Below are 55,437 nucleotides of genomic sequence, written 5' to 3'. Positions count from 1 at the left end.
TTGCCGCGGCCGTTCTTCAGGATGTTGATCATGGTCGCGTCGCGGCCATAGACGTCCTTGCGGAATTGCAGCTTGCCGCCATCGTCCACGAATGCGGTCTGATAGGTAATGTTGACCGGGATCGGGGTCGGGAATTTCAAGTCGATCTCGCTCTTGCCGTACATGCTGCGGATGCGTTCCGGCGTGTACTTCTCGTTTGGCATCGCGATGTTGAGCAGAACCGACGCGTACTGATCCGGGTTCTGCACGCGCATGCAGCCGTGGCTGAAGGCGCGCTCGTCCCGGGCGAACAGGTTCTTGTCCGGCGTGTCGTGCTGATAGACCAGGAACTTGTTCGGGAAGTTGAAGCGGATGCGGCCGAGCGCGTTGGCTTCACCGGGCGGCTGCGAGATGTGCACTGAACCATCGCGGTTCTGCTCGAGCTTGAGGCCCATGCGCTGGAGCACGGTCGGGTCCTGCTGAAGCGCCGGCAGATATTCGTTGTAGACGATCGACGGCGGCACGTTCCAGGTCGGATTGACCGTGATGTACTTCATCGTCTCGGTGAGCAGCGGGGTCGCATGCGTGCCGGGCTTGCCGGTCACAACGCGGGTGGTCCAGACCTGCTGGCCGCGCTGCATCACCTTCAGCGTGTAGTCGGGAATGTTGAGGATGACATAGGCGTCGCCCAGCGAGGGCACGCCCAGGTCGCGCGGCAGCCAGCGCCAGCGCTCCATGTTCACCAGCACCACGTCGATCTGCTTGTCGCGCTTCGGGGTGTTGATCGCCTTGACCGTCTTGTCGTCGAGGATGCCGGTCGCCTTGAGCTCGGCGCTGTTCTGGAACTTGCGCACGGCTTCGGCGACCGCCGCGTCATAGCGGGTGTCGCTGGCGTTCTCGGCGATGCCGAGCTTGACGCGCAGCTGCGGCACGCGCGAATCTTCAACGACGATTTCAGCCTGCCTCTTGCGGGCCGGGGTGTATTTCAGCGTCGGACCATCCGCGATCTCGATCACCGGGCCGTTGCCCTGGCCGCGGAGCTCCGCGAGCTTCGCCTTCAGCTCCTTGTAGAGCTTTTGCGGCGGATTGTAGCTCTCGAGCGCCGCGGAGGCGTCCGCCGCGGTCGCGACCTTGGCGAGCACCTCGTTCGGATCGACCGGATGCTCGGGATAGAGGATGTCGCCGCTGACCTGGGACCAGTGCATGCGGCCGCTCTGGGCCTGCCGCGCATAGTCGAACATGCTGGCGGTGAGCTTGAGCTCGGCATCGGCGAGCGCATCGGGCGTCGTGGCGGCTGCGAAGTCCGGCAGCGGGTAATCGGCGGGATTGAGACCGTCGGACGCCGCGTCCTTCAGCCGTGCGATCACGCCCTTGGCCGCAGCGGTCAGGCTGCCGCCCTGGGTCCAGACCGGCGCGAAGTCGCGTGCACCGTAAAACTTCTCGATCGCCGCGCGTTCGTTCTTACGGTCGAAATAGCGCGCAGTCTTGGTGCCAATGATATCCTTGAGCTTGTCGGCGACCGGCTGGTCGGCCGCGGGAACGTTGCTCGCGGCCTTCACCGGCTCCGAGGCCGGAGCAGCAGCGGCGGCGGGCGCGGCCTGCGTTGGGGGCGCCGTGTCGGCCTTGGCAGGTTCGATCTTGGCGGGTTCATTCTTCGCCGTCTCGCTCTTCGTCGGCTCGGCGGCGGGCGTGGTGGCGATGTCGGACGGCTTGGTCTCGACCTTGTCTGGCGCGGGAGCGGATTCGGCCTTCAAGGGCTCCCTGGCGGGCTCCTTAGCAGGGTCCACCACCGTGGCGGTGGTGTCGAGCTTGATGTCGGATGCGGTCGGGGGCGGGACGTTTGCGGGTTCGGGGCGCGGGATCGCGGCTTCGATCGCGAGTTCGGCAGCGCTGCTGCGCGCCTGATCCTGCGCCAGGGCCGAGCTGGCCGATACCGTGAGGAAGGTCGCCGCGACCGTCATCAAGACACGGTCAAAGCCTGCACGGTGGTTCAAACAGTCACGCATTGTGTCGCACCCCTCGGGTGAACTGTCCCCCGTGGAACAGCTTCGTTATCGCCTATTGAGTTTCGGCTAAACCGCGCCGGCCTCTCGAAAGTTGCACGCCTGCACGCAACGATTCCTACGCAGACGATATACAGGCCCCGATTTCGCAGCCAGCGCTACCCGGGACAACTCACGACAAACTGACTTCAAGCACGCCTCTTGGCAACGGATTGTGCGCTTCTGCCACGCGCTTTTCCCTGTGTCTGTCACTTCCAAGTCACGGTCGAGTCACGGTTCACGTCGCAGTCGAATTCCGTCGTCATGCGAACGGCTTACGGTCGTCTCGCACCGCCTGCACGAACCTCCGTTCGCATCGGGCTCAGTGCGTCTCCTCACCGCTTTTGCCGCCATGGCCGGGAACTCCGGCTTCATCGAGTTTGCGGTAGAGGGTGGACCGGCCGATTTTGAGGCGGCGGGCGACCTCCGACATCTGCCCGCGGTAATGCGAGATCGCGAAACGGATGATCTCGTTCTCGATGTCCTCCAGCGGCCGGACGTCGCCGGTCGCGGTCAGCATGGAGAGAGCACCAGCTTGCGGCAGCGGTGCGATCGGTATTTCATTACCCGACACGACGGAGGGGGCCGCGATCGGCTCCAGCATCAGCGGCGCGGTCGGAATGTCTGTTCCCGGATGCGGCTGCGAGGCGATCAGAGGGAAGTCGTCGAGGCCAAGCTGGTCGCCGTCGCTCATCACCACGGCGCGATAGACCGCGTTTTCGAGCTGGCGGATGTTGCCTGGCCAATCGAGCTGGGCAAGGTGCGCAACGGCCTCGCCGCTGACGCCGGTGATGGGGCGGTTCTCCTCGGCGGCAAAGCGCGCCAGGAAATGCCTGAGCAGATGCGGAATGTCCTCGCGCCGGGCGCGCAGCGATGGGATCGTCAGCGGCAGCACGTGCAGGCGATAGAACAAATCTTCCCGGAAGTGGCCCTGCTTGACCCGTTCAAGCAGCCTGCGATTGGTCGCCGAGATGATGCGGACGTCGACCTTCACGGGTTTGCGCGCGCCGACCGCCTCGACCGCTCCTTCCTGGAGCGCGCGAAGCAGCTTGACCTGCGCGCTCAACGGCAGCTCGCTGACCTCGTCCAGGAACAGCGTGCCGCCATGGGCTTCGACGAACTTGCCGGTGTGGCGTTCGGTGGCGCCGGTGAAGGCACCCTTCTCGTGACCGAACAGGATGGATTCGACGAGGTTGTCGGGGATCGCGCCGCAATTGACCGCGACGAACGGCTTTGCCTTGCGCTCGCCGCTGCCATGAATGGCACGCGCGAACATCTCCTTGCCGACGCCGGACTCGCCCTCGATCAGCACCGGGATCGATGAGTTTGTTGCTTTCTGCGCCGCGCGCATCACGCCCGCCATCGCCTCGGCGCGGGTGATGATGTCGGAGAAGGTCAGCCGGCCCTCGCGGCTGTGACGGATGCGCTGCAATTCGCCCTTGAGCGCGGACGAATTGAGCGCGTTGCGAAGAGAGACCTGGAGCCGCTCGAGGCCAACCGGCTTGACCACGAAATCGGCCGCGCCCGCGCGCATCGCCGAGATCACATTGTCGATGCCGCCATGGGCGGTCTGCACGATGACTGGGATGCTAAGACCCGCTTCGCGGATTTTCGCCAGCACGCCCATGCCGTCGAGGCCGGGCATCACAAGATCGAGGATGACGCCGTCGATGGCCGCGTCAGGGGCGGTGAGGGCGGCGATCGCCGCGTCGCCGGAATCCACCACGATCGTCTCATAGCCGCATTTCTGCACCATGTTTTCGACCAGCCGGCGGGCTACAGCGTCGTCGTCGGCGATCAAAATACTGGCAGCCATGGTGTTCCCCGCACGCTACTACTATCTGTCTCGAATCGGGGCACTCTGGCCGAAGCCGATTAACGCACTGTTAAATCCTGATGCCCCCGCCCGCCGTCGCGCTTGTTGAACACAGGTTTCCCACACAATGAATTCGCGCTCCAAGCCTGCTCTCAAAAAGTCTGCTCTGAAAAAGTCTGCTCTCCGCAAGCCAGCCACCAAGAAATCCGTCGTCAAGGCAAAGTCCTCCAAACCTTCACCCGCAAAGCCTGCGAGCAAGACCGGCAAGCTTCCGGAGTGGAACCTCGCCGACCTCTATTCCGGGATCGATGCGCCGGAAGTGGCGCGCGATCTCGAAAGGATGGATGCCGATTGCGTCGCGTTCGAGACGGATTACAAAGGCAAGCTCGCAACAGGAACAGCAAAGGAAGATGGCGGAAAATGGCTCGCTGAAGCCGTGCGACGCTATGAGGCGATCGACGACCTCGCCGGCCGGCTCGGCTCGTACGCCGGCCTCGTTCATGCCGGCGACAGCGTGGACCCCAAGATTTCAAAGTTTTACGGCGACGTTTCCGAGCGCCTGACGGCGGCATCGACGCATCTGCTGTTCTTCGCGCTCGAGCTCAATCGTGTCGATGACGATATTTTGAACCGCGCGATGCAGGCCACCGAGCTCGCGCACTACCGTCCCTGGATCGAGGATCTGCGCAAGGAGAAGCCGTACCAGCTCGACGACAAGCTCGAGCAGCTGTTCCTGGAGAAGGCGCAGACCGGCTATTCCGCTTTCAACCGGCTGTTCGACCAGACCATATCGAGCCTGCGTTTCAAGGTCGGGCCCAAGGAGCTCGCGATCGAGCCGACGCTCAATCTGTTGCAGGACCGCGACGGCGCCAAGCGCAAGGCCGCGGCAGAGGCGCTCGCAAAGACCTTCAAGGCCAATGAGCGCACCTTTGCGCTGATCACCAACACGCTGGCCAAGGACAAGGACATCTCCGACAGCTGGCGCGGCTTCAAGGACGTCGCGGATTCCCGGCATCTGAACAACCGCGTCGAGCGCGAGGTGGTGGATGCGCTGGTCGCCTCGGTGCGCGCGGCCTATCCAAAATTGTCGCATCGCTACTACGCGCTGAAGGCACGCTGGTTCGGCAGGAAGCGCCTGGCCTATTGGGACCGCAACGCGCCGCTGCCTTTTGCGGCGACCGACGTGATCGGCTGGGGCGACGCGCGAAGCATGGTGCTCTCCGCCTATCGCGGCTTCTCGCCAAAGATGGCCGACATCGCCGAGCGCTTCTTTACCGACCGCTGGATCGATGCGCCGGTGCGCCCGGGCAAGGCGCCGGGTGCCTTCTCGCATCCGACCACGCCGTCCGCGCACCCCTACGTGCTGATGAACTACCAGGGCAAGCCGCGCGACGTGATGACGCTCGCCCATGAGCTCGGTCACGGCGTTCACCAGGTGCTGGCGGCCAGGAACGGTGCGTTGATGGCGCCGACGCCGCTGACGCTGGCGGAGACCGCGAGCGTGTTCGGCGAGATGCTGACCTTCCGGCGGCTGCTGGCGCAGACCAGGAGCGCAAAGCAGCGCCAGGCGCTGCTCGCCGGCAAGGTCGAGGACATGATCAACACCGTGGTGCGGCAGATCGCGTTCTATTCCTTCGAGCGCGCGGTCCACACCGAACGCAAGAATGGCGAGCTCACCGCGACGCGGCTCGGCGAGATCTGGCTCTCGGTGCAGGGCGAGAGCCTGGGGCCGGCAATCGAGATCAAAGCGGGCTACGAGAATTACTGGATGTACATCCCGCACTTCATCCATTCGCCGTTCTACGTCTACGCCTATGCGTTCGGCGATTGTCTCGTGAACTCGCTCTACGCCGTCTACGAGAACGCGGCCGAAGGCTTTGCCGAGCGTTATCTCGACATGCTCGCCGCCGGCGGCACCAAGCATTATTCGGAACTGCTGCGGCCGTTCGGGCTCGATGCCAAGGATCCGAAGTTCTGGGACGGCGGCCTGAGCGTCATCGCCGGCATGATCGACGAACTGGAAGCGATGGGCTGAGCCCGAACCGTCTTCGGCGCTGCAGCGAGCAGGTCAGGTCGGCCGTCCGAGCGTCGCGTTGTTCCGACGACGGGCGAAGCGGGTTGCATAGATCCCGCCCTGCACATTGAACGTTTGTGCCTGGGGCAAGACTAATTCTTGCAGACGGGTTCGATCTGCAATGCAATCTATGATTGTTGATCGTCGTGGTATGCTCGGCCAGGGAGGCGAACATGGCCAGGATCAGTGCCCCAGACACCAAGGTGGAGCCGCCACGGGCTGTCGAGGAACAGCAGCTGTGGGGGGCGCAGCACCGCAAGATCGTCAAGCGCGAGCTCGCAGCCATCAATAACCGCCGCCGCGCCCAGGGCATGGATCCCGTCGCATACCCTGGCGACGAAAAGGCGATCGATACGGTCGGTCTTGCGCTGTCGGGCGGCGGGATCCGATCCTCCGCAATCTGCCTCGGCGTCTTGCAGGCTTTCAATCACCACGGGCTGATCAAGCACATCGATTATCTGTCGACCGTTTCGGGTGGCGGTTACACCGGCTGTTCGTTCACGGCGACCATGACGCGGGCGCAGAATTTCGTCTTCGGAAGCACGTCGACACCCGGAGCCGGGAGCGCCAATGAGATCAGTGACACGCCCGCGGTGGGCCACATCCGAAACTACTCGAACTACCTCGTTCCGGCCGGCGCGCGCGACCTGATCACCGGCGTCGCAATCGTCGTGCGTGGGCTCGTTGCCAATCTGAGCCTGACGCTGCCGGTCGTACTGCTCGTTGCCGTGATCACGATCCTGTCCAACGCCGCACGCTCGTCACTCTATACGACCAATTTCTTCGGGCTGAGCGTCGACGACACCCACAACCTTGGTCCCCTCTCCAGCCTGGGATTGATGCCTGCCTACTTTCTTGTCGGCCTTGTTGCCGCCTTGCTGCTTTTGTTGGTCGGGCGCCTTTTCGAAGTCGGGCGGCGCGAGTTGTTTCGCTACCTGGCGGGTCTTGCGTTTGCGATGGGACTCATCTGCGCGATCGCCAGCTGCCTGAATGTCGATCACTTTGGCCTTTCGCTTGCAGCGCTCCTGCTCGGCCTCGTGCTTTTCTTCGGCTGGGCGGTGCTGCGATCGATTTCGTCGACCAAGGGAGGTGAATTCCGCGGCTATCCGTCGACTGTCGGCGCGACCTATCTCGTTCTGCTTGCCGCCATCTGCTTCTTCGAATTCCAGCCCTTCATGATCGCCCAGATGTTCGATGTCGCCGACGCCAACACGGCTCAGTCCGGCGGCATCGTTGGGGGCGTTGCAATCAAGTGGGTCCAATCGCTTGCGGCCATCACCGCGCCGGTTGCGGCGGCCGTGACGCTGTTCCGGCAGCAATTCGCCGACCTGCTGAAGGGCGCCGGCGCCTCCGACCTGGGCTCACGCCTGCTCGCCCATGCGGCGAAAGCAGCCGTGCTTGTCGCGGGACTGGCGCTGCCCTTACTGATCTGGGTCGGATATCTCTATCTTTGCTATTGGGGCATCGCGAACGACAAGACGCTCGACGCCGCCTACCGCCAATACCCCATGATCGAGGAGTGGGGAGCGGCTGGCGTGCAACCCATGCCGCCCGCGGCCGGTGTCGACGTCAAGGGAAATGTCCGGTTCGACTCGGCGACGCGCAAGCTCTCGGCAGAGATCACCAATGGCGAAGCGAAGGTCGTCGTCTCCAAGCCGGTGGGACCGATCTCGCACATCCCCGCATGGCTGTTTTCCGTTGCGTCATTGCAGTCCCCGGGCACATTCACTTGGTCGAAGTACCAGTTCGGCAACAGTGTCAGCTGGCGGATGGTGCTGCTCTACTTCTTGTCGGGCTCGGCCCTGTTCGGCCTGTCGTGGGTTCTCGGGCCGAATGCCAATTCGTTGCACCGGCTCTATCGTGATCGCCTCAGCAAGGCCTTCTTGTTCAATCCGCTCTACTACGCTGACGGGGAGCCGTCGCGGAACATGCCGAGCCTGGACCAGGGAAGGGATTTCCTTCCGCTCGACGAGGAGAAGCTGAGCGGTCTGTTACATCAGTTGGACTACGGCGTAGATCCAGCGGGAGCAATGACGGTCACGACATCGAAAAAAAGCAGCCTGGCCTCGCCATATCCCATCATCAACACCGCCCTGAACATCCAAGGATCCGACTTCGCCAATCGGCGGGGACGGAACGCTGATTTCTTCATATTCTCGCCGCTGCACGTCGGCAGCGAGGCCACGGGTTATGCGAATACACCGGCATTCGAGAAGGTCGCGCCGGGCCTCGATCTTGCGACCGCGATGGCGATCTCCGGGGCCGCCGCTTCGTCGAACATGGGCTCGGGGTCGATCCGCTCCCTGACCCCGACCCTGGCGCTCCTCAACGTACGCCTGGGGTACTGGTTGAAGAACCCGCGCTGGGTCTCGACAAAGGACAAGCCGCAGCACCACTCGACCCCTTTGTTTCTATGGTCTGAGATCTCGGGCCGGCTTTACGAGAATGCCGATGCGGTCTACCTGACGGACGGCGGACACATCGAGAATCTCGGCGTCTACGAGTTGTTGCGACGACGCTGCAAGGTGATCATCGCGGTTGACGCCGAAGCCGATGCGCCGATGAATTTCTCGTCCCTGGTGACGCTGCAGCGTTATGCGCGCATTGATCTCGGGATCATCATCGACCTGCCGTGGACGCCGATCCGCAACACGACGCTGGAGTGGATGAAGTGCAACGCAACCAAATCCCCGCCGGCGGCCCGGCGCGCGGCGGGCGGACCGCACATGGCGGTCGGCACCATCGACTACGGCTCGGGGGAAAAGGGGTACCTCGTGTACATCAAATCGTCCCTGACCGGAGACGAGAACGACTACATCCGCGACTATGCACGCCGCAACGACACCTTCCCGCACGAAACCACCGGTGACCAGTTCTTCTCGGAGGAGCAGTTCGAGGTCTATCGCGCGCTAGGTTTCCACATGACGCACGGTTTCCTCACTGAGGACGCCGGCGCGGATGCGATCGTCGTCAACGTTCCGGGAGAACGCTGCGCAAAGCGAAACTTCTGCGACAGCAAGGTGGAGCCGATTGGCGCAGTCCGCCGTGCGCTCGGCCTGCGCTGAGAGGCCTTGGGGATCGCGGCACCGGAGAGCGCCCCCAACGCGCGGACCACCGGTCTGAGCGGGATTCCGCCAATTGGAATTCCAAATGACCTGATTTGCCGGGAAACCGCGCCTCCGTGCCGTTGCCCTGCCCGGAAGTTTGCGGTATCCCAGCCATGAAATTCGACTTTCGACTGGGGACAATTCATGGCTGACCATAGCGAAGTGGCGTACAGCACCGCCGACGGCAACGACTACGTTGCCCACGAGCAGACCTACGAGGGCTTCATCAAGCTGGTGAAGTACGGCACGGTCTCGGTCGCGCTTATCGTGATCCTGATGGCGATCTTCCTGACCTGATCCATCGCTTGCAGCACCGCCAGCGTCGTCGGTGCCCATAAAATTTGCAATCAAGCCGGATTGAAAACCGGTATCCAACGTTGCGGGAGTAACGCTAAGTTCGCGTGCGCGCTCTTTCCCGCGTCGCCGGAGGGCCTATGAAGATCGCCGTTGCCAAGGAAATCGATCCGTCGGAGCCGCGGGTCGCCGCTTCGCCGGATACGGTGAAGAAGTTCAAGGCGTTGGGCGCCGAGATCGCGGTCGAGCCGGGCGCCGGCCTCAAGTCGGGCCTGCCGGACTCCGAATTCGCTGCCGTGGGCGCCACCGTCAGCGCCGACGCGCTGAAGGATGCCGACATCATCATCAAGGTGAGGCGCCCTGAAGCCTCCGAGTTGGCACAGTACAAGCGCGGCGCGCTCGTCATCGCCATCATGGACCCCTACGGCAACGAGGCCGCGCTGAAGACGATCGCCGATGCCGGCGTCTCCGCCTTCGCGATGGAATTGATGCCGCGCATCACGCGCGCGCAGGTGATGGACGTGCTGTCCTCGCAGGCCAACCTTGCCGGCTACCGCGCCGTGATCGAGGGCGCCGAGGCCTTCGGACGCGCCTTCCCGATGATGATGACCGCAGCCGGCACGGTGCCCGCCGCCAAAGTGTTCGTGATGGGCGTCGGCGTCGCCGGCCTCCAGGCGATCGCGACCGCGCGCCGTCTCGGCGCCGTCGTCACCGCGACCGACGTCCGGCCCGCCACCAAGGAGCAGGTCGAATCGCTCGGTGCGAAATTCCTCGCCGTCGAGGACGAGGAATTCAAGAACGCGCAGACCGCCGGCGGCTACGCCAAGGAAATGTCCAAGGAGTACCAGGCCAAGCAGGCCGCGCTCACCGCCGAGCACATCAAGAAGCAGGACATCGTCATCACCACCGCGCTGATTCCGGGCCGGCCGGCCCCGAAGCTCGTCACCGCCGACATGGTCAGGTCGATGAAGCCGGGGTCGGTGCTGGTCGATCTCGCCGTCGAGCGCGGCGGCAATGTCGAAGGCGTCAAGGCGGGCGAGGTCGCCGATGTCGATGGCATCAAGATCGTCGGCTACACCAACGTCGCCGGCCGCGTCGCGGCGTCGGCCTCCAGCCTCTACGCCCGGAATTTGTTCAACTTCATCGAAACGATGGTCGACAAGACCAGCAAGGCGCTGGCCGTGAACTGGGACGACGAACTCGTCAAGGCGACCGCGCTGACCAGGGACGGCGCCGTCATCCACCCGAATTTCCAGCCGAAAGCGTAAGGAGAGCCGTCATGGAGCATGTTGCACAGGTCGTCGACCCCTTCGTCTTCCGGCTGTCGATCTTCGTTCTCGCGGTCTTCGTCGGCTATTTCGTGGTGTGGTCGGTGACCCCTGCGCTGCATACGCCGCTGATGAGCGTCACCAACGCGATCTCCTCGGTGATCGTGGTCGGCGCGCTGCTCGCCGGCGGAGTTGCGAATGTTTCGAGCGGCTCGGGCTGGGCGCGCGCCTTCGGCTTCGTTGCTTTGATTTTTGCCTGCATCAATATCTTCGGCGGCTTCCTTGTCACCCAGCGCATGCTGGGGATGTACAAGAAGAAGCCGAAGTGAGCGGCCACCTCGGGCTGATGGGATCAATGGGGACCTGAGATGAGCGCCAACCTCTCTGCATTTTTGTATCTCGTGGCGGGAGTGCTGTTCATCCTGTCGCTGCGCGGGCTTTCAAGCCCGGCTTCGTCGCGGCAGGGCAATCTGTTCGGCATGATCGGCATGGCGATCGCGGTCGCCACCACGCTGGCCAACCATCCGCCCGCAGACGGTCTCGCCTGGGTGCTGGTGATCCTCGGTATCGCCATCGGCGGTTCGATCGGCGCGGTGATCGCGCGCCGCGTGCCGATGACCTCGATGCCGGAGCTGGTCGCCGCCTTCCACTCGCTGGTCGGCATGGCCGCGGTGCTGGTCGCCGCCGGCGCGTTCTACGCGCCCGAGGCGTTCGACATCGGTACGCCCGGCAACATCCATGCGCAGAGCCTGGTCGAGATGTCGCTTGGCGTCGCCATCGGCGCGCTGACCTTCACCGGCTCGGTGATCGCGTTCCTGAAATTGTCCGCGCGGATGAGTGGTTCGCCGATCATCCTGCCGTTCCGTCACATCATCAACATCGCGCTCGCGATCGCGCTCGTCGTCTTCATCGTCGGGCTGGTAATGACGGGCAGCGCGCTCGACTTCTGGCTGATCGTCATCATCGCGCTGGCGCTCGGTGTCCTCATGATCATCCCGATCGGCGGCGCCGACATGCCGGTCGTGATTTCGATGCTGAACTCGTACTCGGGCTGGGCCGCGGCCGGCATCGGCTTCACCCTCGGCAATTCCGCGCTGATCATCACCGGCGCGCTGGTGGGATCAAGCGGCGCGATCCTGTCCTACATCATGTGCCACGCGATGAACCGCTCCTTCATCTCGGTCATTCTCGGCGGCTTCGGCGGCGAGACCGCGGCGGCCGGCGGTGGCGGCGGCGAGCAGAAGCCGGCCAAGCTCGGCTCGGCCGACGATGCCGCCTTCATCATGAAGAACGCGCAGAAGGTCATCATCGTGCCTGGCTACGGCATGGCGGTGGCGCAGGCTCAGCATGCGCTGCGCGAAATGGGCGATATCCTGAAGAAGGAAGGCGTCGAGGTGAAATACGCCATTCACCCGGTCGCCGGCCGCATGCCCGGCCACATGAACGTGCTGCTGGCTGAAGCCAACGTGCCCTATGACGAGGTGTTCGAGCTCGAGGACATCAACTCCGAATTCGCGCAGGCCGACATCGCTTTCGTGATCGGCGCCAACGACGTCACCAATCCGGCGGCGGAAGAGGACAAGACCTCGCCGATCTACGGCATGCCCGTGCTCCAGGTCTGGAAGGCCGGCACCGTGATGTTCATCAAGCGCTCTCTCGCTTCGGGCTATGCCGGCATCGACAATCCGCTGTTCTATCGCGACAACACCATGATGCTGCTCGGCGACGCCAAGAAGGTCACCGAGAACATCGTCAAGGCGATGTAGCGCGGGCAAGGGGGCCATTGCCAAAGCGACGCGCGAGCAGCGCGTCGCATGGCACACCGCTCACCAGGCGGCGTGCGGTCGGCGCGCCTTGGGGCGGTGTCATGAAATTGCTGCGGAGCCGGTGCAAGCCCTCAACCGGGGCCAAGCCGCGTCACCATGATCATCGTCAAGTGGATCGCCATCCTGCTCGTGACCGTCTATTGCGCCGGTCTCCTCGTGCTGTATGTCAGGCAGCGCGAGATGCTGTTTCCGATCCCGCCCGTCGGCCGCACCGCGCCGGACGCCGCAGGCCTCCCTGAGGCCGAAGAGCACGTCCTGACGACCTCCGATGGCGAGAAGGTCATCGTCTGGCACGTGCCGGCGAAGCCCGGCCGTCCCGTGATCCTGTATTTCCCGGGCAATGGCGATTATCTCGCCGGTTGCATCAGCCGTTTCAAGGCCATGACGGCGGACGGCACCGGCCTCGTCGCGCTGTCCTATCGCGGCTATGCCGGCTCAAGCGGGGCGCCGAGCGAGGCGGGCCTGCTGCGCGATGCCGCGGCCGCCTACGCCTTCACCACCGCGCGCTACGCGGCGGAACGAATCGCCGCCTGGGGCTTTTCGCTCGGGACCGGCGTGGCGGTCGCGATCGCTTCGGAGCATCGTGTTGGAAAACTCATCCTGGAAGCTCCCTATACATCGACGGCCGATATTGCAGCTTCATCGTTCTGGTTCGTTCCGGTGCGTCTGCTGATGCGCGATCCATTTCATTCCGACGAGCGTATCCCGCGCGTCACTGTGCCGCTATTGGTGATGCATGGCACCAATGACCTTGCCATTTCGATCGTGTTCGGAGAGCGTCTGTTCGCGCTTGCGCACGAACCGAAGCAGTTCGTTCCCTTTGCAGGCGGTGGACACGACAATCTCGATGCGTTCGGTGCGATTGAAACGGCGAGGCGCTTCATTGCTTCCTAGATGGCTTGTCGTTCGGCGCGCGAGCGGGTTCATCGCCGCACTCCTCGTCGTGTTGTTGCCACAGCACGCATGGGCGGCGGCCGGGCTCGACGGCGCGGCGATGCGCTGGCCCTATGCGCTGCCCTTTGCCGGCCTCCTGCTGTCGATCGCGCTCGGCCCGCTGCTCTTTGCAAAAGTCTGGCACCATCATTACGGCAAGATCGCCGCGGCCTGGTCGCTGCTGGCACTCGCCTCGCTGGTCATCCTTGCCGGGAGCATGGCGACGTTGGCCGCGCTCGTTCACGCCATGCTCGCCGAATATCTCGGCTTCATCGTGCTGCTGTTCTCGCTCTATGTCGTGGCGGGGGGCATTCTCGTGACGGGCGACATCAAGGCGACACCGGCGGCCAACGCCGGCATCCTCGCGCTCGGTACGGCGATGGCGAGCGTCGTCGGCACCACGGGGGCGGCCATGATCCTGATCCGCCCTCTGATCCGCGCCAACCGGCCGCGGCGCTACAACGCCCATGTCGTCATCTTCTTCATCATCCTGGTCGCCAACGTCGGCGGCGCGCTGAGCCCGCTCGGCGATCCCCCGCTGTTCGTCGGCTTCCTTCATGGCGTCGACTTCTTCTGGACCACGCGGACCATCTGGCTGCAGACGGCGATCGTTGCCGGACTGCTGCTCGCGATTTTCGTCGTCATCGACGTCTGGCGCTTCCGTAGCGAACCCTTGCCCGGCGCCGCCGGCGCCGCGAAGCCCGTCCGCATCCGCGGCCTCGTCAACCTGGTGCTGATCGCAGCCATCGTCGGGAGCCTGCTGGCCTCGGCAATGTGGAAGCCCGGCATCGCCTTCGACATTCTCGGAACCAGGCTGGAGCTGGAAGACATCGCCCGCAACGCGGCCCTTTTGGCCATAGCGGGCCTGTCGGTGTGGTTGACGCCGGACGAGCACAGGCAGGCCAACGGCTTCACCTGGGAGCCGATCCGCGAAGTCGCAAAGCTGTTCGCCGGCATTTTTATCGCGATCATTCCGGTCATCGCCATGCTCGATGCCGGCCATCACGGCGCGTTCGCCTGGCTGTTGTCGGCCGTGACCTCACCGGACGGCACGCCGCGCGAGGTTGCCTATTTCTGGTTCACCGGTCTGATGTCGGCGTTCCTCGACAATGCGCCGACCTATCTGTTGTTCTTCGAGCTCGCCGGCGGCGACCCGCAGGTGCTGATGCACGAGCTCTCGGGCACGCTCGCCTCCATCTCCATGGGCGCAGTCTACATGGGCGCGCTCACCTATATCGGTAATGCGCCGAACTTCATGGTGAGCAGCATCGCCAGCGAGAACGGCATCGAGATGCCGAGCTTCTTCGGTTATTTCGTGCGCGCCGGCGCGGTGCTCATTCCGCTGTTCGTGCTGCTGACGCTGCTGCCGTTCGCGCCGATCCTGCACCTGCATTGAATCCGCCGGCCGATTTGCTACTGCTCGCCCAAGATGCGATGAATTTGCGCGAAGCAATTGGAGCCGATGGATGAGCGCGCACAATCCGATGCCTCGGTCGGCCTGGATCTTTCCGGCGCTGGCCGTGCTGCTGTTCGTGGCCGTCAGCGCGACGGGCTACGTGTTTACGCTGTCGTTCGGCGGGCTCGTCTTCGCTCTCGTGCTCCTCGTCATCCTGTTCGGCACGGTGTTTGCCGCGGTCCATCATGCCGAGATGATCGCCGAGCGGGTCGGCGAACCCTACGGCACGCTGGTGCTGACGCTCGCGGTGACCATCATCGAGGTGGCGCTGATCACCACGATCATGCTGGGCGACAAGCCCGCCCCGGAACTGGCGCGCGACACCGTGTTCGCCGTGGTCATGATCGTCTGCAATGGCCTCGTCGGGCTCTGCATCTTCATCGGCGGCCTGCGCTATCGCGAGCAGGGCTTTCAGCTCTCCGGCGCCAACGTCTATCTCAGCGTGCTGTTCGCGCTCGCGACCATCACCCTGATCATGCCGAACTACACCACGACCACGCCGGGCCCGGTCTATTCGGCGGTTCAACTCGGCTTCGTCGACGTGGTCACGCTCGCGCTGTACGGGGTGTTTCTCTACACCCAGACCGTGCTGCACAAGGATTACTTCGTTCACGAACGGGCGGGCGGCGGCAGCGGCGGGGCGCATCTGGCGGGCCGGACCTTGGTGCTCAGCGTCGTGCTGCTGCTGATCGCGTTGCTGGCGGTCGTACTGCTGTCCAAGAAATTCTCGCTGGTGGTCGACGCCGTCGGGGCCAAAATTGGTGCGCCGCCTGCCTTTGCCGGACTTCTGGTCGCGCTCCTGATCCTGCTGCCGGAAGGCGTCGCGGCCGTCTCGGCCGCCCGCAAGAACGACCTCCAGAAGAGCATCAACCTCGCGCTCGGCTCGTCGCTCGCCACCATCGGGCTGACCATCCCGGCCGTCGGTGTCGCGACCTATGCACTCGACAAGGAGCTCACGCTCGGCCTCAGCGACCAGGGCAGCGTGCTTTTGCTCCTGACCTTCTTTTTGAGCATGCTGACCTTCGGTACGGGCAGGACCAATGTCCTGTTCGGGCTGGTCCATATGGTGGTATTTGCCGTCTACGTGTTCATGGTTTTCGTGCCCTAAACCGATTTCCGGATATGCCCCAGGAGAGTTCCGATGCTTGCCGCCAAGTCCGAAGTTCAGGTCGACAATGAGCAGGTTCGGGTGACCGAGTGGCGGCTCGCGCCAAACAGCGCCACCGGGCATCACACCCACGGCATGGACTACGTCATTGTTCCCGTGGTCGCAGGGGAAATGACCATCGTGGCACCCGATGGCGAGCGGACCAAAGCACAGCTTGCAGCCGGGAAATCCTATTTTCGCAAGGCCGGCGTCCAGCACGACGTGCTTAACGAAACCGCAACCGAGATCGTGTTCCTTGAGGTTGAGCTGAAGTCGTAAGTCCGGCGTACCCCTTTGCCATTGATCCGTCGCAGTTGATCCCTCACTATGCCTCAAAGTTCCCGCATCAGATCGCGCGGGGAGTGGCCGGAATGCTGAAATACGTCGCTAAAATCTCGATGGACATCTTCCCCTCGGTGCTCGCAACGATCATCGGGGCGTACATCGTTAATCATTACATCAACGCCAAGCCGGCGGCGGATGCACCCGCGGCCGTGATGGCGCCCGCCGAGGCGGGCAAGAACGGCAAGCCCGCGGATGTGGCCAACCTCCCCGCGCCCGGCGTCAAGGCCAAGGGCATTTCCGAGAAGAAGGTGACGGACAAGCCGGCGGCCGAGAAGGCTGCGGATCAGCCCGCCGCGGAGGCCAAGACCGCGGACGTGGCCCCGGCCGAGGCCTCGCCGCGCGGCAAGCCGTCCGCGCGCGAGAAGGCGGTCGCCAAGTCCACCCCGGCCATCAGTGCACCCGCCCCCCCCACCCCGGTGGTGGAGGCCAATTCGGCGCCGGCTGCTGCCGCGCCGGCCGCAACCCCCGACGCCAACGATCTCGTGCGCGCCGCGATCGAGCGCCTGCGCAAGTCGCCTGAGAGCAAAGCGGCTGAGGCCAAATCTTCCGACACCAAGTCTTCCGACAACAGGTCTTCGGAGACCAAGTCGCCCGAGAAGACTCAGGAGCCTGCGGTGCGTGAAGCCGCCCGCACCCCGGAGGCCCCGCGTATCATTCCCGTGGATACGTCATCGGTTCGTCCGTTGCCGCCGCCGATCACGGTCTCGACACCCGCAGCGGAGGCCTATGGCAATGGCGGCTCGTCGCAGCCGAGCCCGCCCTATACCGCTTCGGTCGGCAACGAGAACCCGAATCGGCTGACACCGCCGGCTGATATTCCGGTCCCGATGATTGCGCCCCCGCTCGATCTGCGCGCCGATGCCGGCGCGTCCATGCCGCGGCCGAAGACCAATGTCGCCGACGACATGCTGTCGGGCGTCAAGTCCATGTTCCACTCCGTTCTGCCGAAGGGCGTCACCCCGGATTAAGACGGCGCTTCCGCGCCAGAATCGTCAGCCGCCGACGCGGGCGAGGCCGCTGCGGGCGGCATCGTCGCGCGGACGAAGCGAGACCGCCTTGGTGTAGGACGCCGCCGCCTTGGTCCTGTCGCCCAGCCGTTCATAGGCTTGCCCGCGGATGGTCCAGACCTGGGCATTATGTGGATCGGCCTCGGAAGCCTCATCCAGATCGGCCGCGGCCTCCTTGGCCTTGCCGAGGGCGAGATAACTGGTGGCGCGGCCGAGCAGCGGCTCGACCTTCTGCGGGTTAAGGCCGCTCGCCGCGCTGAAATCGGCGATCGCGAAATCGTGCTGGTTCTTGCCCTGGTAGATCAGGGCGCGGCCATAGAGTGCCTGCGCATTATAGGGATCGAGTTCGACCGCGTGATTGAATTCATCGAGCGCGGCCGTCGTCTCGCCGGACTTTGCCAGGGCCTGGGCCTTGGCCGTATGGGCCTGGGCTTCGCTGACGTTGACTGCGCTGACCACGTTCTCGGCGGTCGCAGCTGCCTTGGGTGCCTCCTGCGGCTTCTCCTTCTCCGGCGTCAGCGATCCCAGGTCGAAGGAGCAGCCGCACAGCGAGATTCCCATCAAGGCCAGCGCCAACGGCTGCAGCAGGATCTGGCGTAACCGCGCCAAGCCGCGCTTGGGGAAAGGGGAGGCCATCTACGGTTCGCTCGCGCCAGTGCCGCATCGGTAGTGCCCCATCCCAGCAAGGCACCGCTCACAAAACAATAACGCGGGCCAGGGGCCCGCGTCATCGAAAACTGAAGTGTCTCAAGTCCGGAAAATCAGCGCGGTCCGCGCGGACCAGCACTTGCACCTGCACCAGCACCCGGGCCGCCGCGACCGCCGCGATCACCGCCGGGGCCGGCGCCGAACACCGGCTTCGGCTTCATCGGCAGCAGGCCTTCGCGCTGCAGCTTCTTGCGGGCCAGCTTGCGTGCGCGACGCACGGCTTCGGCCTTTTCACGGGCCTTCTTCTCGGAGGGCTTTTCGTAGTGACCGCGGAGCTTCATCTCGCGGAAAATACCCTCGCGCTGCATCTTCTTCTTCAGCGCCTTGAGGGCTTGATCGACATTGTTATCGCGAACGAGAACCTGCACGCGGCATCCTCTTCAGTGGATCGGATTTGAATTCTGGTAAGTCAAAGGGGATGGCGAAACGCACAAGCCCTTAACCTTGAGGGCGCGGATGTATCAGACAAAACCTGGGATGTCCACCGGCCAAGCGGGTTTTCGGGCCAAGTTCAGCCATTAAATGAGGCAAAATACCTCTGTGCGGCCCTGATTTGGGAGATTCGACGCCAAGGGTGGGGCCGTTTTCGGGGCTTTGTTCCGGAATCTTTGAAAGCAGGGGACGCCACATGGATATGAAGAAATACGCGGCCGAGGCTATCGGCACCTTTTGGCTTACATTCGCAGGTTGCGGAAGTGCCGTGATCGCAGCCGGCTTTCCGCAGGTCGGTATCGGTCTGGTCGGTGTCTCCTTCGCATTCGGGCTGAGCGTGGTCACCATGGCCTATGCGATCGGCCACATCTCAGGCTGCCATCTCAATCCGGCCGTCACCGTCGGTCTTGCTGCCGGCGGACGTTTTCCGGCCGGACAGATCCTGCCTTATGTGATCGCACAGGTCGCCGGCGCGATCGTGGCGGCGTGGCTGCTCTACGTCATCGCAAGCGGAGCTTCCGGCTTCGACGTCAGCAAAGGGTTCGCGTCCAACGGCTACGACGCCCATTCTCCCGGCCAGTACAGCATGATCGTGTGCTTCCTCACCGAGGTGGTTATGACCATGATGTTCCTGTTCATCATCATGGGCGCCACCCACGGCCGCGCGCCGGTGGGCTTTGCACCGCTGGCGATCGGGCTTGCACTGGTGATGATCCATCTCGTCAGCATCCCCGTCACCAACACCTCGGTGAACCCGGCGCGCAGCACGGGGCCCGCGCTGTTCGTCGGCGGCTGGGCGCTGTCGCAGCTCTGGCTGTTTTGGGTCGCGCCTCTGATCGGCGGCGCGCTGGGCGGGGTGATCTATCGCTGGCTCAGCGACGAACCCACCGGCGTCGTCGCGGGCGCGAAGACGGCGTAATCGCAAAGCGGGATCGCGGCATGCGCCGCGGCCCCGCTAATTCCCGGTCGTGGGTCGCACTTCGGTGACGTGGCCCATCTTGCGGCCCGGACGCGGCGCGCCCTTGCCGTAGATGTGCACGGTCGCGCCCGGCACGCTCAGCCACTTGTCATATTCGTTGATCTCGTCGCCGATCAGATTGGTCATGGTGACGACTTCGCCGTGGCGCACGGGCTTGCCGAGAGGCCAGCCGGCAATGGCGCGAATGTGCTGCTCGAACTGCGAGACGGACGCACCGTCGAGCGTCCAGTGTCCGGAATTGTGCACGCGCGGAGCGATCTCGTTGACCAGCACCTTGGGTCCGCTGCCGTTGGCGAGCACGAACATCTCGACGGCAAGCACGCCGACATAATCGAGCGCGCCCGCGATCTTGCCGGCGATGCTGCGCGCTTCCTCGGCGAGCAGGTCCGGGATGCGCGCGGGCGCACGGGAGATCTTCAGGATGTGGTCGCGGTGCTCGTTTTCGGTGACGTCGAAACACTCGACCTGGCCTGTGGCCGAGCGGGCGGCGATCACGGAAATCTCACGTTCGTAGGGCACGAAGGCTTCCAGGATCGCCGATTTGGTGGCGAGACTGGTCCACACTTTCGCGATGTCGTCGCCCTCGCGGATGATGGCCTGGCCCTTGCCGTCATAGCCGAAGCGGCGGGTCTTCAGCACCGCCGGAAGGCCGATCCTGGCGATCGCCTCGCGCAATGACGGGACCGAGGTGACGTCGGCATAGGCTGCGGTGCCGATGCCCAGCCGCGTCACGAAATCCTTCTCGGCGAGCCGGTCCTGGGTGGTCTCGAGGATCTTGCGGTTGGGCAGCACCGGGCGGCGCGCATCCAGCACCATCGCGGCCGCGGACGGCACGTTCTCGAATTCGTAGGTGATGACGTCGACGTCGTTGGCGAACAGCTCGAGTGCTTCGACATCGGCATATTCGGCGCAGGTCGCATTCAGGACGACGTCGAAGGCCGGTGAGTCCGGATCGGGCGAGAACACCTGGCAGCGCAGGCCGAGCCGGGCTGCCGCCATGGCCAGCATCCGCCCCAATTGTCCGCCGCCGAGGATGCCAATGGTGTCGCCGGGCTTCAGCTTCACCTGCTTTGCGTCAGTCACGCCTTGTCCTCCGGACGCTCGGCCACGGCTTCGGTTTGCGCCTTGCGCCAGGCGGCGAGGCGGTCGGACAAGGCCGGGTCGGACAAGGCCAGCACGGCAGCCGCCAGCAGCGCCGCATTGATGGCACCGGCCTTGCCGATGGCGAGGGTGCCAACCGGGATGCCTGCGGGCATCTGGACGATCGAATAGAGCGAATCGATACCCTTGAGCGTCCTGGATTCAATCGGGACGCCGAACACGGGCAGTTCCGTCAGCGCCGCCGCCATTCCGGGCAGGTGGGCTGCGCCACCCGCGCCGGCGATGATGACCTTGTAGCCAGCCGTCTTGGCGCCTTTGGCGAACGTAAACAGCCGGTCGGGGGTGCGGTGTGCCGAAACGATGCGGGTATCGGCGGCAACGCCGAGTCCTGCGAGCGTATCGGCGGCATGCCGCATCGTGTCCCAGTCCGACTGGCTTCCCATGATGATGGCGATCGGCGCGGTCATGACGTGAATTGTGCTCGAAAAACAGGAAGATAGGCCAGATTAGCGGTTCCGGCCGGTGGCTCGCAAGGCGGTGGCAAGGAGAAGGGAATGCACTATCCTGTCTTGGTGAATCCCCGCAAGCCTTCATTGAGCAGGATGCCCATGAAGAAACCAAAAAGGGCGAGCGCTGCGAAGGCCAAAAAGGGCCCGAAAACCAGCGCCGGTCGCTCCAAAGTTGCTCTCAAGCGTCGGGCCAAGAGGCCGCCCGAGAATCCCGCTAAGCGTCCGGCGCGGCGTCCGGCCAGACCGCCGCGGCGCGAAGCGTCTGCCGATGACGGCGCCAAGCCGGCCGTTAAGGCGGCTATCAAGCCGGCCATCAACGCGACCATCCGCGAGCTCCGGAGCAAGCTCAAGGGGGCGCTGCGGCGGGTCGCGGAGCTGGAGGCTGCCGCCGACACCGACTTCCTGCTCGAAATTCCGAACCGGCGCGGCTTCGAACGCGAGCTCGCACGCGCCGTAGCCTACATGAAGCGCTACCGTGCCAGCGGCGCGCTGATCGTGCTCGACGTCGATCGGCTGAAGCCGATCAACGATTCCTTCGGCCATGCGGCCGGCGACGAGGTGCTGAAGGCGATCGCCACCACGCTGACGCGGCAGATCCGCGCCTCCGACGTGGTCGGCCGGCTCGGCGGCGACGAGTTCGCGCTGCTGCTCTGGAATCTCAGCGAGACCGACGCCAAGGCGAAGGCCGCAGCCTTCGAGCAGGCCATCGACGAATTGTCCTTTGTCTTTCGCGGCCAGCACGTGAGCGCGGGCGCTTCCGCCGGCGTTGCCCTGCTTGGGGTGCAGTCCGACGCCGCGCGCGCCCTGGAGGAGGCCGATGCCGCGATGTACGTGCGCAAGGCGCACCGGCGGCACGAGCCGCGCATCAGGCTCGTCAGCAGCTAGTCAAAGCGTGCCGAGGTCTTTCGGTACGTCGCCGAAGCTGCGGAGCAGTTTGGCGTCACCGAATTCGCCGGTCATGGGATCGCCGCTGCGGCTGAACGCGACGGCGCCGGTGTGGCCGGCGCCGTGCGACATGATCTCGGCGCGCCGTAGCGCGGCCGCCGCGCTCTGGCATTCCTCGGCCGCACCTGCGACCGGCGATCCGTCCTCGTCGGTCAGGAAGGGTAATGCAACGTAATAGGTGACATCGGACATGGTCGGCTCCGATAGCTGACAGCTCAGGCGGCGCTGCTCTTGCTCCGCATCTTGCTGCGCGAGGTCTCCGGAATGCACCCGGCGGAAACCGCCGCCTGCAATTCCTCCAGCTCGGCCTCCAGATATTCATTGGCCATGATCAGCGCCTTGATGGTGCTGCGCAGATTGCCGTCGCACATCGCGATCGCCTGATCGCAGGCTTGTTCATAATGGCTGTTGTCGAGAAGGGCGGTTGCCGACATCTGCGTGTTCCTTGGACGGTTTCCCCGGGGGCTTGGGTGCTCAAATGTTCTTATTTTGTTCCTTTCGAGTCAAGCGGATTTACGTGCCGGGGGGGCCGCCAAGTTTCTACCTGTGGATCAGGCGATGATGTCGGGCGTGATCTGGTCTTCGATGAACGCGATACGGTCACGCAACAACAGCTTGCGTTTCTTCAACCGCTGCAACCGCAACAGGTCGGGGGCGGGCGATTGATGCAGTGCATCGATCGCCACATCGAGATCTCGGTGTTCCTGGTGCAACCGGGCGAGCTCGGATTCGAGTTCGCGCGCATCTTCATTGGTCATGTCTGCGGTGGCCGAAAAACCGATAGGCGTGAGATTAAGGCTGTGGATGCCCTGTGGAAACTATCGTCCTTGCGCGCCGTGATCGCAAGCGATCTCCGGCTGTCCCGCGTCGATCTCCCGCGAGATATTTCTGCGGTCGCTCCGGCGTTGCGCAAGCGCATTGATATCACGGATTTTTCCCGCGTGGTTCCCTTACTCACGCTTCGTTACATATGTATTTTCAAAAATGACACTGCGACGACGGATACCCATCGACAGAACGAATCGGTGATGTACACTTCGTCGTCCGGTCGAATCCAAGGTTCACCCCTACCGAGGAGGTTTCGAATGACAATTCAGGCACATCTGGTTGAATTGGAACGGAAGCATAAAACTCTCGAAAACGAATTGCACGAAGCTCTCGTGCACCTTTCAACAGACGACCTGCAAATTGTTGAGTTGAAGCGCCGGAAGTTGATGGTCAAGGACCAGATCGAGCGTCTCAGGCACGGCGACACGCTCCACTAGTAACCCCTGCAACAGCGTAGAGTTGAACGTACCCTTTCTAGCAGGGATGGGAGCCTTTGCGCTCATCCCTGCTGCGAGGCGCGCACGTGCAAGGATTCGCGCGGCTCCGGCGCCTTGTTTGGCCGCGGTTCTTTGCACGTGACCAGACTTCAGTTCGCTTTTGAGCGCTAGGTGTTTGCGAGTTCGGCGACGTGATCCGCGATCGCGAGCGATGACGTCAATCCGGGTGACTCGATGCCGAACAGATTGATCAGGCCGTCGACGCCGTGATCGCGCGGGCCCTGCATCAAGAAATCCTGCGTAGCCACCGCCGGCGGCACGATCTTCGGGCGGATACCCGAATAGCTCGGCATGAGCGCGCCGTCAGGCAGCGTCGGCCAGTATTTGCGTATCGCCGGGTAGAAGCGCTCGGCGCGTGACGGGTCGACCTCATAGTCGATCGTCTCGATCCACTCGACGTCGGGGCCGAAACGGGCCTGCCCTGCCATGTCCAGCGTCAGATGCACTCCTAGGCCACCGGGCTCTGGCACCGGATAGATCAGGCGCGAGAACGGTGCTCTGGCATTGCAGCTGAAGTAGTTTCCCTTGGCGAGGTAGGCCGTCGGGATCCGATCCAGCGGCATGCCCTCGATGCTGCGCGCCACCGTGGTCGCCGAGAGCCCGGCGGCGTTGACGAGGAGGCTGCATTGCAGGGTCATCGGCGCTTCGCCGCCCGCCTCGATCTCGATGACGCCGGCAGTCGCCTTGGCACGGATCAGCGGGGTGTGGAACGCGAACGCCGCGCCCGCATCCTCGGCTTCGCCGCGCAGCGAGAGCATATAGGCGTGACTGTCGATGATGCCGGTCGACGGCGACAGCAGCGCGGCGTCGCAGGCGAGCGCCGGCTCCAGCGCACATGCCGCATCGCCCGTGAGCAACTGCATGTCGAGCACGCCGTTGGCCTCGGCATGCGCCTTGATCGATTGCAGCTTCTCGGTCTCTTTCGGATTGGTCGCGACGATCAGCTTGCCGCAATTCCTGTGCGGGATGCCGCGCTCGGAACAGTAACGGTAGAGCGCGTGCTTGCCGTCGACGCACATGCGCGCCATCCAGCTTCCGGCGCGATAGTAGATGCCGGCATGGATCACCTCGCTGTTGCGCGAGGAGGTGATGGTGCCGATGGCCTCGGCTTCCTCGAGCACGATCACCTCGCGCCCGGCTTGCGCCAGCTTTCGAGCCACCGCGAGCCCGATCACGCCAGCTCCGATGACGACGCAGTCGACCCTATCCATGGTTGTGCAGGACGTCCGCTCGAAGCGACGATGGCCTCACGCCTGGGGAGGGCGGCGCGGGGGCGTTTTCCGTTAAGGAAGAATTTATCATGTCAGGGCAATTGCCGTATTTGATGCCACATTTTTCCGTTGCGCGTACAGGCGTTTACCCGATCCAAACCCGCGAGACCAGACAATCCGACGTTGAAATCGCGGGTGGCTGATGGCTGAGAAGAACTGGCACGCGGGCAGCGCGCTTCCGATTGCGGTGCAGGCCGTCGTGTGCTTGGCCGCAGCGGTGGCGCCTGCGCGCGCCTTTGCCCTCTCCGACAGCTTCACTCCTCCGAGCTATCTCGGCGAGCTCAATCCCGACGTGATCTGGGAAGCCCTGATCGCGGGCGTCGTGATCTGCTCGTTCCTCGTCGCGATCGCGCTGTGGATCCATTCCTCGCTGCGCCGGACCAGGCGTCTGCAGCTGCGGCGCAATGCCTTTGTCTCCTCCGCCATGAACAATCTCAACCAGGGCGTGGTGATGACGGATGCACAGCGGCGCATCATCTTCTGCAACGATCGCTATCTCGATATCTACGGCTTGATGCGGTCGGACATCTGGGCGGGCATGACCGGCCACGACATCCTCGAGCTGCGGCGCCAGCGAGGGGTGCTCGGTGCTTCCGACGATGAGTTCTACGAGAAGGCGGCAAGCCCGAATGGCCTGATCACCGAACTGCCGGACGGGCGGGCCATCCTGGTGAAGTATTTCGTGCTGCCCAACGGCGGCTCGGTGGCGACGCATCTGGACGTCACCGAGCAGCGCAAGCTATCGCGGCAGCTCGCCTCCACCAAGCAGTTCCTGGAAACATTGCTGGACCACGTGCCGGCCTGCGTGGCCGCGAAGAACATCGAGGATGGTCGCTACATCTTCGCCAATAGCGCCTATGAGCGCTTCTGGGGATTTTCGCGGGACCAGGTTGTCGGCAAGAACGCGCGCGAGCTGTTCGGGCCGAAATCGGCGGCCAGCATCGAGGCGACCGATCGGGCGGCGCTGATCGCGCCCGCCGGCCAGTACCGCAACGAATTCGAGGTCGAGCGCGGCGCGACCCAGCGCATGGTGGCCTCGATCCGGATCGTGGTCCGCAACGAGAGCAACAAGCCTGAATTCCTGCTGGTGGTTTTCGAGGACGTTACCGACCGCCGCTCGCTGTCGCAGGAGCTGGAGAGCACGAAGAAGTTCCTGGAGCTCGTGGTCGATAACATCCCGGTGGCGCTGATCGTCGAGCAGGTCAAGGACGGTCGCTACCTGCTCGCCAACCGCAGCGCTGAGACGATCCTTAACCGCAGGCGCGAGGAAGCCACGGGCCTGACCGCGTCCGACATTTTCAATCCCAAGGAAGCCAAGCTGATCATCGCGCGCGACGAAGCCGCGATCAAGAAGCGTGGGATGATCACCGAAGAGCACCCGATCTCCACCAAGGACGGGCTGCGGCTGTTCCTCACCCGCCGCGCCACCGTGCTGAGCGACACCGGGGAGCCGCAATATCTGATCAAGACCCACGAGGACGTCACCGATCGCCGGCAGACCGAGTCGCGCATGGCGCACATGGCCTATCACGACGGCCTCACCGATTTGCCGAACCGTGCCGCATTCCTGCAGGCGTTGACCCAGATGATCGAGGCCTGCGAGGGCACCGGCGAGGAGTTCGCGGTTCTGTGCGTCGATCTCGACGGCCTCAAGGAGGTCAACGACGTCTTCGGTCATGCGCACGGCGACAAGCTCCTGGTCGAGGTGGCCCAGCGGCTCCAGGACTCCGCGCGCGGCGGCGTGGTGGCGCGCCTGTCCGGCGACGAGTTCGGCCTGATCATCGACGGCAAACAGCCGGACGCAGGTCTCGCCCTGGCGCAGCAGATCGGTGCTGCGATCGCCAAGGAATTCCAGATCGAGGGCCGCCCGGTCCGCGCCGGCGTCACCACCGGCATGTCGATCTTCCCGCACAACGGCGCCGACGCCGCCTCGTTGCTCGCCAATGCCGGCGCGGCGCTGTTCCGCGCCAAGCAGAAATCGCGCGGCACGATCAGCCTGTTCCAGCCGGAGATGGACCAGCAGATCCGCGATCGTCGCGTGCTGCACCAAGACCTTTCGGTGGCGATCAAGAACGGCGAGCTGTCGCTCGCCTTCCAGCCGCAGGGCGCCGCGGGCCTCAGTGTCGCCGAGAGCGAGATCATCGGCTTCGAGGCGCTGGCGCGCTGGCAGCATCCGGTGCGCGGCCAGGTCTCCCCGGCCGAATTCATCCCGATCGCGGAGGAAAGCGGCCTGATCGTCGAGATGGGCGAGTGGATCCTGCGCGAGGCCTGCCGCGAGGCCGCGTCCTGGCCGAAGCCGCTTCAGATCGCGGTCAACCTGTCGCCGGCCCAGTTCATGCACGGCGACGTGGTCGGGCTCGTCCATTCCATCCTGCTCGAGACGGGTCTCGCACCCGGCCGGCTCGAGCTCGAGATCACCGAGGGCGTGCTGATCGAGGACTTCGATCGCGGTCTTGCGCTGCTGCGCCGGCTCAAGGCGCTCGGCGTGCGCATTTCCATGGACGATTTCGGCAGCGGCTATTCCTCGCTGAGCTATCTCCAGGCGTTCCCGTTCGACAAGATCAAGATCGACCGCGCCTTCATCATCAATCTCGGCCGCAACCCGCAATCGGCGGCGATCGTGCGCGCGGTGATCGATCTCGGCCATGGCCTGGACATGTCGATCGTCGCCGAGGGCGTCGAGACGCTGGAACAGCTCGTCTTCCTCGCCGAAGAAGGCTGTGATGGCGTGCAGGGCTATCTGCTCGGCAAGCCCCTGCCGATCGGGCAATATGCCGGCCTCGTCGGTCGCGCCGAAGTCATGGAGCTTGCGCTCAAGACCGGCTAGTCATGGTGGGCGCTTCTTTCGCTTCCCATTCGACGGCTTCATGGCGGATTACGATTTTGCGATCATCGGCGGCGGCCTGAACGGTGTCAGCCTCGCGCGCGATGCCGCCGGCCGCGGCCTGCGGGTCATCCTGTTGGAGCAGGGCGATCTGGGCGGCGCGGCGTCCTCGGCAACACCGCGGCTGATCCATGGCGATCTCTCGGTGCTGGAACGGCGTGGCTTCCGACGGGTGCGCCGGGCGCTCGCCGAGCGCCGGACCTGGCTCCGGATCGCGCCGCATCTGGTTCGGCCGATGCGCTTCGTGATCCCGGCGCATTCCGACGAGCGCCCACCATGGCTGCTGCGCGTGGGCCTGCTCCTCTACGACAGCCTCACCAGCCGGAGCGGCCTGCCTGCAACGGCGACCCTCGACATCACGCATCATCCGGTCGGCAACGCGCTGAAGCGACCATTCGGCACGGCCTTCGAATATTCGGATTGCGTCGTCGACGATTCCCGACTGGTGGTGCTCACGGCACTGGGTGCGGCCGAGCGCGGCGCCGTGATTCGGACTGGAGCGCGCTGTGTGCGCGCCGATCGAACCGACACATGGCGGCTCGCGGTGGTCGACCGCGGCCATCGTCGCACGATCACGGCCCGGGCACTGGCCAACGCCACCGGCGGCTGGACGTCGATGGTCGCCGAGACCGTGCTGCGGCAGCCGCAACCCGCCATGGCGGCGATGCAGATGAGCCAGATCATCGTCCCGCGCTTGTTTGATTCCGATAACGTCTACGTCTTCCAGAACAGCGATGGCCGGCTGATCTTCGCGAGTCCCCTCGATCGCGATTTCACCCTGATCGGAACAGTCACGCACGATTTCACCGGCGATCCCGCGATCGTCGCGATGCCGGGTGCCGACGTCAGCTATCTCTGCGAAGCGGCCAGTCGCTATTTCCGCGAGCGCGTTGCCCCGACCGACGTGGTGCGCGCGGTCTCCGGCGTCAACCTGACGCTGGCGTCCGTGCGCGGGCGTGATGGCACGACGCTGTTCCACGCGCGCCGGCGCAAGGCGCCGCTGATCACGATGTTCGGGGGTGACGTCACCACCTCGCGCCTGCGGGCGGAGCGTGCGGTGACGAAGTTGACGCCGTTCTATCCGATGTCGCCGCCCTGGACCGCAGGCGTGGCGCTACCGGGCGGAGATTTTGCCTGGGATCGTTTCGACATCGAAGTCGATCTTGCGCGTGACCGCTGGCGCTTTCTCTCGGAGACGCAGGCCCAACGCCTCGTCGCGGCCTATGGCTCGCGGCTATCGGCTGTGCTTGCCGAGGCGAAGACCCGGGACGATCTCGGCCCCGCCTTCGGTCCCGAACTGACCGGGGCCGAGGTGCGCCATCTCATGGCCCACGAATGGGCGCGTTTTCCCGAGGACATCCTGTGGCGCCGCTCCAAGCTCGGCCTGACGATGTCAGCGCAGGAATGCGATGCGCTGGCCGCGTTCATGGCGAATGCGTGAACGAACCGCCTCTAACCGGTTGAGTGAGGGACGATCGGCCGCTAGCGTGCGGCGGGATTGGGGTTGGCAGGGACATGACTGACGAATTGCCCGGAACAGACGCCGCCGCGGAGGCGGTTGGAGAGACGCAGTTCGCGGCCGGCGAGCCGCTGCTGCGCATCGAGGGCGTCGCCAAGACGTTCGGGACGTTCCGGGCCGTCGACGGCGTGTCGCTCGACATCAAGGCCGGCGAGTTCTTTGCACTGCTCGGGCCCAGCGGCTGCGGCAAGACCACGCTTCTGCGCATGCTCGCCGGTTTCGAAGCGCCGGATCAAGGGCGCATCCTGCTCGGCGGCAAGGACATCGCGCAGGCGCTGCCGCATGAGCGGCCGATCAACATGATGTTCCAGAACTACGCGCTGTTTCCGCACCTGTCGGTGCGCGACAACATCGCCTTCGGCCTGAAGCGCGCCGGCATGGCGCGCGCCGACATCGTCACGCGCGTTGCGGAGATGGTCGCGCTGGTGAAGCTCGATGGGCTCGAGAAGCGCAAGCCCGATCAGCTCTCCGGAGGGCAGCGCCAGCGCGTGGCGTTGGCGCGCGCACTGGCGCGGCGCCCGCAGCTCCTTCTGCTCGATGAGCCGCTCGCAGCGCTGGACAAGAAGCTGCGCGAAAGCACCCAAGGCGAGCTGATGGAGCTTCAGCGCCGGCTCGGCATGACCTTCATCATCGTCACCCACGATCAGGAAGAGGCGATGACGATGGCGAGCCGGATCGGCGTGATGAGGGAGGGCAAGCTCGCGCAGGTGGCGAGTCCCCGCGAGCTCTATGAGGCGCCACGCTCGCGCTGGATCGCGGAGTTTGTCGGCGACATCAATTTGTTCGACGCCGAGTCCAAATTACGCGACGGTCATCGTCTGGTCATAGGCACGCGTGATGCGGGACCGCTGGTGGTGGCGGAGCCGCGCGGGCCGTTCGGTGAGGTCAGATTATCGGTTGCGATCCGCCCCGAGAAGATCAAGCTGTCGCGCCGTGGTCCGGTGAGGGAAGCCGGTCATGAAACGGCCATCAACCAGCTGGACGGCGTGATCGCCGACATCTGCTATCTCGGCGGAACCACCACTTACAAGGTGAAGCTCGATGCCGGAGGGATGCTGCAGGCCTCGGTCGCCAACAGCGCGCGCCTTGACGTCGACGCCTACAGCCTGAACCAGCCTGTCGTCGCCTGGTTTACGCCCGACGACTGCGTGGTGCTGCCCTCATGAGCGCGCGCCGCATTTTTGCGCGACCGGCTCGACTTGCCGCGATCGCGCCCTATGTCTGGATGGTGCTGTTCTTCCTGGTGCCGTTCGGCTTCGTGCTGAAGATCAGCCTGTCGCAGACGGCGATCGCGCAGCCGCCTTACGAGCCGGTGTTCGACCTGATGGCGGGATGGGGGGCGCTGAAGTCCGCCTTTGCCGCGCTGTCGATCGACAATTTCCGGCTGCTCGTCTCCGACGACATCTACGTGTTCGCCTATGTGCGTAGCCTCACCGTCGCCGTCACCGCGACCGCGCTGTTGCTTCTGATCGGCTATCCTATCGCCTACGGCATGGCGCGGCTGCCGGCGCGCTGGCAGGCCGTGGCGATGGTGCTGGTGATCGTGCCGTTCTGGACTTCGTTCCTGATCCGCATCTATGCCTGGATCAACATCCTCCAGCATGACGGGCTGCTCAACCAGATCCTGCTGGCGCTGCATCTGGTCAGTCAGCCGGTGGTGTGGCTCTCCACCGACAACGCGATGTATATCGGCATCGTCTATTCCTACCTGCCGTTCATGATCCTGCCGCTCTACGCCACGCTGGCCAAAATGGAGCCGGTGCTGGAGGAGGCCGCCTCCGATCTCGGCGCACCGCGCTGGCAGGTGTTCTGGCTCGTCACCTTCCCGCTGTCGCTGCCCGGCGTCGGCGCCGGCGTGCTGCTGTGCTTCATCCCCATCGTCGGCGAGTTCGTCATTCCGGATCTCCTGGCCGGCTCCAATTCCCTGATGATCGGCCAGACCTTGTGGCTCGAGTTCTTCACCAACAAGGACTGGCCGGTCGCCTCCGCCGCGGCCATCGTACTGCTGGTGGTGCTGCTGGTCCCGCTGCTGCTGTATGAACGGCTGCAGAAGCGGCAGCTGGAACAGGGGCGGTGAGGCGATGCGCAAGGTCTCCCGCCTGTCCCGCTTCAACGTCGCCTCGCTCGCGCTGGGTCTGGCCCTCCTCTATCTGCCGATCCTGATCCTCGTCATCTATTCCTTCAACGCCTCGCGGCTGGTGACGGTGTGGGGCGGCTGGTCGCTGCGCTGGTATCACGAGTTCTTCAATGACCGCGCCATGATCGAGGCGGCCTGGATGAGCCTGCGCGTCGCGGTTTCGTCGGCGACCATTGCGACCCTGATCGGCACGCTCGCCGCATTGGCGCTGTCGCGCGGCGAGCGGTTTCGCGGCCGCACCCTGTTCTCCGGCATGCTCTACGCGCCATTGGTGATGCCGGAGGTGATTACCGGATTGTCGCTATTGCTGCTGTTCGTGGCGCTGAACGCCGAGCGGGGCTTCTGGACCGTGACGATCGCGCACACCACGCTGACGACGTGCTTCGTCGCCGTCGTCGTGCAGTCCCGCCTCGGTTCGCTCGACCGCTCCTTGGAAGAGGCCGCGATGGATCTCGGCTGCGATCCCGTGCGCGCGTTCGTGGCGGTGACGCTGCCGCTGATCGCGCCCGCGATCGTCGCGGGCTGGATGCTCGCCTTCACGCTGTCGCTGGACGATCTCGTGATCGCGAGCTTCACCACCGGCCCGGGCTCCGCGACGCTGCCGATCCGGATCTATTCAGAGGTACGGCTGGGGGTGAAGCCCGAGATCAACGCGATCTGCACGCTGGTGATCGCCTTGATCGCGGTCGTCATCGTGATCGCCTCGCTCGCCTCGAAATTGTCGAGCTCGCAGGGCGAGAGCGCGGCGCCGTTGTGAGAAAGGCCTGCCTCTCAGAAAGCGGCCAACACCCATTTGGCTCCGTCGGCGCGCAAGACGTAGATTTTGCCGCGTGCCAACACGGTTTGGAAGTCGGTATTTCCCGTCCCAACGATGGCCTTGAGATCGCCGTTGGCAGCGTCGACCGTCAGGACCTGGCGGGGCGCCAGTTCGATCCTTTGCGCAACGCCGCCGACAATGAACTGAAAGCCGAGCGGCTGACCGGCATCGTTGTAGAATCCGACGCTCGTTGCGCCGACTACGGGGTCGGCCAGCAGCCGAGACGGAAGAGACGCAGCGACATTCGTACCCATCGTGGCGCCGGGGGACGTGTGGCCTGGCGCCAAAGTCGGCAGATTGGGAGAGAATACGTGCGGCGCCAGATCAGGCCTGATCGCGTTTCTCTCAATCGTGGTCTGCAGATTGGGAGCACGCAAGCCGAGATTTCCGACTGACGGGGCCGATTGACCTGATGCGATCTGCGTCGACAGGATCAGAATGAGGCCGGCGGTTGTTATGGCGGTGCGTAAGCAGTCCATGACGATACCCTCTTGTCCGACGTTAACCTCTTGCTGCCGGCGCGGCATTGCCGCCTGCCGGTGGTGCAGGTTGATTGGGAAGAGCCTCGTTGGCAGTATCTGGAGCCGGCGGACGGCTTGAGGATTCTTCGATCGCTCCCGGCGTCGACTTGCCGAAAATATATCCGACGATCGTGCCGAGAAGGCTGAATACGGGCGCTGTCTGCGTGTCGGTGTAGCCGGCGACGATCAGGAACAGTGCGGCAAAAACCACGAGAAGGATCAGGAAGGCCTTGTAAAATTCCTGCGTGAGCTTGCTGATCGCCGCCATCACGCACAGCAGGATTGCCATGGCGACCACCAATGCGATCGCGAGGCCGGTTAACCAGAATTCATAGGGCGTCTTGTAGGTGACGTAGCCTTGAGGCTGCACGGTCTTGGCGGCCTCCGTTCCTGCGGATGATGATCCCGACGGTGGCGGTGCGTTGGTGATGCGCTCCTGGTTGAGGCCTGGAGCCGTCGCGGTGGCGCTTGGAGTCGGATTTTCAGGAAGCTGCTGCGCGTAGGCCAAGCTCCCGCACGACAGAATCAGCACAATTGCGGCAAATCTCATCACTCTGCGAAGCAGCATTTCGCTATCCGTCAGGCAAATGGATGGGTAAATACGCGGTACCGACAATAGATAGAGAATATCGTGCGCGCACACTTAGGTTGTCAATCTGATTTTTATCGTTTCGCCTCGGTCAGGCATAGTGACGAAAGTCAATCATGAAGTTCGCGCTCGGCATCATCACTCATACGCCGCTCTGGGTCTTCGCATTGCTTGCCTATCTGGTCTGGCAGGGCATCAAGGCGATGCAGCCGCGCAGGGCGCCGATCTCGCGCGCGCTGATCGTGCCGGCCGTGTTCATCGTCTGGGGCGTCTCACGGATCAGCTTTGGACATCAGGACGGCACGTGGCCGCTGATCGCCTGGATCGCGGCGGCACTGGCGCTACTGCCGCTCGGCGTGCTGACGCCGCGTCCGTTCGATGTCGATCACACGACCGGGGAGATCATTCGTCCCGGCAGCGCGTTTGCGCTGGTCCGCAACCTCGTCGTGTTCTCTGTGCAGTACACGGTTGGCGTGATCTCGGCGATCGATGCGGGCGATCGCGCGGTGGCCTTCATCGCCGGCCGCGCCATTTCGGGCGCGACCGCCGGCTATTTCATCGGCTCGACGATCGCGCTTCTGATCGCGTATCGCCGCAAGAGCGCGGTGGCATGATCAATGTGACCGGGATGCGCGTTTCATAGTCTTGGTGCCTGTAGAACGCGATCGCGTCGCGGAAGCCGCGGCGGGCTCCGCGAATCGCGCGCGTACCGCGCCGTGGACGGCGGATCCAAGCTGCCGCAGCGCAAGGCTGTCGAGCGGAAATTCGAGCAGGATGTGGATCAGGCTCAGCGCCAGCAGGAAGGTGAAGCCGAAGGCGTAGTCGTAGAAGTACAGCGCGGTGGAGACGGCGCTGGCGCCGGCCATCGCCGCCAGCCGCGCCTTTGGCACAGCGGTCCAGCGGATCACGTCGGCTTTGATGAACCAGTTCAGATAATGATAGGTGTAGACGAAGGCGAGCAGGCTGGTCAGCCTGACGTCGAGGACGAGCCCGGGCACGCCGAACAGCCGGCCGAGGGCCGGACCGACATTGCCGAAGTAATCCTGTCCGACGTGGGCAAAGCTCGCGATCCGGATTTCGGCGGTCGGCGGCACCAGCAGGATCGTGGCGATCGCGACGAGGTAGACGGCCACCAGCGCGGCCTGCACGCGGCTGCCGGACCGGTAGGCACCGAGCACCATGAAGATCAGCGTGAACAGGCAGACGTGGATCAAGGTCGGAATCAGGATGCCGATGACCGCGAGTGAAGACCCGCTCGAATACATGATCGCGGACAGCGCGATGGCCGCCATGAACAGCAGCATGCTTTCGATCGCCGAGGTGGTGGCTGCCAGCATGGCACATACGACCAGCGCGCCCCACATTGCGGAGCCGAACCATGACGCGTTGTCGATCAGGGCCGCGACCACGGCGACAATCGCCAGGACAGCGGCAATCCCGCGGTGAGGCAGATAGTAGCTGCGATCATGCAGCCACGAGATCTCGGTGAAATAATGCGCTGGGCCGAGCACGACATAGGCCAGCAGCAACAGCTCGAACGGCACCAGATAGGACGCGGCAAGCGCCCCGAGCATCAGGCCGAGATGGAGTGCATCGTTGCTGCGCATGATGAGCCCGCTGGCTTTGCGGGCTGCAAGTTAGAGCAGGCGCGGACAACTGGCAATTGTCCGCTAGTCTGCGCGAGCGCCGTGCTTGCGGCGTCCCGACCTGTCCTGCTGCGTCAGGACTTCACCGCACCCGCGGTGAGCCCGCCCACCATGTAGCGGCGGAAGGCGTAGTAGATCGCCGCCGGCGGCAGCGCGTAGATGAAGCCGGTCGTCATCAGCAGCTCCCACGGCGAGTCGTCGGCGGCCAGGAAGTTGCCGAGCGCGACGGGAAGGGTGAGCTCGCGGTCGTTCGAGAGCAGCAGGAACGCGTAGAGGTATTCGTTCCAGGCGAGCAGCACCGCATAGGTGCCGATCGCGACCAGCGAGGGCATCATCAGCGGCAAATAGACCAGGCGGAAGATCTGCAGGGTCGTCGCGCCGTCCATCACGGCGGCCTCGTCCAGTTCGACCGGCAGCTTGTCGGAGGCCTGCTTGAGCACCCAGATCGCATAAGGGCTGGCGATCGTCACCATGGCCAGGATCAGCGACCAATGATTGTTGAGCAGGCCGTAATTGCCCATGGTGCGATACATCGGCACCGCGAGGAACGCCGCCGGGATGAAATAGGTGAACAGCGCGAGGTTCATCACGATGCGCCCGCCGGGCACGCGCAGCCGCGAAATCGAGAACGCCGCGGCGGTCGCGATGACCAGCGTCAGCACGCCGACGGCCGCCGCGATCACCAGCGAATTCCAGAACTGCACGTAGAAGTCGCGCAGGAAATAATGCTGCTGCTTGAACACGATTTCGAAGTTGTGCAGTGTCGGATGATCCGGCCACAGCTTGCCCGAGAACGCGTCCTCCTTCGGCGAGATCGCAAACAGGAACATGTGATAGATCGGTATCATCGTCCAGAGCAGGACGGGAATGCCGATCAGGAGCAGCCGCGCCTCGGTCGCGACGTCACGGAGAGAGGGAAGCTTCATCGCGACAACCGTTTCATCATGAAGTACATCAGCGGCAGGACGAACGGTATCGCGCAGACGATGGAGGCCATCGCGAGCGAGAGCTGGTCGAGCCGGAGATAGCGGATGCCGAGCGTCGACAACACGTGCGTGAGGTCGGCCGGGCCGCCGCCGGTGAGCAGATAGACGCTGTTGAAGTCGCCGAGCGTCCAGATCATCGAGAGAAGCGTGCAGGTGATGTAGAGCATCTGCAGCGACGGCCAGGTGATGTAACGGAATTTCTGCCACCAGCTGGCGCCATCGACCTCGGCGGCCTCGAACAGATCTTGCGCGATCGCAAGCCGTCCGGTCATCAGGATCAGCGTCCAGAACGGCAGCGATTTCCAGATGTGGACGGCGATCGCCATGGTCAGCGCCACGGTCGGGTCGTTCAGCCAGTTCGGGCCGTCATCGCCGGTCAAGGAGAAGATGAAGTGGTTCACCATGCCCCATTCGGGGTTGAACATGAAGCGCACCGACAGGATGGTCGGGATCGACGGCACCGCCCAGGGCAGGATGAAAACCACCGAGAGCCATCTGATCCAGGTGCGCTGCTGCGCGAAGAAGCCGGACAGGAACAGCGCGATCAGCATCTTGATATTGATGCCGATGACCAGGAAGATCAGCGTGTTGACGGCGGCGCGCGCGAAGATCGGGTCGTTATAGAGCGCGACATAATTCGACGGAGCGCGCGCCAGCCATAACCCGTAACAGACGGGGTAGACGACGAAGGCGAGGAAAACGAGCAAATAGGGTGCGAGCAGCACGATGCCCCAGATTTGCGTCGGGGTCAGCCGCGACGACAAGGGCGGTGCGGGGATCGACTGATCACCAGAGAGCGTAATCGCCATTCTTTTTGGACTCTTCAAAGAGTTGCCGGCCGCAAAACGCGGCCGGTACTGTTCTTATACCTTCACCCGCAGGGCGGGGCGAGGGGCGATGACTTAACCCGCGACCTGCTTGATGCGGGCGATCAGTTCGTCGACGGCCTTGTCGACCGGAACCTTCTCGCTGACCACCCGGTTCATCGCCTTGGCCCACACGTTCTCGTTGTTGAGAATCGTGAACTTCCAGTTCTTGGTGAAGTCGAACGGCGCGGTGCCGCCCGTGAACTGGGCGTAGACCGCCTTGCGGTGCTTGTCGGCCTGCCAGAACGGGCTGGCCTGGCTTTCCTTCGTCACAGGGAACCAGCGGCCGAGCGCGCCCTCGATATAGGGCCGCACGTTCTCTTCCTGGAGCAGGAAGCTGATGAACTGCTTGGCCTCGGCCTTGTTCTTGGCCACGCTGAACACCAGCCCGGTCTTGACGTCGGAGCGGTAGCGGATGGTCGACCCATCCGGCGCCTTCGGGAAGGACGCCGTGATGATGTCCTGTTCATAGGCTTTCTTGCCGGCGTCGCGCTGCTCTTGCGTGAGCGCCTGGTTCTGCGAGTCCTCGTACCACTTAGCCGCGATCGAGATCGTGAAGTTGTGGGTCATCACGATGGTCTTGTTGTGGAACGCGACGTTGTTGTCCGGATCCTTCCAGGTCGTGGAGGACGGCGGCGTGCAGCCCTTGATGTAGGTGTCGGTGTAGTCCTTCATGGCCTTGATCAGGTTCTCGCGGACCTTGGGATCGTCGACCGTGAGCTTGCCGTCGTCATCGACCAGCTTGACGTGGTAGGCGTCCATGAAGGTGTAGAACGACTGGAAGGCGTCGGTGGATTCCACGCCCATCGGCTGGCCGACGGCGTAGATGCGCTGGCCGGTGGCTTTGCGGATTCCGGGTTGCACCTTGTCGCACCAGAACGTCCAGTACCCCGCCCAGTCGGTCGGAATGTCGGCGAGCTTGAAGCCGGCCTTCTCCAGCATGTCGTTCCAGATCTGGACGTGCATGCTCTGCTGCTTCAGCGGGAAGCCGTAATAGGCTTTCTTCTTGGTGACGTCGTTGTAGAGGATCGAGGCGTCCAGCGTGTTCTGCACGAACCGGCCCTTGATCGGCTCCATGATATCCGAGAGGTCCTCGAGCTTGCCCTCATAGGCCCACTTGCCCTGCGCCTGGACGTCATAGGAGTCGGAATAGGCCACATCGGGCACGGTGCCGGCATCGAGCGCCGCGACCGTCTTCGGAATCATGTCCTGGATCGCGTACTGCGACAATTCGACCTTGATTCCCGTCTTGGCTTCGAACTTCTTGATCGTATCGAGCAGCGCGTCGTCTTCGGAGCGGTAGAAGCCCTTGCCCCACCAGACCGTAATCGTCTTCTGCTGCGCAAATGCGGGTGCAGCGGCTGCAAACAGCCCGGCCGCAGCGACCGCCAGTGATACTGCGCCAATAACCTTGGATTTCACGTTTTTCTCCCTCAAACGGCCGGTGTTTTTAACCGGTCGTATAAAACACTAGCGCATGGCCGTGGTACGATCTAGCGGCTTGTTGTCAGACATAGGTCGTGGGGGATCGCCCTGTGGAGATGCTTAATGTGCGCATCGATCTAAAGGCTGCATCAATTCGTGGCAATCAATTCGCTCTGGGCATCCCGGCCTCACCCCATCATCTGCCGGATTGCCGAAAGATCCGGCTGTTGTAAGCGGTGTGACGGCCCAAGGCAACGCAACCGGCCGCGCCGCTGTGCTGCGGCGGTGATCCAGAAATGCCTTTGAGGACACGACAGCGGCAGGAACAGTCTGGCAGCGCGCCGCGGCGAATTGTCAGCGTTTCCGCTTCAGACCCATCGAAGCAGCATTCGAGCTTGCCCCGGCGGATCGGGGACGCGGCTTGCCTTGCCCACTCGTTAGTAAGGGAGAGCGCCATGCCTCGAGAAGCATTTTGAGGAGCTGGCTTGCATGTGGAGATAGGGTCGCACCGTGCCTACGCACGATTCCGATCGTCCGCGATACCTCCGGCTCGATCAACGGAATGGTGTGGATGATCGGATGACCGGCGGCTGGCGTCGCGAGCCTCGGTAGCACCGCGACGCCCAGTCCCGCTTCGACCAAGCCAAGGGAACCGGAGAGGTGAGCGACTTCGTAGGTCCAGTTGAGCTGCAAGCCGTGCCGCGCCATGGCGTTGTCGATCAACGCGCGATTGCCGCTGTTGCGGCCCACGGTGATGACACGGTGCGGCACTATCTCCGACCAGCTCACCTGCTTGCGCGATGCCAACGGATGATCATGGCGGCACGCCAGGACGAAAGGGTCTTCGACCAGTTTCTCAAATTCAATTTCGGCATGCGAAGCGCCGATGAAATTGATGCCGAAGTCGGCTTCTCCGCGCGCGACCGCTTCCAATCCTTCATTGGCGCCGATGTCCAAAATCCGGATGCGAATGCGCGGATACGCTTCGGCGAATCGGCCGATCGCTCGTGGCAGGAAATAGAATACTGCTGTCGGCACCGCGGCCACCGACACAACACCTGAACTTCGCGCGCCGATATCTTGGATGGCAAGCACCGACGTTTCGAACTCGTCGATGAGGCGGCGCACCTTTGGCAGGAAGTCGCGGCCGGTCATGGTGAGGTTGACGTGGCGCGTGGACCGTTCGAGCAACGGCGCGCCGAGGCTTTCTTCGAGCTTCTGAATGCGCCGGCTCAGCGCCGGTTGCGACAGGTTCAGCGCCTTCGCGGTGCGGACGAAGCTGCCCATCTCCGCCACGGTGATGAACGCCTTGAGGTCGAGCAGTTCTGCATTCATGGCAGACTCCGTTGTACCAATAACCGGAATAATACATCAGATATTTGCATTTCACAAAAGAGTTGGGCGGGTGGATGATCTCCTTCGAGCAAAGTTCCCGAACGGAAGAGCCTCATGAACGATCAGATCGCTATTCCATGCGTGGTAATGCGCGGGGGCACCTCGCGCGGGCCGTTTTTTCTGGCCAGCGATCTTCCAGCCGAACCCAGGCTGCGGGATGCGATCTTGTTGTCGGTGATGGGAGGGGGACACGATCTTGGGATCGACGGAATTGGCGGTGGCAACGCCGTCATCAACAAGGTTGCGATCGTCGGACCGGCATCCGTCGCGGGTGCCGATGTCGATTACCTCTTTGCCCAGGTACGGATTCGTGAAGGGATCGTCGATACTTCGCCGAACTGCGGGAATATGCTGGCAGCGGTAGGGCCGTTCGCAATCGAAGCCGGATTGGTCGCCGCTACCGCAGATCGCACCCATGTGCGCATCCACAATGTCAATACCGGCAAGCTGATTGACGCGACGGTTGCCACTCCCGGCGGGCGCGTGACCTATGAGGGCGAAGCGCAGATCGACGGTGTACCGGGAACGGCCGCGCCTATCGAACTGTCGTTCCCCAACGCAGCCGGCGCACGCACCGGCCGCCTGCTACCGACGGGACGTCCGGTCGACCGCATCGAAGGGGTGGACGTAACCTGCATCGACGCAGCCATGCCGGTCATGCTGGTCCGCGCCGCGGATATGGGATGGACCGGCCGTGAGGCACCCTCGGCGTTCGCCGACGGCGACTTCCGCGCGCGGCTCGAAAACCTGCGTATCGAGGCTGGACGCCGGATGGGTTTTCCGGATTCCCCGTCAATGGTGATTCCGAAACCGGTCCTGATTTCGCCCGCGGTCGAGGCGACGTTGAACACCCGGTACTTCATGCCGCACGACTGCCATAGCGCACTCGCGGTGACCGGCGCTGTCGCGATCGCGACCGCCTGTGTGACGCCCGGAACGATCGCCGCAGAGATGGTCGGACTGTTGGCGCCGCCGGTGACGATCACACTTGCCCATCCCTCCGGCCAACTCGTGGTTCGGCTGGAGCCCGGCCCAGTTGCCAAGGTGCAGCGGACAGCTCGGCGAATCTTCGAGGGCCACGTCTTCGCTCGCCGGTCGCACGTGCCTCTTTCAGTCATGGCGGCCTGAAGCTGGGCCGCCTCCGAAGCCATCAAGAAAAATCAGAGCCACAAATTCAGGGCCATAAATTCAGAGCCATAAAATTCAGAGCCATGGGAGAGATAAGAAATGCAGAAGGAAGCGCGGGTCGGGCACCCGAACATTCAGGTGCGAAAGCCATTCTACCGGGTTCTCTACGTCCAGGTCTTGATTGGCCTCATGCTGGGGATCCTCATGGGCCATTTCTGGCCCGAATTCGGCGCCGCGCTGAAGCCCCTCGGAGACGGCTTCGTCAAGCTGGTCAAGATGATGATCGCGCCGATCGTGTTCTGCACCATCGTGAGCGGCATCAACAGCATCAGCGATTCCCGCGAGGTTGCCCGCACGCTGGTGAAATCCATGGCGCTGTTTTACCTCTTGACCGCGCTCGCATTGCTGGCAGGCCTGATCGCCGTATCGTGGATCCAGCCGGGCGTGGGCATGCATGTTTCCCCCAGCACGTTGGATCCGTCGGTGGCCGCGAAATTCACCAAGCAAGCTGGCGTGTCCGGATTCGCGGACTTCGTGCTGCACATTATCCCGCATTCGTTCTTCGGAGCATTTGCCGATGGTGAAGTTCTGCCGGTGCTGCTGGTCTCCGTCCTGGTCGCCTTTGGGCTAAGCCGCGCCGGCGACGGCGGTGCCGTCGTGACAAAGGCAATCGACTCGTTCTCACAGGTGCTGTTTGTGTGCTTCGGCTTCGTCATGAAGCTCGCTCCGCTCGGTGCCTTCGGCGCCATGGCTTTCACGGTCGGCCGCTACGGCGTCCGTTCGATCGGCTCGCTCGGACTGCTGATCCTGACATTCTATGTCGCCTGCTCGGTCTTTGTGATCGTCGTGCTCGGTACGCTGGCGCGGTTGAACGGTTTCAGCCTGTGGAAGACCATTCGCTACTTCAAGGAAGAACTGCTCATCGTGCTCGGCACGTCATCGTCGGAGCCGGCGCTCCCTGGGGCGCTGCGCAAGCTGGAGCAGCTCGGATGCCAAAAAGGCGTGTCCGGACTGGTATTGCCGATGGGCTATTCTTTCAACCTTGATGGCAGCGCCATTTATCTCACGTTGGCCTCCATCTTCATCGCGCAGGCCTGCGACATCCACCTGTCGTGGGGGCAGATTGCGGCGATGCTCGGATTGATGCTGCTGACGTCGAAAGGCGCGGCCGGCGTTACCGGCAGCGGCTTCGTTGCCCTTGTCGCGACTCTCTCCGTCATGCCGGATCTGCCCGTGGCAGGCGTGGCGCTGCTTGTCGGCATCGACCGCTTCATGTCGGAAGCACGGGCGCTGACCAGCATGATCAGCAACTGCGTCGCGGCTATCACCGTTTCGCTGTGGGAGGGCGCTTGTGATCGCGAGGTGTTGGCACGCGAACTGGGACAGAGTGGCACTCTCAACGTCGCGGCCGGATCGAAGATCGGCGGGCGAGCAGTGGTGCAGGAGGACAAGGCGTGGATCTCGACGACGCAATCGGCCGCTTAACTCCACCTTTGGGATGAAATCGGCCGCAGTATTCAGTTGGCAAGCCGCTGGCAAGTCGAGCTTGTTGAGTGTGGGCTGCCGAAATCGGAAAGAGCGATGTCTATCAGCCTAGTTCGACTTCGCGCCTTGCTTGGCGTTCTCCGCCGTCGGCGATTCGGCCGGTGCGGGACGTTTCCCGGTGCCGGTGATGCGCTCGATCGCGGAGCGCACCGCGTCGCCCGGCTTGCGGTCTTTCAGCATGTCGAGCAGGGGCGCAGAGGCCGGCGAGCGGCGGATCAGGCTTTCCGGATCGGGAAAGACGAGGGGATCGTCCCAGGGGCCCTGCACCACGAAGGGCAATTCGAACCCCGACGCGCTGTTGAGGCTGGCCACGCCCTTCATGTCGTATTCGCGCGTCGGCACCGAGGCGGTGCCGGTCATCGTGATCTTCGCCGCCGGTCCTTCGACGCGGATGTCCTCGGCGGTGGCGACGCCATCGGAGAACTTCACCGCGATGGTGAGATTGTCGTAAGGGGTAGAGCCGTTGCGGAAATTGCCGCCACCGGACAGCGGCCGCCGCTCGAGCCGCTTGAGGAGCTGCTCGGCATTGAAGCCCGCGATCGCGCCGTCATGCCCTGTCACGGTGGCGCTGCCGTCGAGCGACTGCACGAGGCCGAACGGGCTCGAGCCGGACGCGAGGAGCGAGACGTTGATGTTGCCACGCCCGGACAGCTTGTTGATACCGAACAGCTCGGAGGCGCAGGCCTGAAGGTCGACGTCGGTGAACTGGAATTGCGCCTTGATGTCGGCGACGGTGTCGGAGCGCGCGATGCCGAACGAGCCCTTGGCGATGCCGCCATAGACCTGGGCCTCGCCGACCGAGAGCGCCAGCGTGCCGTTGCGCAGATTCGCGCCGATCGCGGTGCGGCCGAGTTTCGACGCCCCGACCGTCAGCTTGGCGGCCGACAGGCGCATGTCGAGGTCGGTGGTCGACAAGGCGTTGAGATCGAACAGCTGCCTGTTCCAGTCGCGCGCGCCGCTCGCGAGCAGGCGGAAGGTCGAGATATAGGGTGTGAAGTCGAGCGCGTCGGCCGCGAGCGTCGCCTGCAGCGTCTGCCGGCCGTTATTGGCGTAGGTCATCACGCCCTCGGCGGTGTTGCCGTCGAGCTCGACATTGACGTTGGTGAGCGCGATCGACGCGCCGACGACATTGGCCCGTGCCTTCAGCGCGAAGCGGCCGAAGCCGCCGCTGGCGGGCTGCGGTTGGCCGGTCCAGCGTAGCGCGTTGCGCAAGGACGGGCTGTCGATGGTGAGCGTGCCCTCCATCATCGGGCTGGTGCGGTTGGCGACGCTGCCGTCGAAGGCGAGCTTGAGCGGTGCGCTCGCGATCCGCGCCTTCAACCCCGAGCGCTCGCCGGAGAGCGCGGCGACGAAATCGGAAAAGCTGATCGAGCCGTCAACCCGTTCGCCGCGCCAGTCGAATTGTCCGGTCGCGGCGAAGGAGCGCGAGATCGAGGGCCAGGCCAGCGACAGGTCGATGTCCTCGAACTTCTCGGTGCCGTGCGTGGCGGCGTCCTCGTAATTGAGCGCGCCGTCCTGGATCCGGATCTCGGAGAACGACACTTGATTCTCGGCGCCGGGCTTCATGGTGCGCGCGATGGTCTGGATGAACGGCGTCCAGTTGCTTTCGCCGTCCGGCTTCAGGCTGACATGGATGCGCGGCCGGAGCAGCGTCAGGTCGGCGATCTCGAACCGTTGCAGCAGCAGCGGCAGCAGCCGCAGGTTCGCGGTCAGCACGTCGACATGGAGCGCGGGATCGCTGGTGCCGCCGCCCTTCAGGCCGACGTCATGGAAGGAGATGTAGCTTGCCGGCAGCACCGAAATGTCGATCGCGCCTGCGACATTGACCTCGAGCCCGGTGACGTCGCGGATCTGCGTTTCCACCGCTTTGCGCAGCGCGTCGCGGTTGATGAGCCATGAGGTCGCGATCAGGGCGATCAGCGCCACGCCGAGCAGCGCCGCGATCGGCGTCCCGAGGCGCTTCATTCCTTGGGCCATGGTCAATGGCATGTCCTGATCGAGTTGGTCGCTGGAGCCAGAAGGCGGGCCGGGAAACCTGCGCGCCCCACGCCCAAGACCTATTGTGTTAAGTGCCGCAACTTGATGGGTTTTCTTGTCGCTTTCAAGGCCGCGGGAACGGTTGCGCCCACGGCTTGGGCAGCTTCTATCACCCAGGGGCGGAGCGGAGAACCCCGTATCATTGACGGCTTCGGACGATTTCGCCTAATAATCGCCGCCACTAAGGCGCGACGCCTGCAAGCCGAAGGTTCACTCGAAGGTAATTTGCATGAACAAGGTCTATCCCGACGCCAAGTCGGCTCTCGAGGGCGTTCTGAAAGACGGCATGATGATCATGTCGGGCGGCTTCGGCCTCTGCGGCATCGCCGAGACGCTGTCGGACGCGATCCGCGACTCCGGCGTCAAGGACCTGACGGTCGTCTCAAACAATGCCGGTGTCGACGGCATCGGCCTTAGCCGCCTGCTCGAAACCCGCCAGATCAAGAAGATGATCTCGTCCTATGTCGGCGAGAACAAGCTGTTCGCCCAGCAATTCCTCGCCGGCGAGCTGGAACTCGAATTCAATCCGCAGGGCACGCTGGCCGAGCGCATCCGCGCCGGCGGCGCCGGCATTCCGGCCTTCTACACCAAGACCGGTGTCGGCACGCTGATCGCCGAAGGCAAGGAAGTGAAGGAATTCGACGGGCAGAAATACCTGATGGAGCGCGGCCTGTTCGCCGATCTCGCCATTGTCCACGCCTGGAAGGGCGACACCGCAGGTAACCTCATCTACCGCAAGACCGCGCGCAATTTTAACCCGATGATGGCGACCGCCGCCAAGGTCACGGTGGCCGAGGTCGAGCATCTGGTTCCGGCCGGCGAACTCGATCCCGACCACATCCACACGCCCGGTCTTTTCGTCAAGCGCATCGTCGAGGTCGGAACGGCCAAGAAGCGCATCGAATTCCGCAACACCCGCCCGCGCACCGCCGCTTAAGCGTATCAGGAGAACCACATGGCCTGGACCCGTGAACAGATGGCTGCGCGCGCCGCGAAGGAACTGCGTGACGGCTATTACGTCAATCTCGGCATCGGCATCCCGACGCTGGTCTCGAACTACATCCCGGACGGCATGGACGTCAGCCTTCAGAGCGAGAACGGCATGCTCGGCATGGGCCCGTTCCCCTATGAGGGTGAAGAGGACGCCGATCTCATCAACGCCGGCAAGCAGACCGTGAGCGAGCTGCCGTCGACCTCGTACTTCTCGAGCGCGGATTCCTTCGGCATGATCCGTGGCGGCCACATGGATCTGTCGATCCTCGGCGCCATGCAGGTGGCCCAGAACGGCGATCTCGCCAACTGGATGATCCCCGGCAAGATGGTCAAGGGCATGGGCGGCGCGATGGATCTCGTCGCCGGCGTCAAGCGCGTGGTCGTGGTGATGGAGCATTCGGCCAAGGACGGTCCAAAGCTCCTGAAGCAGTGCAATCTGCCGCTGACCGGCGAGCGCGTGGTCGACATGGTCGTGACTGACCTGGCGGTCTTCACGATCGACAAGCACGGCAGCGGCGGCATGGCGCTGATCGAGCTCGCCGACGGCGTCTCGCTCGACGAGGTCAAGGCCAAGACCGAAGCCGAATTCCGCGTCGCGCTGAAGAACACGTAAGGCGCTTGCAAGTACCGCGAAATGGCCGAGGCTTCGCTCCGGCCATTTTCGTTTCAGCTTGGCGCCGCCGTGACCACATCTGCGGTCGTCCTGGCGAGGCCACGACCCATACCGCGAGGTCTATCGATCGCGGTCGGCGATAGTCCCAAGGGCTGTCAAACGCGAGTCTTCGCCAAACTTTGCTTGGCGGCAATGGGTCCTGGCTTTCGCCAGGACGACATTGTGGAGGCAGCGCGCACATTGCCACCTCAATCGCATCATGACTTAACCGACCATGCCCGACCCCACCGCGCCGACACGCTTGCGACCCACGACGGCTCCTCGCGAACCAGGCGGAAGCCGAGATTGGCGGGCGGGACGCCTTGCGCGCAGCCGCCGGCGCGGGCGTCGCGGATGAAATCGGTAACATAGGCGCGGTGCGCACCCTCGGCGATACGCACGCCGCAATTCACGGTCGGTTTGCCGGCATTGCCGGCCGCGTCGATCCGCGAGCGCACGAAACAGGTCGAGGTCCACTCCCAGACGTTGCCGGCGAGATCTTCGATGCCGTGCTCGTTCGAACCGAACTTGCCGAAAGGATAGGCCGTCGTGTCGAAGAGGTCGCGTTCGGATTCACGCTCGTAACGGCCGATCCAGCGCTTCGATGGATCTGCTGCGTCCACCGGAAGGCCGTCATCCCTGAATCTGGAGCCGGCCGCAAAGGCCCATTCCGCGTCGCTCGGCAGGCGGTAGCTGTGACCGGTCTTGCGCGAGAGCCAACCCGCATAGGCCTCGGCATCGTGCCAGCTCACCTGCACCGCGGGTCGATCGGAGGCGATTGCCACGCCGCGATCAAGCGCGCGACAAGCGCCCTCCTGCACGCAAGTCTGATAGTCGGATGACGAGACCTGATGCCGCATGATGTTCAGCGGCTTCTCGAAATGCATCGCGCGCAGCGGCGCTTCCGCCTGCTGCCCGCCACGGGTGAAATCGCCGGCCTCGCGATAGGACAGGCTGCCTGGCGCGACCCTGACGATGGCGGGCTCCGCCGCGGCGCCGTGGGTCCGGATGTCCGACACCAGCGGCGCCACTGCGATCGGCCCCGCAAGCCCGGCGGCGCAGGCGAGCAGCAGTTTCAGCTTGAATGCGATCAGCATGGTCGTTCCCCGAGGAAAAGGGGCCGGTCTTCACCGGCCCCTCGTCGCGTCTAGTTGGTGTTGGCCGGGATATCGGCAGGGGCCTTCACCTGCGTCATCAGATCGTCGTTCCACTTGCCTTCGACCTTGAAGTGCGCGGTGGCGCCGAGGTCGGCGGCCTCGATCAGATTATGCGTGACATAGGCGTAGATGCCGGGCTGCATGAACTTGTACAGCGCAGCTCCCGCCGAGCCGCCGCGGATGAACCAGGTCTCGAGCCCGGTCTCCGGCGCGTTGGAGAACTTGCCGGTCTCCCAGACATAGTCGCCATGGCCGCCGATCAGATGCGGACGGCTGTCGCGATTGGCCTGCGAATGCACGATCAGCACGTTCTCGCCGACATTGGCGGTCAGCGCATTCTTGCCGGTGAGCGCGCCGACCCTGCCGTTGAACACGACATGGGAGGGGATCAGCTTCTTCATCACCTCTTCGGTGTCGGTGAAGGCTTCGCCCGGCGATTCATATGACTTGAAATTGCCCTTGTCGTCACGCGGCACGTACATGTCCTGCTCGCCGACATAGTAGATCTTGTCGTATTTCAGTGCGTGGCCCTTGCCGTCGTTGAGGCCGTCGCGCGGCAGCACCATCACGGCGCCATTCATGCCGGAGACGACGTGCCAGGGGATCATCGGGCCGCCCGGTGCGCAATGGTAGACGAACACGCCGGTCTTGGTCGCCTTCCAGCGCAGGACGACCTGCTCGCCGGGATTGACCAGCGTTAGCGCACCGCCGCCGAGCGCACCGGTCGCGGAATGGAAGTCGATGTTGTGCGGCATGGAATTGGTTGCAGGATTGACCAGCGTCGTTTCGACGTAGTCGCCCTCGTGCACGACCATCATCGGACCCGGCATCGAGCCGTTGAAGGTCATCGCCTGGAACGTGGTGCCCTTCTCGTCGATGACGACCTTCTTCTCCTCGATCGTGAGTCGGAACTCCACGATCTTGGGGCCCTGCCTGGTCGCTTGCTCGTGCGCGTGCACGAAGGGCGGAGCGACCAGCTCGACCTTCTGGCGCGGCAGTTTGAGATCGTCGGCAGCCAAGGCGGGTGTCGCCAGCATCAGGGCGGTTGCGGCGGCGCTGATCAATGCGGCTCGGCGGGTGAACATCGGAAGCATCCTTCATCTGAAATGGTTTTGATGACGGAATGCAGTGTGCGCCGATCGCAGCAAGCGTGTTTGTGCTGCGACAAGCTTTTGCCCTATTCGCCTCCGGTAAAATCCTCAGGAGTTTGTCGAAGATCGCGTCGGCGATACCAAAGACGCGATGCGCGCGACGTCAGCCGCGTCGGCCGCAAATCGTTTGCATGTTCAGTTGCGCTTATTGTGAATGGATTGTTGTCGACTAGAGCAACTGGATCGCAATCCAGACCGTGCCCCAAACCGCGAGCGACAGCGCGGCGAGGACGGCGACCGTGATGACCATTACGCGTACGAAGTGGCCGGCGCCAACGGTGGGCGTGGAGGGGAGGGGACGAAAATCGTCAAAGCGCGGGATATGGCCGCGAACGCCGGTGAGCCACAGAACGAGATCGAGCGCGAACGACGCCATAACCTGTCTCCAGAGGGCAATATTCGAATGTCACCATGGCTCCGATCCCGTGCTCGGACTTTGAGCGAGCGCAAGGTTTCGCACCCGAAAGCGGGTAATTTAGTGCCATCCGGGATGCGCCGCCCCGCTGCGCAGCATTGATTGACGAATGGGTACGATATGAGGGCCGATCTTGCGGTGAATTACGGCGAGGAACGACTGCCGCGCTACACGAGCTACCCGACCGCACCGCATTTCTCGTCGGCGATTGGCGCGGGTGCCTACGCCCTCTGGCTGGCGGAGCTCCCGGCGGCGGCCAGCGCGTCGCTTTATCTGCACGTGCCGTTCTGCCGCGAGATGTGCTGGTATTGCGGCTGCCATACCCAGATCGTTCGTCGAGACGGTCTCATCGCGGCCTATCTGCGCACGCTGCGCAGCGAGATCGCGCAGGTGTCCGAAATGATCGGCCGGCGCATCAAGGTCGAGCACATCCATTTCGGCGGCGGCACGCCGACGATCATGGCGCCGGAGGCTTTTGCCGAGTTGATGGCGGCGATGCGCCAATCGTTCTTCGTGCTGCCGTCGGCCGAGATTGCGGTCGAGATCGATCCTCGCACGCTGACTGCCGACATGGTCGAGGCCATGCGGCTCTCCGGGGTCAATCGCGCGAGCCTGGGCGTGCAGAGCTTCGACCCTGTCGTGCAGCGCGCGATCAACCGTGTGCAGAGTTTTGAGCAGACGGCTTCCGTGGTCGACATGCTCCAGCACGCCGGCATCAACGGGATCAACTTCGATTTGATCTACGGACTGCCACACCAGACCGTTGCCTCGTGCCTGGATACGGTGCGACGTTCGCTCGAGCTTGGGCCCGACCGCTTCTCGGTGTTCGGCTACGCGCATGTGCCTGCTTTCAAGAAGCACCAGCGCATGATCAACGAGGCCGTGCTGCCCGACGGCCTTGGGCGCCACGACCAGGCCTGCGCGATCGCCAATGCGTTGAAGGAGGCCGGCTACTTGCAGATCGGGCTCGATCATTTCGCGCGACCCGGCGATTCCATGGCCGTGGCCTTCGAGCAACGCACGCTGCGGCGCAATTTTCAGGGCTACACCACCGATAAGGGCGAAGTTCTGCTCGGCTTCGGCGCGAGCGCGATCGGACATTTGCCGCAGGGCTATGTCCAGAACGAGGTGCAGATCGACGCCTATGCGCAGAGCATCGCCGCGGGCCATTTGGCCACCGCGAAAGGCTATGGGCTCACCGACGACGATCGGCTGCGCGCCGACATCATCGAACGCATCATGTGCGAGTTCAGCGCCGATCTCGGCGACATCTGCGCGCGTCATGGCGCCGAGGCCGGGGCGGTGCTGAAATCGGCGTCGCGTCTGAAGCCGCTGATTTCCGATGGTGTCGTGAGACTGGACGGCGACCGCCTCGCAGTCGCAAAGGACTCGCGCTTTCTCGTTCGCAGCGTCGCCGCCGCATTCGACGCGCATCTGGATCCGGCGAAGCAGTTGCACAGCCGGGCGGTGTAGTCTCTCTCTCCGTCATTCCGGGGCGCGCCCTTGGCGCGAGCCCGGAATCCATTTCACCTCTTGGCCTGCTGCCCGATGGATTCCGGGCTCGCGCTTCGCGCGCCCCGGAATGACAAGGCAGCTTGCGCTCCAACAAAGAAACCACAGCCCGCTCCGCTATCGTGGTTTCCGAACGGAGTTGTTGTCCATGCCTTTTGGATCCGACGATCTGGTCGATGACATCATGCGCACGGCGCCGCACACGATCCGGGTGTTTCTCGCCTTCAGGATGGCTTGCGTGGGCTGTCCGATCGCAACCTTTCACACGGTCGATGACGCCTGCCGCGAGCATGGCATCGATCGCGACCAATTCCTCGCCGCGCTGTGCGAGCACGTGCCGGCGTGAAGCGGTCTGGAATTCGTGCGGGCCGCGCGCGGATTCCCGGGTGAGGGGCGCTTTCGCCGTAAGTGGAAGCGACCCTCAACCCTGGCCTATGCCGCGCCGCTTTCCGGGCTCCGCTCCGCCAGCACGACGATCCCATGCGGATCGCGCAGGATGATGCGCTGACGGCCGCTTTCGACCAGCCCCTGCTGTTCCCAGCCGCTCAGGATGCGGCTCACGGTGTGCAGCGTGGTGCCGGTCATCTGCGCGATGTCCTGGCGGCTGATCGGGAAGTCGATCTCGATGCCGCGGTCGAGCTTCTTGCCGGATTGTTTGGCGAGGCGCAGCAGCGCATGCGCGACGCGCTGCTCGACCTGCTGGGTCGACATTTCCAGGATCCGGGTGTGGCTCTCCTGGAGCCGCGTGCCGACAGTCTGGAGCGTGTTGGCGGCGAGCGAGGGAAATCGCTCGACCAGCCGCGGCCAGGCCGAGGTCGGCCAGATCAGGGCGACGCTGTCGTCGACCGCGATCGCCGTGGCCGGATAGCGCGCGGCTCCGATCGCCATCGCGAGACCGAACGTTTCGCCTGGCGCGACATATCGCACCACGATCTGCTCGCCGGTCGGTGTGGTCTTGGCCGCGCGAACATGGCCGTGCAGCAGCAGGAAGAACGATTGCGCGTCCGCGCCCTGCTCGAAAATGGCGCTGTTCTTGGGATAGCGCGCCGAGCGGGCCTCGCGCAGGATCTCCTCGAGGTCCTCCGGCTTGACACCGCCAAACAGCGGCAAATGCGCAACCAGCGATGTGTCGACCTTGGCCATTCTGCCTCCTTGGCGCTGGAAGTGTGATGACACCTGCAATCGTCAGGGTGTTTGCGATAGCGCAAAAACGAGCAGGCCGGACGGCAGTATTTTTCCAGGCGACGATTTGAATCGACTGGAGTTGACCCATGGCTGGCGCCCGATCCCGCAACTTTGAGGGCTGGCCGTTGTTTGCGAACAGCTTTCGGCCCTTTTTCCTGCTCGCCGCGATCCAGGCAGGGCTTTCGATCCTGGCCTGGCTGCCGATGTTCTACGGCGAATTGTCGGTGAGCTCCGCTTTCGCGCCGCGCGACTGGCACGTCCATGAGATGCTCTACGGCTTCCTGCCGGCGGTGATCACGGGCTTCCTGTTCACGGCGATCCCGAACTGGACCGGGCGGCTGCCGATCCAGGGGACGTCCTTGGGCGCGCTGCTGGCGGTCTGGCTCGCCGGCCGGGTCGCGGTGACGCTGTCCGCCGATATCGGCTGGGCGTTCGCGCTTGCCGTCGATGCCGCCTTCCTGACGCTGGTCGTCGCCGCTGCAACGCGCGAGATCATCGCCGGAGGCAACTGGCGCAACCTGCCGGTCGTGGTGCTGGTACTCGTGCTGCTCGCCGGCAATGTAGCCTTCCATCTCGAAGCGCATGATGCGGGTGCGGCCGATGTCGGCATCCGCGTCGGCATCGGCGTGGTCGTTGTGATGATCTCGCTGATCGGCGGCCGCATCATCCCGAGCTTCACCCGCAACTGGCTAGTCAAGTTCAACCCCGGCCGCCTCCCGGTGCCGTTCGGGCGTTTTGACGGGGTGGTGATCGGGTGCAGCGCGCTGGCGCTCGTCTCATGGATCATCGCGCCGTTGAGCACCTTCACCGGCGTGGTGATGGCGGTCGTCGGCGGGCTCCATCTGGTGCGGCTTGCGCGCTGGGCCGGTGACCGCACATTCCGCGAGCGGCTGCTCCTGATCCTCCATGTCGGCTATGTCTTCGTGCCGCTCGGCTTCCTCCTGCATGCTCTTGCCGTCTTCGGCGCGTTGCCGCCGAGCGCGGGCATCCACGCTTGGATGGCGGGCGCGGCCGGAACCATGACGCTCGCGGTGATGAGCCGTGCGAGTCTCGGCCATACCGGACAGGCGCTGACGGCTTCGCCGGCGACACAAGCCATTTACGGTGCGATCATCGTGGCGGCGCTGGCGCGGATCGCGGCGGTGGTTTGGCCTGCGCAAAGCGACGCGTTGCTGCACATTGCCGCCTGCGGCTGGATCGTTGCGTTCCTCGGCTTTGCCCTTGCGTTCGGGCCGCTGCTCGCCGGCAGCCGTCGCCGCGCCCTCGCCATCATGGGCGTGCCTGTCCCGGCACGCTGAATTCAAGCCGTGGTCGCCACGGTCGGTGATTCCAATGGCCTGACGCCTTTGCGCCATGCGGTGATGGTGCAGCCGAAATGGCCGCGGAACCAGCGGGCCATGGCGCTCTGTGCCGAGAAGCCGAGCTGCACGGCGATGTCGGCCAGTGGCCGGCCGGGGTCGTCGATCAGCTGGACCACGAGATCGGCGCGCTGCGCGTCGAGAATGGCCGAGAAGCTGGTGCCGGCTTCGGCGAGGTGGCGGTGGATGGTGCGGCGGGTGCAGGCAAGGTGCTCGGCCACGCGCTCGACCGTGCAGTCGCCGCCGGCGAGCAGGAGACGCACGACCTCGTCGACCTTCTCCTCCCAGCTTGCCGGCCGCGTCTCGATCGCCTCGATCCGCTTGCGTAGATAGCTCGCGATCAGCGGATGTGCGCTCGGGATCCGGCGCTCCATGTCGTGTGCCGACAACAGGATCGAATCGTCCTCCGCGTTGAAGGTCACACGGCAGCCGTAGAACTCGCGGTAGCGCTTGCGGTCGTGCGGCGGAGGATAATGCAGGTGCACTTCCTGCGGCCGCCAATCGCTGCCGAACAGCGACTGGATGATGCGATGGACGCTGCCGAGCGCCATGTCGATCGACTGGCGTGGCGCGGTCGGCTGTCGGCCGCGCAGGTGCAGCGTGACGGTCACGGTCTGCTTGTCGCGGGTGACGTCCAGCTTCATGCCGTCGTGGTGGATCGGGATGAAGCGCGAGAAGGCCTCGATGGCTTCACCAACGGTCGCCTGTTCGCGCACGATCAGGCCGACCGCGCCGAAATTGGTCAGCCCGCCGCGCTCGGCAAGCCGCAAGCCGAAATCTTCGGCTCCGGACGCCTCCGCCGACAATTCGAGCAGACGTCGCAGGCCGGTGACAGCAATGGGCGTATCGGGCTTGTCGAGGCAGGCCAGCGGCAGCCTCACCTTGCGCATCATCTGTCTGGGGTCGAGCCCGACCGACCGGGCGACCTCCGGGTAATAGCTCAAGCCCGCGCTGCGAATGAGGTCGGTCATGCGAACCGGTCCTGCCAGCCATTCCCGCAGATGTCCCGAAATGTAAAGTTTATGTCCCGATCCGTCAAATCCGGGAACCGGGTGGAACATACATAAGTGAAACCGAAGCACGGGCGTGAATGCCGTGCATATGACGGCGCGGCGCGACGAGGCCCCGCTGCCGTCTCGGACCATTTGACCAAAGACATTGCTGGATCGGAATTATGCCGGGGAACATGCTTTCCAAGGGTGAGGTATTCGTCATCGACACCGATGCCGCCTCCCGCGAACAATTGTCCACCGCGCTCCAACAGAGCGCATACAACGTGATCTGCTTCGCCGACGGTGCGTCTCTGCTCTCGGAAGCCAGGGCCCGGATGCCGGCCTGCGTGCTGCTGGAGATGCCGCCCGATCGCTCCGGTCTCGATGTGCTCAAGCGCCTGCGTGAGGAAAACTGCATGGCGCCGGTGCTGGTGACCGCAACAAACGGCAGTATCGCCATGGCGGTGGACGCCATCAGGAGCGGCGCGGCCGACTTCATCGAGAAGCCGTTCCGCACCCGCGACCTCGTCGACCGGATCGATGCCGCGATCGACGAGTTCGCACAGCCCGGCTCCAACCGGCAGCGCTGGCTGCCCGGCTGCGAACCTCTGACTGTGCGCGAAGGCGACGTGCTCGAGCATCTGGCCGCCGGCCTGACCAACAAGGAGATCGCCCGGCGCATGCATCTGAGCGCACGCACGGTCGAAGGCTATCGCGCCGGCATTCTGAAGAAGGCGGGCGCCAGGAACGTGACAGACCTGCTTCGCCGCATCTTCGGGCAGGGTTCGTCCCCTCAGGATTAAGGGCTCCGTCGCGGGACGCCGACACGTTCCGGGCCTTGCTGCCGCCGCGGCGGCGCCCCACGGAAACCCCAATCGAACCAGTTCCTTCCCTGCCGCGTCCAACCAAGTTGGCGAGGCATTGGATCGCGCGTCCGGCTGGCGGCGGCGATGACTTGGAGGAGGGACTTGATGCGCATCACCGCAAAATGTTTGGCAACGACGAGCCTGGTTCTGGTGACCACGGCATTCGCGTCGCCGTCATGGGCCGCCGAATTGGACGCCACATCGGCCATCGATACCGTCACCGTTTACCCCGATGGCGCGACCGTGACCCGCGTCATCGCGGTGGACCTGCCGTCTGGTGACTCGACGCTCATTGCCAAGGACTTCCCGCTTGGTCTCGACACCTCGTCGATCCGGGTGGAGGGCGAGGGGGGAACGAAGCTCACCATCGGCACGATCGATGCGCGCACGCCACGTGCGGCGCCGGTCAATTTGCCGGAGCTGGACAAGCGCATCGAGGCGCTGAACGACCAGCGCGCCGACCTGCAAGGCGCGATCGACTCGGCCAATGCGCGGCGCAAATTCGCGGAGCATTTTGCGGAAGCGTCGCCCGCGGGCATCGGCGACAAGGGCGAGGCGCGGCCGATTGCCGAATGGCGCACGGCCTTTGCCACCGTCGGCGAGGAAATTGCGAGCGCCGATACCGCCGTTCGCGACGCCACGCGCAAGATGCGCGAGATCGATCGGCAGATCGGCCAGCTCGAAGTCGAGCGCAAGGCCAAGCCGCCGAGCAAGCTCGAAGTCCGCATGGACATCGCCGCCCCGGCAGCAACCAAGGCGACGTTGAGGGTCACCTATAATGTGCGCAATGCGCGCTGGCTGCCGCTCTACGACGCCCGCCTCGACACCGGTGCCAAGGACCGCAAACCGCAGCTCGAGCTTGTCCGCCGCGCCGAAGTCACGCAATCGACCGGCGAGGACTGGTCCAACGTCACGCTCGGCGTCTCCACGGTCCGCATCGGCCGCGGCGGCAGCGCGCCGGAGCTGAATTCGCTGGTCGCACAATATCCGCAGGTGCCGAGGCCGCGAGCGCTGGGTTCGCTTTCGGATTCGGCAATGCCTGCGGCGGCGCCAATGCAGCAGCGAAAGATCGAAACGTCCGCGGCCAAGGCGGCCGA

The 55,437-nt window shown here is 64.0% G+C and carries 52 protein-coding genes (2 of these 52 cut by a window edge); 29 read left to right on the top strand and 23 right to left on the bottom strand.

The window, feature by feature from the left end:
• Nucleotides 1–1,985, bottom strand: partial view of a murein L,D-transpeptidase gene (locus BRA471DRAFT_RS30230; protein ID WP_007614239.1) — the 5' portion only. 196 nt of this gene lie to the left of the window's left edge; the window shows 1,985 of its 2,181 coding nt (coding positions 1–1,985); the start codon lies at nt 1,983–1,985; the stop codon falls past the left edge of the window.
• Between the two features lie 358 nt (nt 1,986–2,343).
• Nucleotides 2,344–3,837: a sigma-54 dependent transcriptional regulator gene (locus BRA471DRAFT_RS30225; RefSeq protein WP_007614237.1), complete on the bottom strand. Its 1,494-nt coding sequence runs from the start codon at nt 3,835–3,837 to the stop codon at nt 2,344–2,346.
• Nucleotides 3,838–3,964: 127 nt separating this feature from the next.
• On the opposite strand from BRA471DRAFT_RS30225, the gene BRA471DRAFT_RS30220 reads away from it, so the two are divergent.
• From BRA471DRAFT_RS30220 to BRA471DRAFT_RS30170, 11 genes are all read left to right on the top strand, one after another.
• Entirely contained in the window at nt 3,965–5,872 is a 1,908-nt protein-coding gene (locus tag BRA471DRAFT_RS30220) for a M3 family oligoendopeptidase (RefSeq protein WP_007614235.1), read from the top strand.
• A 212-nt stretch (nt 5,873–6,084) separates the two neighbouring features.
• Nucleotides 6,085–8,976 carry a cell division protein gene (locus BRA471DRAFT_RS30215; RefSeq protein WP_007614233.1) on the top strand — a complete coding sequence of 964 codons (2,892 nt, stop codon included), beginning with the start codon at nt 6,085–6,087 and terminating at the stop codon, nt 8,974–8,976.
• Between the two features lie 186 nt (nt 8,977–9,162).
• A complete protein-coding gene (locus BRA471DRAFT_RS30210; protein ID WP_007596280.1) occupies nt 9,163–9,315 on the top strand; it encodes an aa3-type cytochrome c oxidase subunit IV in 153 nt (50 codons plus the stop codon).
• A 137-nt stretch (nt 9,316–9,452) separates the two neighbouring features.
• Nucleotides 9,453–10,580 carry a Re/Si-specific NAD(P)(+) transhydrogenase subunit alpha gene (locus BRA471DRAFT_RS30205; RefSeq protein WP_007614231.1) on the top strand — a complete coding sequence of 376 codons (1,128 nt, stop codon included), beginning with the start codon at nt 9,453–9,455 and terminating at the stop codon, nt 10,578–10,580.
• 11 nt (nt 10,581–10,591) lie between these two features.
• On the top strand, nt 10,592–10,909 hold the full coding sequence (locus BRA471DRAFT_RS30200) for a proton-translocating transhydrogenase family protein (protein ID WP_007614230.1): 318 nt from the start codon (nt 10,592–10,594) through the stop codon (nt 10,907–10,909).
• Between the two features lie 39 nt (nt 10,910–10,948).
• A complete protein-coding gene (locus BRA471DRAFT_RS30195) occupies nt 10,949–12,346 on the top strand; it encodes an NAD(P)(+) transhydrogenase (Re/Si-specific) subunit beta (RefSeq protein ID WP_007614228.1) in 1,398 nt (465 codons plus the stop codon).
• Between the two features lie 156 nt (nt 12,347–12,502).
• A complete protein-coding gene (locus BRA471DRAFT_RS30190; protein ID WP_007614226.1) occupies nt 12,503–13,300 on the top strand; it encodes an alpha/beta hydrolase in 798 nt (265 codons plus the stop codon).
• Nucleotides 13,254–14,735 carry a sodium:proton antiporter gene (locus BRA471DRAFT_RS30185; RefSeq protein WP_050992670.1) on the top strand — a complete coding sequence of 494 codons (1,482 nt, stop codon included), beginning with the start codon at nt 13,254–13,256 and terminating at the stop codon, nt 14,733–14,735. The genes BRA471DRAFT_RS30190 and BRA471DRAFT_RS30185 overlap by 47 nt, the downstream gene beginning before the upstream one ends.
• Before the next feature lie 70 nt (nt 14,736–14,805).
• On the top strand, nt 14,806–15,903 hold the full coding sequence (locus BRA471DRAFT_RS30180) for a calcium:proton antiporter (RefSeq protein ID WP_007614222.1): 1,098 nt from the start codon (nt 14,806–14,808) through the stop codon (nt 15,901–15,903).
• A 33-nt stretch (nt 15,904–15,936) separates the two neighbouring features.
• Nucleotides 15,937–16,221 (top strand): cupin domain-containing protein, encoded by a 285-nt coding sequence (locus BRA471DRAFT_RS30175; RefSeq protein WP_007614221.1) that lies wholly within the window; start codon nt 15,937–15,939, stop codon nt 16,219–16,221.
• 92 nt (nt 16,222–16,313) lie between these two features.
• Nucleotides 16,314–17,255: a hypothetical protein gene (locus BRA471DRAFT_RS30170; RefSeq protein ID WP_007614220.1), complete on the top strand. Its 942-nt coding sequence runs from the start codon at nt 16,314–16,316 to the stop codon at nt 17,253–17,255.
• Nucleotides 17,256–17,279: 24 nt separating this feature from the next.
• On the opposite strand, the gene BRA471DRAFT_RS30165 is transcribed toward BRA471DRAFT_RS30170, so the two are convergent.
• Complete coding sequence (locus tag BRA471DRAFT_RS30165) at nt 17,280–17,930, bottom strand: tetratricopeptide repeat protein (protein ID WP_007614219.1); 651 nt, start codon at nt 17,928–17,930, stop codon at nt 17,280–17,282.
• Between the two features lie 125 nt (nt 17,931–18,055).
• Complete coding sequence (gene rpsU, locus BRA471DRAFT_RS30160) at nt 18,056–18,370, bottom strand: 30S ribosomal protein S21 (protein WP_007614218.1); 315 nt, start codon at nt 18,368–18,370, stop codon at nt 18,056–18,058.
• A 260-nt stretch (nt 18,371–18,630) separates the two neighbouring features.
• On the opposite strand from rpsU, the gene aqpZ reads away from it, so the two are divergent.
• Nucleotides 18,631–19,353: an aquaporin Z gene (aqpZ, locus tag BRA471DRAFT_RS30155; protein ID WP_007614217.1), complete on the top strand. Its 723-nt coding sequence runs from the start codon at nt 18,631–18,633 to the stop codon at nt 19,351–19,353.
• 36 nt (nt 19,354–19,389) lie between these two features.
• Here the strand turns inward: aqpZ and BRA471DRAFT_RS30150 are convergent, their stop codons facing one another.
• Entirely contained in the window at nt 19,390–20,496 is a 1,107-nt protein-coding gene (locus BRA471DRAFT_RS30150; RefSeq protein ID WP_007614215.1) for a 5-(carboxyamino)imidazole ribonucleotide synthase, read from the bottom strand.
• Nucleotides 20,493–20,981 (bottom strand): 5-(carboxyamino)imidazole ribonucleotide mutase, encoded by a 489-nt coding sequence (gene purE, locus BRA471DRAFT_RS30145; protein ID WP_007614214.1) that lies wholly within the window; start codon nt 20,979–20,981, stop codon nt 20,493–20,495. Before purE ends, BRA471DRAFT_RS30150 begins: the two co-directional genes overlap by 4 nt.
• A gap of 141 nt (nt 20,982–21,122) precedes the next feature.
• Between purE and BRA471DRAFT_RS30140 the strand changes: the two genes are divergently transcribed.
• A complete protein-coding gene (locus BRA471DRAFT_RS30140) occupies nt 21,123–21,908 on the top strand; it encodes a GGDEF domain-containing protein (RefSeq protein ID WP_035974395.1) in 786 nt (261 codons plus the stop codon).
• Here BRA471DRAFT_RS30140 and BRA471DRAFT_RS30135 read toward each other — a convergent pair whose 3' ends face one another.
• The 3 genes from BRA471DRAFT_RS30135 to BRA471DRAFT_RS30125 all read right to left on the bottom strand — a co-directional run bounded on the left by BRA471DRAFT_RS30135 (nt 21,909) and on the right by BRA471DRAFT_RS30125 (nt 22,726).
• Complete coding sequence (locus BRA471DRAFT_RS30135; protein WP_007614211.1) at nt 21,909–22,160, bottom strand: hypothetical protein; 252 nt, start codon at nt 22,158–22,160, stop codon at nt 21,909–21,911.
• A gap of 23 nt (nt 22,161–22,183) precedes the next feature.
• A complete protein-coding gene (locus BRA471DRAFT_RS30130; protein ID WP_007614210.1) occupies nt 22,184–22,402 on the bottom strand; it encodes a hypothetical protein in 219 nt (72 codons plus the stop codon).
• A 117-nt stretch (nt 22,403–22,519) separates the two neighbouring features.
• A complete protein-coding gene (locus tag BRA471DRAFT_RS30125) occupies nt 22,520–22,726 on the bottom strand; it encodes a YdcH family protein (protein WP_007596255.1) in 207 nt (68 codons plus the stop codon).
• Nucleotides 22,727–23,053: 327 nt separating this feature from the next.
• On the opposite strand from BRA471DRAFT_RS30125, the gene BRA471DRAFT_RS30115 reads away from it, so the two are divergent.
• Nucleotides 23,054–23,233: a YdcH family protein gene (locus BRA471DRAFT_RS30115; protein ID WP_007596254.1), complete on the top strand. Its 180-nt coding sequence runs from the start codon at nt 23,054–23,056 to the stop codon at nt 23,231–23,233.
• 167 nt (nt 23,234–23,400) lie between these two features.
• On the opposite strand, the gene BRA471DRAFT_RS30110 is transcribed toward BRA471DRAFT_RS30115, so the two are convergent.
• Entirely contained in the window at nt 23,401–24,504 is a 1,104-nt protein-coding gene (locus BRA471DRAFT_RS30110) for an NAD(P)/FAD-dependent oxidoreductase (protein ID WP_035974393.1), read from the bottom strand.
• A 202-nt stretch (nt 24,505–24,706) separates the two neighbouring features.
• Between BRA471DRAFT_RS30110 and BRA471DRAFT_RS30105 the strand changes: the two genes are divergently transcribed.
• The 5 genes from BRA471DRAFT_RS30105 (at nt 24,707) to BRA471DRAFT_RS30085 (ending at nt 31,861) form a co-directional block, all read left to right on the top strand.
• A complete protein-coding gene (locus BRA471DRAFT_RS30105) occupies nt 24,707–27,391 on the top strand; it encodes an EAL domain-containing protein (protein ID WP_007614207.1) in 2,685 nt (894 codons plus the stop codon).
• A 40-nt stretch (nt 27,392–27,431) separates the two neighbouring features.
• Entirely contained in the window at nt 27,432–28,889 is a 1,458-nt protein-coding gene (locus BRA471DRAFT_RS30100) for a glycerol-3-phosphate dehydrogenase (RefSeq protein WP_007614206.1), read from the top strand.
• Nucleotides 28,890–28,963: 74 nt separating this feature from the next.
• Nucleotides 28,964–30,133, top strand: a complete 1,170-nt coding sequence (locus tag BRA471DRAFT_RS30095; protein WP_007614205.1) for an ABC transporter ATP-binding protein — start codon at nt 28,964–28,966, stop codon at nt 30,131–30,133.
• A complete protein-coding gene (locus BRA471DRAFT_RS30090) occupies nt 30,130–31,044 on the top strand; it encodes an ABC transporter permease (RefSeq protein WP_007614204.1) in 915 nt (304 codons plus the stop codon). Before BRA471DRAFT_RS30095 ends, BRA471DRAFT_RS30090 begins: the two co-directional genes overlap by 4 nt.
• Before the next feature lie 4 nt (nt 31,045–31,048).
• Entirely contained in the window at nt 31,049–31,861 is an 813-nt protein-coding gene (locus BRA471DRAFT_RS30085) for an ABC transporter permease (protein WP_007614203.1), read from the top strand.
• Between the two features lie 14 nt (nt 31,862–31,875).
• On the opposite strand, the gene BRA471DRAFT_RS30080 is transcribed toward BRA471DRAFT_RS30085, so the two are convergent.
• Together BRA471DRAFT_RS30080 and BRA471DRAFT_RS30075 are read right to left on the bottom strand one after the other, a co-directional pair.
• Entirely contained in the window at nt 31,876–32,448 is a 573-nt protein-coding gene (locus BRA471DRAFT_RS30080; protein ID WP_035974391.1) for a hypothetical protein, read from the bottom strand.
• Complete coding sequence (locus BRA471DRAFT_RS30075; RefSeq protein ID WP_231170987.1) at nt 32,423–32,950, bottom strand: hypothetical protein; 528 nt, start codon at nt 32,948–32,950, stop codon at nt 32,423–32,425. Before BRA471DRAFT_RS30075 ends, BRA471DRAFT_RS30080 begins: the two co-directional genes overlap by 26 nt.
• 197 nt (nt 32,951–33,147) lie before the next feature.
• Here BRA471DRAFT_RS30075 and BRA471DRAFT_RS30070 point away from each other — a divergent pair, with 197 nt between their 5' ends.
• Complete coding sequence (locus BRA471DRAFT_RS30070) at nt 33,148–33,645, top strand: DUF6622 family protein (protein WP_007614199.1); 498 nt, start codon at nt 33,148–33,150, stop codon at nt 33,643–33,645.
• Here the strand turns inward: BRA471DRAFT_RS30070 and BRA471DRAFT_RS30065 are convergent, their stop codons facing one another.
• The 5 genes from BRA471DRAFT_RS30065 to BRA471DRAFT_RS30045 form a co-directional block, all read right to left on the bottom strand.
• The gene (locus BRA471DRAFT_RS30065) at nt 33,646–34,638 is read right to left on the bottom strand and encodes a hypothetical protein (RefSeq protein ID WP_007614197.1); all 993 of its coding nucleotides are present in this window, start codon (nt 34,636–34,638) and stop codon (nt 33,646–33,648) included.
• Between the two features lie 113 nt (nt 34,639–34,751).
• A complete protein-coding gene (locus BRA471DRAFT_RS30060; RefSeq protein WP_007614196.1) occupies nt 34,752–35,603 on the bottom strand; it encodes a carbohydrate ABC transporter permease in 852 nt (283 codons plus the stop codon).
• The gene (locus BRA471DRAFT_RS30055; RefSeq protein WP_007614195.1) at nt 35,600–36,472 is read right to left on the bottom strand and encodes a carbohydrate ABC transporter permease; all 873 of its coding nucleotides are present in this window, start codon (nt 36,470–36,472) and stop codon (nt 35,600–35,602) included. Before BRA471DRAFT_RS30055 ends, BRA471DRAFT_RS30060 begins: the two co-directional genes overlap by 4 nt.
• 93 nt (nt 36,473–36,565) lie before the next feature.
• Nucleotides 36,566–37,951, bottom strand: coding sequence for an ABC transporter substrate-binding protein (locus tag BRA471DRAFT_RS30050; protein ID WP_007614194.1), 1,386 nt, complete (start codon nt 37,949–37,951; stop codon nt 36,566–36,568).
• Between the two features lie 357 nt (nt 37,952–38,308).
• The gene (locus tag BRA471DRAFT_RS30045) at nt 38,309–39,289 is read right to left on the bottom strand and encodes a LysR family transcriptional regulator (protein WP_007614193.1); all 981 of its coding nucleotides are present in this window, start codon (nt 39,287–39,289) and stop codon (nt 38,309–38,311) included.
• A 114-nt stretch (nt 39,290–39,403) separates the two neighbouring features.
• Here BRA471DRAFT_RS30045 and BRA471DRAFT_RS30040 point away from each other — a divergent pair, with 114 nt between their 5' ends.
• Together BRA471DRAFT_RS30040 and dctA are read left to right on the top strand one after the other, a co-directional pair.
• Nucleotides 39,404–40,477 carry a 4-oxalomesaconate tautomerase gene (locus BRA471DRAFT_RS30040; RefSeq protein ID WP_007614192.1) on the top strand — a complete coding sequence of 358 codons (1,074 nt, stop codon included), beginning with the start codon at nt 39,404–39,406 and terminating at the stop codon, nt 40,475–40,477.
• 99 nt (nt 40,478–40,576) lie between these two features.
• Nucleotides 40,577–41,962 (top strand): C4-dicarboxylate transporter DctA, encoded by a 1,386-nt coding sequence (gene dctA, locus BRA471DRAFT_RS30035; RefSeq protein ID WP_007614191.1) that lies wholly within the window; start codon nt 40,577–40,579, stop codon nt 41,960–41,962.
• Nucleotides 41,963–42,070: 108 nt separating this feature from the next.
• Here dctA and BRA471DRAFT_RS30030 read toward each other — a convergent pair whose 3' ends face one another.
• Nucleotides 42,071–43,999, bottom strand: a complete 1,929-nt coding sequence (locus tag BRA471DRAFT_RS30030; protein WP_007614190.1) for an AsmA family protein — start codon at nt 43,997–43,999, stop codon at nt 42,071–42,073.
• A gap of 289 nt (nt 44,000–44,288) precedes the next feature.
• On the opposite strand from BRA471DRAFT_RS30030, the gene BRA471DRAFT_RS30025 reads away from it, so the two are divergent.
• Together BRA471DRAFT_RS30025 and BRA471DRAFT_RS30020 are read left to right on the top strand one after the other, a co-directional pair.
• The gene (locus BRA471DRAFT_RS30025; protein WP_007596238.1) at nt 44,289–44,996 is read left to right on the top strand and encodes a CoA transferase subunit A; all 708 of its coding nucleotides are present in this window, start codon (nt 44,289–44,291) and stop codon (nt 44,994–44,996) included.
• Nucleotides 44,997–45,014: 18 nt separating this feature from the next.
• Entirely contained in the window at nt 45,015–45,665 is a 651-nt protein-coding gene (locus BRA471DRAFT_RS30020) for a CoA transferase subunit B (RefSeq protein ID WP_007596236.1), read from the top strand.
• Between the two features lie 257 nt (nt 45,666–45,922).
• Here the strand turns inward: BRA471DRAFT_RS30020 and BRA471DRAFT_RS30015 are convergent, their stop codons facing one another.
• From BRA471DRAFT_RS30015 to BRA471DRAFT_RS30005, 3 genes are all read right to left on the bottom strand, one after another.
• Nucleotides 45,923–46,801 (bottom strand): SUMF1/EgtB/PvdO family nonheme iron enzyme, encoded by an 879-nt coding sequence (locus BRA471DRAFT_RS30015; RefSeq protein WP_007614189.1) that lies wholly within the window; start codon nt 46,799–46,801, stop codon nt 45,923–45,925.
• A gap of 50 nt (nt 46,802–46,851) precedes the next feature.
• Nucleotides 46,852–47,946 (bottom strand): copper-containing nitrite reductase, encoded by a 1,095-nt coding sequence (gene nirK, locus BRA471DRAFT_RS30010; protein WP_007614188.1) that lies wholly within the window; start codon nt 47,944–47,946, stop codon nt 46,852–46,854.
• Nucleotides 47,947–48,181: 235 nt separating this feature from the next.
• Nucleotides 48,182–48,388: a hypothetical protein gene (locus tag BRA471DRAFT_RS30005; protein WP_007614187.1), complete on the bottom strand. Its 207-nt coding sequence runs from the start codon at nt 48,386–48,388 to the stop codon at nt 48,182–48,184.
• 159 nt (nt 48,389–48,547) lie between these two features.
• Here BRA471DRAFT_RS30005 and hemN point away from each other — a divergent pair, with 159 nt between their 5' ends.
• Nucleotides 48,548–49,900: an oxygen-independent coproporphyrinogen III oxidase gene (gene hemN, locus BRA471DRAFT_RS30000; protein ID WP_007614186.1), complete on the top strand. Its 1,353-nt coding sequence runs from the start codon at nt 48,548–48,550 to the stop codon at nt 49,898–49,900.
• 187 nt (nt 49,901–50,087) lie between these two features.
• On the top strand, nt 50,088–50,285 hold the full coding sequence (locus BRA471DRAFT_RS29995) for a DUF1858 domain-containing protein (protein ID WP_007614185.1): 198 nt from the start codon (nt 50,088–50,090) through the stop codon (nt 50,283–50,285).
• A gap of 86 nt (nt 50,286–50,371) precedes the next feature.
• Here BRA471DRAFT_RS29995 and BRA471DRAFT_RS29990 read toward each other — a convergent pair whose 3' ends face one another.
• Nucleotides 50,372–51,082: a Crp/Fnr family transcriptional regulator gene (locus BRA471DRAFT_RS29990; protein ID WP_007614182.1), complete on the bottom strand. Its 711-nt coding sequence runs from the start codon at nt 51,080–51,082 to the stop codon at nt 50,372–50,374.
• A gap of 128 nt (nt 51,083–51,210) precedes the next feature.
• On the opposite strand from BRA471DRAFT_RS29990, the gene BRA471DRAFT_RS29985 reads away from it, so the two are divergent.
• Nucleotides 51,211–52,422 carry an NnrS family protein gene (locus tag BRA471DRAFT_RS29985; RefSeq protein WP_007614180.1) on the top strand — a complete coding sequence of 404 codons (1,212 nt, stop codon included), beginning with the start codon at nt 51,211–51,213 and terminating at the stop codon, nt 52,420–52,422.
• Nucleotides 52,423–52,424: 2 nt separating this feature from the next.
• On the opposite strand, the gene BRA471DRAFT_RS29980 is transcribed toward BRA471DRAFT_RS29985, so the two are convergent.
• Nucleotides 52,425–53,453: an AraC family transcriptional regulator gene (locus tag BRA471DRAFT_RS29980; RefSeq protein WP_007614179.1), complete on the bottom strand. Its 1,029-nt coding sequence runs from the start codon at nt 53,451–53,453 to the stop codon at nt 52,425–52,427.
• 203 nt (nt 53,454–53,656) lie between these two features.
• On the opposite strand from BRA471DRAFT_RS29980, the gene BRA471DRAFT_RS29975 reads away from it, so the two are divergent.
• Both BRA471DRAFT_RS29975 and BRA471DRAFT_RS29970 read left to right on the top strand, forming a co-directional pair.
• Nucleotides 53,657–54,277, top strand: a complete 621-nt coding sequence (locus BRA471DRAFT_RS29975; RefSeq protein ID WP_007614177.1) for a response regulator transcription factor — start codon at nt 53,657–53,659, stop codon at nt 54,275–54,277.
• Nucleotides 54,278–54,445: 168 nt separating this feature from the next.
• Nucleotides 54,446–55,437: the 5' portion of a mucoidy inhibitor MuiA family protein gene (locus BRA471DRAFT_RS29970; RefSeq protein ID WP_007614175.1), read on the top strand. The gene runs 685 nt beyond the window's last position; 992 of the gene's 1,677 nt are visible here — the first part of the coding sequence; its start codon is at nt 54,446–54,448; its stop codon lies beyond the right edge, outside the window.

The organism is Bradyrhizobium sp. WSM471, from assembly GCF_000244915.1.
Taxonomy (GTDB): Bacteria; Pseudomonadota; Alphaproteobacteria; order Rhizobiales; family Xanthobacteraceae; genus Bradyrhizobium.
Note: the sequence above shows the minus strand (reverse complement) of the source record. Positions and strands in the feature narration are given on the sequence as shown.

Excerpts from the sequence above, each read along its gene's own strand:
- BRA471DRAFT_RS30225 (WP_007614237.1), bottom strand. The coding sequence starts at position 3,837 with ATGGCTGCCAGTATTTTGATCGCCGACGACGACGCTGTAGCCCGCCGG.
- BRA471DRAFT_RS30220 (WP_007614235.1), top strand. The coding sequence starts at position 3,965 with ATGAATTCGCGCTCCAAGCCTGCTCTCAAAAAGTCTGCTCTGAAAAAG.
- BRA471DRAFT_RS30215 (WP_007614233.1), top strand. The coding sequence starts at position 6,085 with ATGGCCAGGATCAGTGCCCCAGACACCAAGGTGGAGCCGCCACGGGCT.
- BRA471DRAFT_RS30210 (WP_007596280.1), top strand. The coding sequence starts at position 9,163 with ATGGCTGACCATAGCGAAGTGGCGTACAGCACCGCCGACGGCAACGAC.
- BRA471DRAFT_RS30205 (WP_007614231.1), top strand. The coding sequence starts at position 9,453 with ATGAAGATCGCCGTTGCCAAGGAAATCGATCCGTCGGAGCCGCGGGTC.
- BRA471DRAFT_RS30200 (WP_007614230.1), top strand. The coding sequence starts at position 10,592 with ATGGAGCATGTTGCACAGGTCGTCGACCCCTTCGTCTTCCGGCTGTCG.
- BRA471DRAFT_RS30195 (WP_007614228.1), top strand. The coding sequence starts at position 10,949 with ATGAGCGCCAACCTCTCTGCATTTTTGTATCTCGTGGCGGGAGTGCTG.
- BRA471DRAFT_RS30190 (WP_007614226.1), top strand. The coding sequence starts at position 12,503 with ATGATCATCGTCAAGTGGATCGCCATCCTGCTCGTGACCGTCTATTGC.
- BRA471DRAFT_RS30185 (WP_050992670.1), top strand. The coding sequence starts at position 13,254 with ATGCGTTCGGTGCGATTGAAACGGCGAGGCGCTTCATTGCTTCCTAGA.
- BRA471DRAFT_RS30180 (WP_007614222.1), top strand. The coding sequence starts at position 14,806 with ATGAGCGCGCACAATCCGATGCCTCGGTCGGCCTGGATCTTTCCGGCG.
- BRA471DRAFT_RS30175 (WP_007614221.1), top strand. The coding sequence starts at position 15,937 with ATGCTTGCCGCCAAGTCCGAAGTTCAGGTCGACAATGAGCAGGTTCGG.
- BRA471DRAFT_RS30170 (WP_007614220.1), top strand. The coding sequence starts at position 16,314 with ATGCTGAAATACGTCGCTAAAATCTCGATGGACATCTTCCCCTCGGTG.
- BRA471DRAFT_RS30165 (WP_007614219.1), bottom strand. The coding sequence starts at position 17,930 with ATGGCCTCCCCTTTCCCCAAGCGCGGCTTGGCGCGGTTACGCCAGATC.
- aqpZ (WP_007614217.1), top strand. The coding sequence starts at position 18,631 with ATGGATATGAAGAAATACGCGGCCGAGGCTATCGGCACCTTTTGGCTT.
- purE (WP_007614214.1), bottom strand. The coding sequence starts at position 20,981 with ATGACCGCGCCGATCGCCATCATCATGGGAAGCCAGTCGGACTGGGAC.
- BRA471DRAFT_RS30140 (WP_035974395.1), top strand. The coding sequence starts at position 21,123 with ATGAAGAAACCAAAAAGGGCGAGCGCTGCGAAGGCCAAAAAGGGCCCG.
- BRA471DRAFT_RS30135 (WP_007614211.1), bottom strand. The coding sequence starts at position 22,160 with ATGTCCGATGTCACCTATTACGTTGCATTACCCTTCCTGACCGACGAG.
- BRA471DRAFT_RS30130 (WP_007614210.1), bottom strand. The coding sequence starts at position 22,402 with ATGTCGGCAACCGCCCTTCTCGACAACAGCCATTATGAACAAGCCTGC.
- BRA471DRAFT_RS30125 (WP_007596255.1), bottom strand. The coding sequence starts at position 22,726 with ATGACCAATGAAGATGCGCGCGAACTCGAATCCGAGCTCGCCCGGTTG.
- BRA471DRAFT_RS30115 (WP_007596254.1), top strand. The coding sequence starts at position 23,054 with ATGACAATTCAGGCACATCTGGTTGAATTGGAACGGAAGCATAAAACT.
- BRA471DRAFT_RS30110 (WP_035974393.1), bottom strand. The coding sequence starts at position 24,504 with ATGGATAGGGTCGACTGCGTCGTCATCGGAGCTGGCGTGATCGGGCTC.
- BRA471DRAFT_RS30105 (WP_007614207.1), top strand. The coding sequence starts at position 24,707 with ATGGCTGAGAAGAACTGGCACGCGGGCAGCGCGCTTCCGATTGCGGTG.
- BRA471DRAFT_RS30100 (WP_007614206.1), top strand. The coding sequence starts at position 27,432 with ATGGCGGATTACGATTTTGCGATCATCGGCGGCGGCCTGAACGGTGTC.
- BRA471DRAFT_RS30095 (WP_007614205.1), top strand. The coding sequence starts at position 28,964 with ATGACTGACGAATTGCCCGGAACAGACGCCGCCGCGGAGGCGGTTGGA.
- BRA471DRAFT_RS30090 (WP_007614204.1), top strand. The coding sequence starts at position 30,130 with ATGAGCGCGCGCCGCATTTTTGCGCGACCGGCTCGACTTGCCGCGATC.
- BRA471DRAFT_RS30085 (WP_007614203.1), top strand. The coding sequence starts at position 31,049 with ATGCGCAAGGTCTCCCGCCTGTCCCGCTTCAACGTCGCCTCGCTCGCG.
- BRA471DRAFT_RS30080 (WP_035974391.1), bottom strand. The coding sequence starts at position 32,448 with ATGCCGCGCCGGCAGCAAGAGGTTAACGTCGGACAAGAGGGTATCGTC.
- BRA471DRAFT_RS30070 (WP_007614199.1), top strand. The coding sequence starts at position 33,148 with ATGAAGTTCGCGCTCGGCATCATCACTCATACGCCGCTCTGGGTCTTC.
- BRA471DRAFT_RS30065 (WP_007614197.1), bottom strand. The coding sequence starts at position 34,638 with ATGCGCAGCAACGATGCACTCCATCTCGGCCTGATGCTCGGGGCGCTT.
- BRA471DRAFT_RS30060 (WP_007614196.1), bottom strand. The coding sequence starts at position 35,603 with ATGAAGCTTCCCTCTCTCCGTGACGTCGCGACCGAGGCGCGGCTGCTC.
- BRA471DRAFT_RS30055 (WP_007614195.1), bottom strand. The coding sequence starts at position 36,472 with ATGGCGATTACGCTCTCTGGTGATCAGTCGATCCCCGCACCGCCCTTG.
- BRA471DRAFT_RS30045 (WP_007614193.1), bottom strand. The coding sequence starts at position 39,289 with ATGAATGCAGAACTGCTCGACCTCAAGGCGTTCATCACCGTGGCGGAG.
- BRA471DRAFT_RS30040 (WP_007614192.1), top strand. The coding sequence starts at position 39,404 with ATGAACGATCAGATCGCTATTCCATGCGTGGTAATGCGCGGGGGCACC.
- dctA (WP_007614191.1), top strand. The coding sequence starts at position 40,577 with ATGCAGAAGGAAGCGCGGGTCGGGCACCCGAACATTCAGGTGCGAAAG.
- BRA471DRAFT_RS30030 (WP_007614190.1), bottom strand. The coding sequence starts at position 43,999 with ATGGCCCAAGGAATGAAGCGCCTCGGGACGCCGATCGCGGCGCTGCTC.
- BRA471DRAFT_RS30025 (WP_007596238.1), top strand. The coding sequence starts at position 44,289 with ATGAACAAGGTCTATCCCGACGCCAAGTCGGCTCTCGAGGGCGTTCTG.
- BRA471DRAFT_RS30020 (WP_007596236.1), top strand. The coding sequence starts at position 45,015 with ATGGCCTGGACCCGTGAACAGATGGCTGCGCGCGCCGCGAAGGAACTG.
- BRA471DRAFT_RS30015 (WP_007614189.1), bottom strand. The coding sequence starts at position 46,801 with ATGCTGATCGCATTCAAGCTGAAACTGCTGCTCGCCTGCGCCGCCGGG.
- nirK (WP_007614188.1), bottom strand. The coding sequence starts at position 47,946 with ATGTTCACCCGCCGAGCCGCATTGATCAGCGCCGCCGCAACCGCCCTG.
- BRA471DRAFT_RS30005 (WP_007614187.1), bottom strand. The coding sequence starts at position 48,388 with ATGGCGTCGTTCGCGCTCGATCTCGTTCTGTGGCTCACCGGCGTTCGC.
- hemN (WP_007614186.1), top strand. The coding sequence starts at position 48,548 with ATGAGGGCCGATCTTGCGGTGAATTACGGCGAGGAACGACTGCCGCGC.
- BRA471DRAFT_RS29995 (WP_007614185.1), top strand. The coding sequence starts at position 50,088 with ATGCCTTTTGGATCCGACGATCTGGTCGATGACATCATGCGCACGGCG.
- BRA471DRAFT_RS29990 (WP_007614182.1), bottom strand. The coding sequence starts at position 51,082 with ATGGCCAAGGTCGACACATCGCTGGTTGCGCATTTGCCGCTGTTTGGC.
- BRA471DRAFT_RS29985 (WP_007614180.1), top strand. The coding sequence starts at position 51,211 with ATGGCTGGCGCCCGATCCCGCAACTTTGAGGGCTGGCCGTTGTTTGCG.
- BRA471DRAFT_RS29980 (WP_007614179.1), bottom strand. The coding sequence starts at position 53,453 with ATGACCGACCTCATTCGCAGCGCGGGCTTGAGCTATTACCCGGAGGTC.
- BRA471DRAFT_RS29975 (WP_007614177.1), top strand. The coding sequence starts at position 53,657 with ATGCCGGGGAACATGCTTTCCAAGGGTGAGGTATTCGTCATCGACACC.